The 55,243-nt window shown below is 59.0% G+C and carries 58 protein-coding genes and 1 tRNA gene (2 of these 59 running past the window's edge); 17 read left to right on the top strand and 42 right to left on the bottom strand.

Annotated features, from left to right (window positions below):
- The 8 genes from J0X19_RS10855 to J0X19_RS10820 form a co-directional block, all read right to left on the bottom strand.
- A protein-coding gene (locus tag J0X19_RS10855) for a RagB/SusD family nutrient uptake outer membrane protein (protein WP_206984376.1) crosses the window boundary here: on the bottom strand, positions 1-392 show its 5' end (the start). 1,333 nt of this gene lie to the left of the window's left edge; the window shows 392 of its 1,725 coding nt (coding positions 1-392); it begins with the start codon at positions 390-392; the stop codon falls past the left edge of the window.
- A 112-nt stretch (positions 393-504) separates the two neighbouring features.
- Positions 505-3,666: a SusC/RagA family TonB-linked outer membrane protein gene (locus J0X19_RS10850; RefSeq protein WP_206984375.1), complete on the bottom strand. Its 3,162-nt coding sequence runs from the start codon at positions 3,664-3,666 to the stop codon at positions 505-507.
- A gap of 344 nt (positions 3,667-4,010) precedes the next feature.
- Positions 4,011-6,824 carry a substrate-binding domain-containing protein gene (locus tag J0X19_RS10845; RefSeq protein ID WP_206984374.1) on the bottom strand — a complete coding sequence of 938 codons (2,814 nt, stop codon included), beginning with the start codon at positions 6,822-6,824 and terminating at the stop codon, positions 4,011-4,013.
- An 80-nt stretch (positions 6,825-6,904) separates the two neighbouring features.
- Positions 6,905-8,179, bottom strand: coding sequence for an MFS transporter (locus J0X19_RS10840; RefSeq protein WP_206984373.1), 1,275 nt, complete (start codon positions 8,177-8,179; stop codon positions 6,905-6,907).
- A gap of 18 nt (positions 8,180-8,197) precedes the next feature.
- Positions 8,198-8,569 (bottom strand): DMT family protein, encoded by a 372-nt coding sequence (locus J0X19_RS10835; protein WP_206984372.1) that lies wholly within the window; start codon positions 8,567-8,569, stop codon positions 8,198-8,200.
- Between the two features lie 80 nt (positions 8,570-8,649).
- Positions 8,650-9,969, bottom strand: a complete 1,320-nt coding sequence (locus J0X19_RS10830) for a HAMP domain-containing sensor histidine kinase (RefSeq protein ID WP_206984371.1) — start codon at positions 9,967-9,969, stop codon at positions 8,650-8,652.
- Positions 9,966-10,658, bottom strand: coding sequence for a response regulator transcription factor (locus tag J0X19_RS10825; RefSeq protein WP_206984370.1), 693 nt, complete (start codon positions 10,656-10,658; stop codon positions 9,966-9,968). Before J0X19_RS10825 ends, J0X19_RS10830 begins: the two co-directional genes overlap by 4 nt.
- A 200-nt stretch (positions 10,659-10,858) precedes the next feature.
- Positions 10,859-11,686: an OB-fold nucleic acid binding domain-containing protein gene (locus J0X19_RS10820; RefSeq protein ID WP_206984369.1), complete on the bottom strand. Its 828-nt coding sequence runs from the start codon at positions 11,684-11,686 to the stop codon at positions 10,859-10,861.
- Positions 11,687-11,844: 158 nt separating this feature from the next.
- Between J0X19_RS10820 and J0X19_RS10815 the strand changes: the two genes are divergently transcribed.
- Entirely contained in the window at positions 11,845-12,693 is an 849-nt protein-coding gene (locus J0X19_RS10815; protein ID WP_206984368.1) for a helix-turn-helix domain-containing protein, read from the top strand.
- Between the two features lie 11 nt (positions 12,694-12,704).
- Here the strand turns inward: J0X19_RS10815 and J0X19_RS10810 are convergent, their stop codons facing one another.
- The 16 genes from J0X19_RS10810 to J0X19_RS10735 all read right to left on the bottom strand — a co-directional run bounded on the left by J0X19_RS10810 (position 12,705) and on the right by J0X19_RS10735 (position 26,327).
- Positions 12,705-12,965, bottom strand: coding sequence for a SemiSWEET family sugar transporter (locus J0X19_RS10810; RefSeq protein WP_206984367.1), 261 nt, complete (start codon positions 12,963-12,965; stop codon positions 12,705-12,707).
- A gap of 459 nt (positions 12,966-13,424) precedes the next feature.
- Positions 13,425-14,198: an enoyl-CoA hydratase/isomerase family protein gene (locus tag J0X19_RS10805; protein ID WP_206984366.1), complete on the bottom strand. Its 774-nt coding sequence runs from the start codon at positions 14,196-14,198 to the stop codon at positions 13,425-13,427.
- Positions 14,199-14,366: 168 nt separating this feature from the next.
- Positions 14,367-16,415: a phenylacetic acid degradation bifunctional protein PaaZ gene (paaZ, locus tag J0X19_RS10800; RefSeq protein ID WP_206984365.1), complete on the bottom strand. Its 2,049-nt coding sequence runs from the start codon at positions 16,413-16,415 to the stop codon at positions 14,367-14,369.
- A 127-nt stretch (positions 16,416-16,542) separates the two neighbouring features.
- Positions 16,543-17,709: a 3-hydroxyacyl-CoA dehydrogenase NAD-binding domain-containing protein gene (locus tag J0X19_RS10795; protein WP_206984364.1), complete on the bottom strand. Its 1,167-nt coding sequence runs from the start codon at positions 17,707-17,709 to the stop codon at positions 16,543-16,545.
- Positions 17,710-17,798: 89 nt separating this feature from the next.
- Positions 17,799-18,584, bottom strand: a complete 786-nt coding sequence (locus J0X19_RS10790) for an enoyl-CoA hydratase-related protein (RefSeq protein WP_206984363.1) — start codon at positions 18,582-18,584, stop codon at positions 17,799-17,801.
- Between the two features lie 190 nt (positions 18,585-18,774).
- Complete coding sequence (gene paaD, locus J0X19_RS10785) at positions 18,775-19,281, bottom strand: 1,2-phenylacetyl-CoA epoxidase subunit PaaD (RefSeq protein WP_206984362.1); 507 nt, start codon at positions 19,279-19,281, stop codon at positions 18,775-18,777.
- Positions 19,275-20,063 (bottom strand): 1,2-phenylacetyl-CoA epoxidase subunit PaaC, encoded by a 789-nt coding sequence (gene paaC / locus J0X19_RS10780; protein WP_206984361.1) that lies wholly within the window; start codon positions 20,061-20,063, stop codon positions 19,275-19,277. The genes paaD and paaC overlap by 7 nt, the downstream gene beginning before the upstream one ends.
- A gap of 53 nt (positions 20,064-20,116) precedes the next feature.
- Complete coding sequence (gene paaB, locus J0X19_RS10775; protein ID WP_206984360.1) at positions 20,117-20,404, bottom strand: 1,2-phenylacetyl-CoA epoxidase subunit PaaB; 288 nt, start codon at positions 20,402-20,404, stop codon at positions 20,117-20,119.
- A 119-nt stretch (positions 20,405-20,523) separates the two neighbouring features.
- The gene (gene paaA, locus J0X19_RS10770) at positions 20,524-21,471 is read right to left on the bottom strand and encodes a 1,2-phenylacetyl-CoA epoxidase subunit PaaA (protein ID WP_206984359.1); all 948 of its coding nucleotides are present in this window, start codon (positions 21,469-21,471) and stop codon (positions 20,524-20,526) included.
- A gap of 389 nt (positions 21,472-21,860) precedes the next feature.
- Positions 21,861-22,301: an arsenate reductase ArsC gene (locus J0X19_RS10765; protein ID WP_242582437.1), complete on the bottom strand. Its 441-nt coding sequence runs from the start codon at positions 22,299-22,301 to the stop codon at positions 21,861-21,863.
- 25 nt (positions 22,302-22,326) lie between these two features.
- Positions 22,327-22,821, bottom strand: coding sequence for a GNAT family N-acetyltransferase (locus tag J0X19_RS10760; RefSeq protein WP_206984358.1), 495 nt, complete (start codon positions 22,819-22,821; stop codon positions 22,327-22,329).
- 49 nt (positions 22,822-22,870) lie between these two features.
- On the bottom strand, positions 22,871-23,329 hold the full coding sequence (locus J0X19_RS10755; protein ID WP_206984357.1) for a DUF6428 family protein: 459 nt from the start codon (positions 23,327-23,329) through the stop codon (positions 22,871-22,873).
- Between the two features lie 26 nt (positions 23,330-23,355).
- Complete coding sequence (locus J0X19_RS10750; RefSeq protein WP_206984356.1) at positions 23,356-23,706, bottom strand: ArsR/SmtB family transcription factor; 351 nt, start codon at positions 23,704-23,706, stop codon at positions 23,356-23,358.
- Positions 23,707-23,798: 92 nt separating this feature from the next.
- On the bottom strand, positions 23,799-24,443 hold the full coding sequence (locus J0X19_RS10745) for a DUF6134 family protein (RefSeq protein ID WP_242582435.1): 645 nt from the start codon (positions 24,441-24,443) through the stop codon (positions 23,799-23,801).
- A 59-nt stretch (positions 24,444-24,502) separates the two neighbouring features.
- Complete coding sequence (gene arsM, locus J0X19_RS10740) at positions 24,503-25,471, bottom strand: arsenosugar biosynthesis arsenite methyltransferase ArsM (RefSeq protein WP_206984355.1); 969 nt, start codon at positions 25,469-25,471, stop codon at positions 24,503-24,505.
- Positions 25,472-25,517: 46 nt separating this feature from the next.
- Positions 25,518-26,327 (bottom strand): DUF547 domain-containing protein, encoded by an 810-nt coding sequence (locus J0X19_RS10735; protein ID WP_206984354.1) that lies wholly within the window; start codon positions 26,325-26,327, stop codon positions 25,518-25,520.
- Positions 26,328-26,565: 238 nt separating this feature from the next.
- Between J0X19_RS10735 and J0X19_RS10730 the strand changes: the two genes are divergently transcribed.
- From J0X19_RS10730 to J0X19_RS10705, 6 genes are all read left to right on the top strand, one after another.
- Positions 26,566-27,258, top strand: a complete 693-nt coding sequence (locus tag J0X19_RS10730) for a TIGR04283 family arsenosugar biosynthesis glycosyltransferase (protein ID WP_206984353.1) — start codon at positions 26,566-26,568, stop codon at positions 27,256-27,258.
- A complete protein-coding gene (locus J0X19_RS10725) occupies positions 27,258-28,259 on the top strand; it encodes an NAD-dependent epimerase/dehydratase family protein (protein ID WP_206984352.1) in 1,002 nt (333 codons plus the stop codon). Before J0X19_RS10730 ends, J0X19_RS10725 begins: the two co-directional genes overlap by 1 nt.
- Positions 28,252-29,121: an SDR family oxidoreductase gene (locus tag J0X19_RS10720; RefSeq protein ID WP_307788336.1), complete on the top strand. Its 870-nt coding sequence runs from the start codon at positions 28,252-28,254 to the stop codon at positions 29,119-29,121. The genes J0X19_RS10725 and J0X19_RS10720 overlap by 8 nt, the downstream gene beginning before the upstream one ends.
- A 58-nt stretch (positions 29,122-29,179) precedes the next feature.
- Entirely contained in the window at positions 29,180-29,512 is a 333-nt protein-coding gene (locus tag J0X19_RS10715) for an arsenosugar biosynthesis-associated peroxidase-like protein (RefSeq protein ID WP_206984350.1), read from the top strand.
- Positions 29,513-29,556: 44 nt separating this feature from the next.
- The gene (gene arsS, locus J0X19_RS10710; RefSeq protein WP_206984392.1) at positions 29,557-30,603 is read left to right on the top strand and encodes an arsenosugar biosynthesis radical SAM (seleno)protein ArsS; all 1,047 of its coding nucleotides are present in this window, start codon (positions 29,557-29,559) and stop codon (positions 30,601-30,603) included.
- Between the two features lie 148 nt (positions 30,604-30,751).
- The gene (locus J0X19_RS10705) at positions 30,752-31,435 is read left to right on the top strand and encodes an MIP/aquaporin family protein (RefSeq protein WP_206984349.1); all 684 of its coding nucleotides are present in this window, start codon (positions 30,752-30,754) and stop codon (positions 31,433-31,435) included.
- A 266-nt stretch (positions 31,436-31,701) separates the two neighbouring features.
- On the opposite strand, the gene nfi is transcribed toward J0X19_RS10705, so the two are convergent.
- From nfi to pheS, 10 genes are all read right to left on the bottom strand, one after another.
- The gene (gene nfi / locus J0X19_RS10700; RefSeq protein WP_206984348.1) at positions 31,702-32,364 is read right to left on the bottom strand and encodes a deoxyribonuclease V; all 663 of its coding nucleotides are present in this window, start codon (positions 32,362-32,364) and stop codon (positions 31,702-31,704) included.
- Positions 32,365-32,374: 10 nt separating this feature from the next.
- On the bottom strand, positions 32,375-32,782 hold the full coding sequence (locus J0X19_RS10695; RefSeq protein ID WP_206984347.1) for a toxin-antitoxin system YwqK family antitoxin: 408 nt from the start codon (positions 32,780-32,782) through the stop codon (positions 32,375-32,377).
- A 17-nt stretch (positions 32,783-32,799) separates the two neighbouring features.
- The gene (locus J0X19_RS10690; protein WP_206984346.1) at positions 32,800-34,143 is read right to left on the bottom strand and encodes a PAAR-like protein; all 1,344 of its coding nucleotides are present in this window, start codon (positions 34,141-34,143) and stop codon (positions 32,800-32,802) included.
- Position 34,144: 1 nt separating this feature from the next.
- A complete protein-coding gene (locus J0X19_RS10685; RefSeq protein ID WP_206984345.1) occupies positions 34,145-34,993 on the bottom strand; it encodes a hypothetical protein in 849 nt (282 codons plus the stop codon).
- A 150-nt stretch (positions 34,994-35,143) separates the two neighbouring features.
- Entirely contained in the window at positions 35,144-35,404 is a 261-nt protein-coding gene (locus tag J0X19_RS10680; protein WP_206984344.1) for a hypothetical protein, read from the bottom strand.
- A 40-nt stretch (positions 35,405-35,444) separates the two neighbouring features.
- Entirely contained in the window at positions 35,445-35,639 is a 195-nt protein-coding gene (locus J0X19_RS10675) for a hypothetical protein (protein ID WP_206984343.1), read from the bottom strand.
- Between the two features lie 27 nt (positions 35,640-35,666).
- Entirely contained in the window at positions 35,667-35,936 is a 270-nt protein-coding gene (locus J0X19_RS10670; RefSeq protein ID WP_206984342.1) for a hypothetical protein, read from the bottom strand.
- 389 nt (positions 35,937-36,325) lie between these two features.
- Positions 36,326-36,402: transfer RNA gene (locus J0X19_RS10665), tRNA-Asn, on the bottom strand.
- Positions 36,403-36,498: 96 nt separating this feature from the next.
- On the bottom strand, positions 36,499-36,975 hold the full coding sequence (locus J0X19_RS10660) for a hypothetical protein (RefSeq protein ID WP_242582430.1): 477 nt from the start codon (positions 36,973-36,975) through the stop codon (positions 36,499-36,501).
- A gap of 55 nt (positions 36,976-37,030) precedes the next feature.
- The gene (pheS, locus tag J0X19_RS10655) at positions 37,031-38,068 is read right to left on the bottom strand and encodes a phenylalanine--tRNA ligase subunit alpha (RefSeq protein ID WP_206984341.1); all 1,038 of its coding nucleotides are present in this window, start codon (positions 38,066-38,068) and stop codon (positions 37,031-37,033) included.
- Between the two features lie 250 nt (positions 38,069-38,318).
- Here pheS and J0X19_RS10650 point away from each other — a divergent pair, with 250 nt between their 5' ends.
- From J0X19_RS10650 to J0X19_RS10640, 3 genes are all read left to right on the top strand, one after another.
- A complete protein-coding gene (locus J0X19_RS10650) occupies positions 38,319-38,780 on the top strand; it encodes a hypothetical protein (RefSeq protein ID WP_206984340.1) in 462 nt (153 codons plus the stop codon).
- A 68-nt stretch (positions 38,781-38,848) separates the two neighbouring features.
- Positions 38,849-39,232: a hypothetical protein gene (locus J0X19_RS10645; protein WP_206984339.1), complete on the top strand. Its 384-nt coding sequence runs from the start codon at positions 38,849-38,851 to the stop codon at positions 39,230-39,232.
- A 311-nt stretch (positions 39,233-39,543) separates the two neighbouring features.
- Complete coding sequence (locus J0X19_RS10640; RefSeq protein ID WP_206984338.1) at positions 39,544-40,170, top strand: hypothetical protein; 627 nt, start codon at positions 39,544-39,546, stop codon at positions 40,168-40,170.
- Positions 40,171-40,282: 112 nt separating this feature from the next.
- On the opposite strand, the gene J0X19_RS10635 is transcribed toward J0X19_RS10640, so the two are convergent.
- From J0X19_RS10635 to J0X19_RS10620, 4 genes are all read right to left on the bottom strand, one after another.
- Positions 40,283-41,572 carry a M16 family metallopeptidase gene (locus J0X19_RS10635; protein ID WP_206984337.1) on the bottom strand — a complete coding sequence of 430 codons (1,290 nt, stop codon included), beginning with the start codon at positions 41,570-41,572 and terminating at the stop codon, positions 40,283-40,285.
- Positions 41,573-41,702: 130 nt separating this feature from the next.
- Entirely contained in the window at positions 41,703-43,148 is a 1,446-nt protein-coding gene (locus J0X19_RS10630) for a hypothetical protein (RefSeq protein WP_206984336.1), read from the bottom strand.
- A gap of 211 nt (positions 43,149-43,359) precedes the next feature.
- Positions 43,360-44,778, bottom strand: coding sequence for a hypothetical protein (locus J0X19_RS10625; RefSeq protein ID WP_206984335.1), 1,419 nt, complete (start codon positions 44,776-44,778; stop codon positions 43,360-43,362).
- A gap of 804 nt (positions 44,779-45,582) precedes the next feature.
- On the bottom strand, positions 45,583-46,233 hold the full coding sequence (locus J0X19_RS10620; RefSeq protein WP_206984334.1) for a hypothetical protein: 651 nt from the start codon (positions 46,231-46,233) through the stop codon (positions 45,583-45,585).
- 157 nt (positions 46,234-46,390) lie between these two features.
- Here J0X19_RS10620 and J0X19_RS10615 point away from each other — a divergent pair, with 157 nt between their 5' ends.
- From J0X19_RS10615 to ytxJ, 4 genes are all read left to right on the top strand, one after another.
- A complete protein-coding gene (locus J0X19_RS10615) occupies positions 46,391-48,382 on the top strand; it encodes an alpha-ketoacid dehydrogenase subunit alpha/beta (RefSeq protein ID WP_206984333.1) in 1,992 nt (663 codons plus the stop codon).
- Between the two features lie 95 nt (positions 48,383-48,477).
- Positions 48,478-48,783 carry a hypothetical protein gene (locus J0X19_RS10610; RefSeq protein ID WP_206984332.1) on the top strand — a complete coding sequence of 102 codons (306 nt, stop codon included), beginning with the start codon at positions 48,478-48,480 and terminating at the stop codon, positions 48,781-48,783.
- Between the two features lie 118 nt (positions 48,784-48,901).
- The gene (locus J0X19_RS10605) at positions 48,902-49,204 is read left to right on the top strand and encodes a hypothetical protein (protein WP_206984331.1); all 303 of its coding nucleotides are present in this window, start codon (positions 48,902-48,904) and stop codon (positions 49,202-49,204) included.
- Positions 49,205-49,272: 68 nt separating this feature from the next.
- Positions 49,273-49,614 (top strand): bacillithiol system redox-active protein YtxJ, encoded by a 342-nt coding sequence (gene ytxJ / locus J0X19_RS10600; protein ID WP_206984330.1) that lies wholly within the window; start codon positions 49,273-49,275, stop codon positions 49,612-49,614.
- Between the two features lie 112 nt (positions 49,615-49,726).
- Here the strand turns inward: ytxJ and J0X19_RS10595 are convergent, their stop codons facing one another.
- Positions 49,727-50,134 carry an OsmC family protein gene (locus tag J0X19_RS10595; protein WP_206984329.1) on the bottom strand — a complete coding sequence of 136 codons (408 nt, stop codon included), beginning with the start codon at positions 50,132-50,134 and terminating at the stop codon, positions 49,727-49,729.
- Positions 50,135-50,254: 120 nt separating this feature from the next.
- Between J0X19_RS10595 and J0X19_RS10590 the strand changes: the two genes are divergently transcribed.
- On the top strand, positions 50,255-51,040 hold the full coding sequence (locus tag J0X19_RS10590; RefSeq protein ID WP_206984328.1) for a hypothetical protein: 786 nt from the start codon (positions 50,255-50,257) through the stop codon (positions 51,038-51,040).
- 197 nt (positions 51,041-51,237) lie between these two features.
- Positions 51,238-52,131: a lipoyl synthase gene (lipA, locus tag J0X19_RS10585; protein ID WP_206984390.1), complete on the top strand. Its 894-nt coding sequence runs from the start codon at positions 51,238-51,240 to the stop codon at positions 52,129-52,131.
- Positions 52,132-52,210: 79 nt separating this feature from the next.
- Here the strand turns inward: lipA and J0X19_RS10580 are convergent, their stop codons facing one another.
- Together J0X19_RS10580 and J0X19_RS10575 are read right to left on the bottom strand one after the other, a co-directional pair.
- A complete protein-coding gene (locus J0X19_RS10580; protein ID WP_206984327.1) occupies positions 52,211-52,861 on the bottom strand; it encodes a hypothetical protein in 651 nt (216 codons plus the stop codon).
- Positions 52,862-52,930: 69 nt separating this feature from the next.
- A complete protein-coding gene (locus J0X19_RS10575) occupies positions 52,931-53,530 on the bottom strand; it encodes a DUF4136 domain-containing protein (protein WP_206984326.1) in 600 nt (199 codons plus the stop codon).
- Between the two features lie 216 nt (positions 53,531-53,746).
- Here J0X19_RS10575 and J0X19_RS10570 point away from each other — a divergent pair, with 216 nt between their 5' ends.
- A complete protein-coding gene (locus tag J0X19_RS10570) occupies positions 53,747-54,043 on the top strand; it encodes a hypothetical protein (RefSeq protein ID WP_206984325.1) in 297 nt (98 codons plus the stop codon).
- Positions 54,044-54,178: 135 nt separating this feature from the next.
- Here J0X19_RS10570 and gcvP read toward each other — a convergent pair whose 3' ends face one another.
- Positions 54,179-55,243: the end of an aminomethyl-transferring glycine dehydrogenase gene (gene gcvP / locus J0X19_RS10565; RefSeq protein WP_206984324.1), read on the bottom strand. It continues 1,851 nt past the right edge of the window; the window shows 1,065 of its 2,916 coding nt (coding positions 1,852-2,916); its start codon lies beyond the right edge, outside the window; its stop codon occupies positions 54,179-54,181.

Below are 55,243 nucleotides of genomic sequence, written 5' to 3'. Positions count from 1 at the left end.
GCATCGAGGCGGCGCAACGCATCGTTGCAGCGCGACACCCCGATGTAAATCAGGAACCACAGCTCGTCGGTGTTGCCCACGTCCACGCGGTTGAAGCTGAAGGTTTCGTAAAAGTGGAAGGCGTCCACGTCGGCGGTGCCGTTGCCGCCCTTGTAGGCGTCGCCGGCGCGCACGTTGCCGTAGGGCCACATGCTGGTGTAGGGGGCGCGGTACACGTCGTTGCCCAGCTGCGAGTAAGCCGCAATAACCTGCTTTTCAATGTTGCCTGGGGTGTTCAGCTGCTCGTCGCTCAGGGCGCCAATCGGCTGCACATCCAGGAATTTCTCATCGTTGCACCCAGAGGCAAAAGTCAGCAGCGACAAGGCAAGTATGGTAGGTTTAAAGAATTTCATGGAGTTTCGTGCTTAGTTGTTTGTGCTTAGTGCTTGGTTTTCTAGTGCTGATTTTCGTGTTTGAAGCATCGTTCGTTGAACGGGCTAAGCACTAATAACCAGGCACTAAGCACTAAAAAGAAACGTTGAGGCCGGTGGAGAAAATGCGGGGCACCGGGTACTGGTAGTTGGTTACTTCGGGGTCGGCGCCGGTGTACTCCTTGCTTTTCACCGTGAACAGGTTCTGACCCTGCACGTAGATCCGGACGCCCTGCACTTTCACCTTGCTGAACAGGCTGTTCGGCAGCGAGTAGCCGAGCTGGAAGTTGCGCAGCTTCATGTAAGAAGCGTTTTCAATGAAGTAGGTGGAAGCCCGGCCTTCGTTGTTGGTGTTGATAAGCGTGGCGGCCGGAATGGTGGAGCTGGTGTTGGTTGGTGTCCAGGCGTCAAGCAGCCGCTCCCCCCAGTTTTCGCCGGAAGCCAACGACGAGAAGTCGGTCCGGAATTTGGCGTTGTTGTAGGCGTAGAGGCCCTGTACGCCCTGGAAGAAAATCTGCACGTCGAAGCCCTTGAAGCCGGCACCCAGGTTGAGGCCGTAGTTGAAATCGGGCACGCCTTCCGTAATCCAGGTCTGGTCGAAGTTGTCCACGCGGCCGTCGCCGTTCAGGTCCTTGTAGCGCAGGCGGCCGGGCGCAGCGCCAATCTGCGTGGCGTGGCCGGTTACCTCACCTTCGTTCTGGAAAATACCGTCGGCCACGTAGCCGTACACCGCGTTGATGGAGTGGCCCAGGCGCGTGACGTCCTGGCCGTTGCCGCCGTAGGCGTTTATCACCTCGTCGGGCAGGTAGGTCAGCTTGTTGCGGTACGTCGAGAGGTTGCCTGAAATGCTGTAGGTCAGGCCGTTAGACAGCTCGTTCTGGTAGCCGAGCACGAACTCCCAGCCTTTGTTCTGGATGGAGGCGCCGTTCACATACTGGTCGCCGCCTTCGCCCACCACGGCCAGGTAGGGCAGGTTCACCAGAATGTCCTTGCTGTTCTTCACGAAGTAGTCGACCGAGCCTGAGAGCTTGTTTTGCGCCAGCCCGAAGTCCACGCCCACGTTGGTTTGGGTGGTGGTTTCCCACTTCAAAGCCGGGTTGGCGCGCTGGAAGCGGCGGTAGCCCGAAGGCAGGTTGATGTCGTTGCCGTAGATGTCGTAGGCAGTACCCCGGTCGTACTCGAAGTTCGGGTCGATGGTGCCCAGCAGCGACTGGTACAGGCCGCGCGAGGCGAAGTTGGCAATGTCCTGGTTGCCGGTCTGGCCCCAGCCGGCGCGCAGCTTCAAGTCGGTGAAAATCGGCGTGTTGTCTTTCACAAACGCCTCCTCACTCAAGCGCCAGCCGCCCGATACGGCCGGAAACACCCCGAACTTGTTGTCCTGCCCAAACCGCGACGACCCATCGCGCCGCAGCGTACCCGAGAGCAAATACCGGTCGGCGAACGAGTAGTTGACTTTGGCGAACGTGGACGCCAGCCGGTAGGCCGTGGCGCCGCCGCCGTTGTCTTTGTTGGCCGCCCCCGCATCGAGGTAGGCGTAGGTCAGGTCTTCGCTGGCGAAGTTGGTGCGCGAGGCGTACGAGCTTTCGTCGTAGTAGCTGATGCGCTCGGCCCCGGCCAGCACGCCAAGCTGGTGCTTGCCACCCAGCAGAATGTCGTAGTTTATCGTGTTCTGCCACACCCAGTTACCCCAGAACCGGTCGTTCACCGTTACGCGGTTGTTCTGCTCGGACAGGAAGCCGGCCTGGTAGGTTTTGTAGATCTGGCGGAACTTGTAGATGCTGTAGTCGATGCCGAAGCTGCTGCGCACGTGCAGGCCCTTCAGGATTTCGGCGTCGGCGAAAAAGTTGCCGAACGCCCGGCCCGTATTCGAGCGGTTCTGCTTGTTGTCGGTGAGCAGGCGCAGCGGGTTGTCCCGGTCGCTCATGCCCGCCACCGGGCCGCCCCAGCCCACACCATCCACGGTGCGCACCGGCACAATAGAGGGCAGCTGCGTAGTCCGGTCGCGCACCAGGTTCAAATCGAACTCGGCCCGCTGCGACTTCACCACCGTTAGGTTTTCCCCGATTTTCAGGCGGCCGTTCAAGAAGTTGTAGTCGGTGTTGAGGCGAGCTGTGTACCGATCAAAGCCCGAGTATTTCAGGGTGCCGGAGTTGTCGTAGTAGTTCACCGAGAACAAGGCGCTGCCCCGCTCGCCGCCGCTGCTCACGCTCAGGTTGTAGCTCTGAATGAGGGCGTTCTGCTGGGTTTCCTTGAACCAGTCGGTATCGGCGGCACGCTGGGTGCGGTTGGCGTCAATGAACTCCGGCACGGTCACGCCGTTCAGTACCGGGCGGCCGTTGGCGCCGATGCTGGTTTGGAAGTTGTAGTAGGGCAAGCTGGGCGTGGTGCCGTCGTTGATGGCGGCCTGGCCGTACACCCGGCCGTAGTCTAGGGTGTTGAGTAGCTTGATGTGCGGGCCCGGCGTTTGGAGCGTGAAGAAGGTCGAGAAGTCCACCTTGGTAGCGCCCAACTTGCCGCGCTTGGTGGTGATGATAATCACGCCGTTGGAAGCACGCGAACCGTAGATGCTGGCCGCCGAGGCATCCTTGAGCACCTGGATGCTCTCGATGTCGTTCTGGTTGATCTGGTTGATGCCTTCCCGGGTCGGAATACCGTCGATGACGTAGAGCGGGTCGTTGTTGCCGAGCGTGCCAATGCCGCGGATGCGCACTGTGGCCGAACTGCCTGGTGCCCCGTCGGAGTTGATTTGCACGCCGGCCACCCGGCCTTGCAGGTTGCGGGTCACGTCGTTGGAGGCCATGTCCCGGATTTCCTCGGTTTTCACCACCGCCACCGCGCCGGTCAGGTCGGCTTTGCGCTGGGTTTGGTAGCCGGTCACCACCACTTCATCCAGCGCCGCCGCGTCGGTAACCAACGCAATGGTGAAGGTGGTTTGGCCAGTTACAGGTACCTCTTGGGGTTTGTAGCCGATGTAGGAAACGAGCAGCGTTGCGCCTTCGGGGACGGTGAGTTTGAAGTCACCATCGGGGCCAGTGCTGGTGCCAATGGTCGTGCCTTTCACCACCACCGTCACGCCCGGCAGCGCGCCGCCTTTGTCGTCGGTTACGCGGCCACTGATGGTCACGTCGGCCAGCGTGCCGGCCTCGGCAGCGGCGGTAAGTGCGGCAGCTTGGGCGGGGGTGGCAACGGCCAGCGGCAGGGCGGAAAGCAACGTCAGCCCGACGGCTTGCCGCAGCAAGGGTACAGTATGTTTCATGGGAATTGAGTGGATAAGAAAGACTGTGGAAAGTGGGGTTCGGCAGGCAGCCGCGGCTACCGTACAGCACCGTCGCGCCGCCCGCTGCCTGGCCCGTGTAAGGGCGAGAGCAACGAGCGGCGCGGCGACGAACTAAGGAGCGGGAGTTGTTTTCATGGCTAAATCGATACCCAAAGGTCACGGGAAATCCAGCCTACGTCTTGCTTTAATCACTCAAAGTCTTTCAATATTTACACATGATTTAATTGAAGTGTAACACGTTGATATAGAATAGTATAAACGAAAAAAGCGTCGCCTATTTCAGGCGACGCTTTCGATAATGATACCCGATTTCAACTTTTGATTCACACGCTAGGCGTGGTGTGCAGGGCCCGAAACTCGGAGGGCGACACTTGGTAGCGTGCCTTGAAGCTGGTGGAGAAGTAAGACGGCGACGAGAAGCCCAACTGGTAGGCCACTTCGGCAATGGTTTGCTCGTCGTCGAGGAGGAGCTGGCGGGCCTTGGTGAGCCGGATGCCCTGGATGAAATCGGTGACGCCGGTGCCGAGCACGGCCTTCACTTTTCGGTACAACTGCACCCTGGAAATGCCCAGGCTGCGGGCTACATCTTCCACGCTTAAATCGGAGCGGCCGAGGTTGGCTTCCACAATGGCGGTGAGGTCGGCCAGGAATTTCTGGTCAACCCGTTGGGGCGCCACCGTCACCGTATCCACGCTCAGCTCGCGCCGGAAATGCTCGCGCATTTTGTCGCGGTTGGCCAGCAGGGTACGTAGGCTTTCGAGCAGGAAGGTAGGGTTGAACGGCTTGGTGAGGTAGAGGTCGGCGCCGGCTTGCACGCCTTCCACTTGCTGCTCGGGCGCGTTGCGGGCCGTGAGCAGCACCACCGGAATGTGCGAAGTGCGCCAGTCGCCTTTGAGCTGGGCCACCACGTCGAGCCCACTGATTTCAGGCAGCATCACGTCGCACACAATCAGGTCGGGAATAGACTCGGCGGCGAGGCGCAACCCTGTGGCTCCATCGAAAGCCGAGCTGACCTGGAAATGCGGTTGCAGCTTTTGGGTGAGGAAGGCATTGACGTCGGGGTTGTCTTCAATCACCAGCACCAGCGCCTCGCTGCTGGCCAGCGTCGGCAACTCACCCACGGTGGCGGGCGCGGCAGCAATACCTTCTTCCAGGGCAAAAGCCGGCGTAACCTGCGGCGCGGCATCCAGCTGCTTCAGCGCCGGCGGCAGTTCCAGCGGCAAGGTCACGACGAACGTGCTGCCCTGGCCCGGCTGGCTGGTGAACGTGAGCTGCCCGAGGTGCAGGCGCGTGAGGCCCAGCGCCAAGGCCAGCCCCATGCCCGAGCCCCGCGCCGCCGACTGCTGCCCCTGGTAAAACCACTCGAAAATGTGCGCCCGGTCCTGCTCCGAGATGCCCCGGCCGGTGTCTTCCACGCTCACCCGCACGCTGTTTTCGGCGGGCACCAGCTGCAAGCTCACCGTAATCTGGCCCCGGTCGGGCGTGAATTTCAGGGCATTGCTCAGCAGGTTGAAGAACACCTTGTCCAAAATATTCACGTCGAACCAGAGGCGGATAACCGGCTCGGCAGGCAAAAAGCGGAGGCTGATGCCGCGCTGCCGGGCCGGCTTCTCGAACACGTCCATGATTTCGCGCACGAAAGCCACCAGGTTGCCTTCGGTGGCGCGCACCGGCATCTTGCCCACGTCAATCTTGCGGAAGTCCATGAGCTGATTCACCAGTTGCAACAGCCGCTGGGCGTTGCGCCGGATCAGGCTTAAGTCGTGGCGGTGGGTGGCGGGCAGGTCGGTGGTGCTGGCGGTTAGCATTTCCTCTACGGGGCCCAGAATCAGGGTGAGCGGGGTGCGTAGCTCGTGCGAGAAGTTGGTGAAGAAGCGCAGCTTGGCCTCGGTTTCCACCTTGGCGCGCTCGGCAAACTCCTGCAACTGGTTGCGCTGGGACCTGATTTCCTGGTTCTGCTTGCCCAGCGTCTGGTTGATGCGGCGGTTGACACGGAACGCGCGGAACGCCACCAGCCCCAGCACCGCCGCCCCGAGTAATGCCGCGGCTAGCACGTACAACACCGTTTGCTGGCTGGCGTAGGTGTCGCGCTGCTGGCGCAAAAGCTGCTGCTGCCGCTGAATGTCCTGCTGCTGGCTGGTAAGCTTCTCGGTTTGAAGCTTCATAATCAGCACGTTGGTCGAGTCGATGACCAGCGTGCCGAGTGTGTTTTCTTTGTCGTAGGGTTGCTTGCGCAGGATGCGCATAGCCGTCCGGATGGCCTCCTCACCGCCCGGCGAGTACAGCAGCGTGGCATTAATCACGCCGTCCTGCACCAGCTGAATCCCGCCATGAATGCCTGGCAGCCCGTCTACGCCCACAATCTTCACGCGTTGGCTTAAGCCCAGCTGCTTGCACACCTGATAGGCGCCCAGCGCCAGCCGGTCGTTATGCGCAAAAATCAAATCTGCGTCGGGGTGTTGGCGTAGCACGGCGGGCAGCCGGGCCAGCACCGAAGGCCGCTCCCAGTTGCTGTTAACTTCGCCTACCAGCTGCACGCCGGGGTGAGTGGCCAGCGCCTTCGTGAAGCCGCGGTGCCTATCCACGGCGGGGGAGGTGCCGGGCGCACCCAGCACTTCCAGCACCTTTCCACGCTGGCCCAGCAGGTTGGCCACGTAGTTGCCAGCCATGAGGCCCACTTCCTCGTTGTTGCCGCCCACGTAAGCCGTGTACAGCTTGGAGGTAGTGCGCCGGTCGAGGATAACCACCGGAATGCCGCGGTTGTAGACCTCCTCAATAATGGGCGTAACCGGCTCGGTTTCGTTGGCCGAAACAATCAGTAAATCAATGCCTTCCTTCAGAAATTCCTTGATTTGTTGCTCCTGCAAGGCGCTGTTGTACTTGGCGTCCTTCATGCGGAAGCTGACTTCGGGGTAGAAGCTCAGTTCCTTGTTCATGCCCGCCAGCATAGCCTGCCGCCAAGCGTCGCCGTTGGTGCACTGCGAAAATCCGATGCGGTACGTAGGGGTGGCTTTTTGCTGCGAACAGCCGGCCAGCACGCCAAATAAGCTGAACAGCAGCAGCGAATACGCACAGAATATCCGGTGCAATCGTTTTCTCGAAGAGAAGAAGACCAAATGACCGGGCGTTGCTTTCATGGCGGCTACTCTTATGCTGTCAAGAGTATCTCAAAGCTAAACAAGTTTTCAGAGCGGAGCCCACCTGCGTTGCACTGTGGCTAAGGCAGGACCGGAACCGGTACCACAGGCGGAGCTTCGGCGGGAGCGTCGCCGGTTTCGGGTACCAGCAGCCAGAACACCACCAAGGCCATGCCCGCAATGGCCGCCAGTCCCAGGAAGGCTGCATTGTAGCCCAGGTATTGCACCACGTAGCCTGCGGCCAACGTGCTAAGCGCCGCGCCCAATCCGGTGGCCGTGCCCAGGGCGCCCTGTACCAGATTGAAGCGGCCGGTGCCCTTGGTCAGGTCGGCCACCACTAGCAGAATCACCACCCCGAAGATGCCTCCCGCAATGCCATCCAGCACCTGCACCGATACCAGGTAGTAGGGATTATCCCAGAGGGTGTAGAGCACGCCGCGCACCGGCAGCAGCAGGAAGGCCAGCAGCAGCACCGGCTTGCGGCCCCGCTTACTGGCCGCCCGCCCCGCCCAGCTGGTAGACCCAATCATGACCAGCTGCGCCACTATAATGCAGGCCGACATATACAACGAGGCCCCGGTAGAATGTCCCTCCGAGAGCCGCTGACCCACCAGCGGCAGCATGGCCGCGTTGGCAAAGTGAAACAGCACGGCCGCCAACGAAAACACCAACACCCGCTTATCCGCCAGCAAGGCCGTCAAGCCACTGACTGCGGGAGTGGCCGCCGTGTCCGGCGTGGGCTCCTCGGAAGCGGCAGGGCCGTCGGCACCGCGGGCCACAGCGTGGTCAATTTCCGCTTCTCGGACGAAGAACACGCTCACGATGCTGAGCACCGCCATAACGGCCACTAAATAGAAAATATACTCGCGCCCGACGTAGTGGCCCAGCAGACCGGCTAGGGCCGCGGCTACTACATTGCCGCCGTGGTTCCAGGCTTCGTTGCGGCCCACGCGCCTATCGAGGCGGCGCCGGCCCACTAGGCCCAGCGTAATGGCGGCCACGCCCGGCCCAACCACGGCCGCCGCCACGCCCACCATAATCTGGCCGGTTATTACGGAGGTCAGGGTGGTTTTCAGCACCATCAGCAGGCAGCCCGCCGCTACGAAGGCGGCTGCAATAGCTGCCAGCCACCGCTTGGCCCGCAGCCGGTCCACGAGGGCCCCGGCGGGCGTTTGGGCCACCACGCCCGCAATGCCCGACACCGACATGGCCAACCCGATATCGGAGGGGTGCCAGTGGTGGGTAGCGAGCAGGTAAATGGCCAGGTATGGGCCCACGCCGTCGCGCACGTCGGCCAGGAAGAAGTTCACACTGTCGAGGGCGCGCAGGCTGCGCACGCTAGGGTTAGAAGGCATGAGGCTAGGGCAGCAGGGCTACCACTTCTTGAAGATGACGTACACCGCCGCCACCAGCAGCGCAAAGCCTACCAGATGATTCCAGCCGAGCTTATCGGTTTTGAAAACGTACACGGCGCACAGCGTGAAGACAGTCAGCGAAATAACTTCCTGGATTACCTTGAGCTGGAACAGGTTGAAGGGGCCGCCGTTTTCCTCGAACCCGATGCGGTTGGCGGGCACCTGAAACACGTACTCGAAAAACGCCAGGCCCCAGCTAATCAGAATGACGCCCACCAGCCCCAGCCCGTGCAGCCAGGTGATTTTCTTGAACTGCAAATGCCCGTACCAGGCAAACGTCATGAACAGGTTGGAAACGGTGAGCAGCCCGATGGTATACAGGGTTTTCATGCGGAAGTGAAGTGTGGTTGGGAGGCGGAAAAAGAGGCAGTGCTTGCTGTACGGGCAGCGTATCGTTCTGTTTGGCGGCGCTACGCAATGGGCGGCAAACGCAGCCGGGCGGTGAAATATTGGTGGTGCTCTTGCAACAGCAGCGGCGCGCCGTGCAGCTCGGCAATGCGGTTGCTGAGCCATAGGCCCAAGCCGGCACCTTCGCTGAGCACGTTGGCCTGGTAGTACGCCGCCGTCAGGCGCGACAAGTCGCCGAGGGGCTGGCTGATGTGGTTGCCAACTTCTGCGAACAGCCAGCCGGTGTCGGGTTCCCGGTCCAGGGTGATGCGCACTTCGGTGTTGGGCACGGCGTGGCGCAGGGCGTTTTCCAGCAGGTTGCCAAGCACGGTGATGAGCTTGTCGGTGTCGGCTTGCACGGTGTAATCGGGTAGGTCTTCGGCAATGGTGAGGTGCAGCGGCCGGCCGGCGGCCCGGAAGCGGGGCAGTAGCCGGTCGGCGGTGCTTAGTACCAGCTCGTCGAGCGGTACCGGGTGTAACGTGAGGGGTAGGCTATTGGCTTGCAGGCGGCTAACCAGCAGGAAGTCATCAACCAAACGGCTCAGGCGCCGCAGCTCGTCCAGCTGCACGGCCAGCATAGGTTGCAGGTGCGCAGGCAAATCGGGGGCGCGGCCGGTGACTTCCAGGCCGGCTTGCATAACGGCCAGCGGGGTGCGGAGTTCGTGGGCGGCGGCGGCCAGAAAGTTGTCTTGGAGCTGCGCGCCCTCCCGCAGCCGGTCCAGCATTTGGTTGAGGGTTCGGGCCAGTTCCTGCACTTCGTCGCCGGTGTCGGGCTCGGGCAGCCGCTCCCCGTCGGGCCGGCTCTGGATGCGGCGGGCCTGGGCACTGATGCGCCGCAACGGCCGGAGCGCCCAGCCGCCCACCACCCACGCCAGCCCTGCCGCCAACGCCAAGCTCTCCACTAATGCTAGCGCCAAGCTGCGCCGCACCCGGCTCAAATCGGCTTGCAGCGGCGCGGCCGGGTGCGCCAGCCACAGCCGCACCTGCCGCGGCGGACTGCTGCCCGGTACGGGTTCGGTTAGCTCCACGGTGCGCCAGCGGTTTGTGGTGGTTGTGGCGAAGAAGCCCGGCGAGTGAAATAGCTCCTGAGGTGGCTGGCCAGGCGTTTCCACCACCACCCGCATCTTCTCGCCCAGCCCCGGCAGCGGCACCACAAACTGCGGTTCCACTTCCACGCGGGCCAGCAACGCGGCGGCGCGGGTCCGCAGGCGCAGCTCGTCGCCCTGGTCGAGGACCTGGCCTACTTGCCGGTATTGCGCCAGAGCCGCCAAGGCCGCTACCACCCCAAATACCACCGTAAACACCAGGGCCAGCTTGCCCCGCAACCCACGGAGCGCCTTCATCGGGCGGCGGCGGGGTCGTGGAGGCGGTAGCCGTGGCCGACGGCTGTTTCCAGCAGCGGCGGCAGCTCGGGAAAGGCGCGGTCCAGCTTGCGCCGCAGCTGCGACATGTGCACCTCAATGACGTTGGAGCCCATGTCGAAATCCACTTCCCACACCTTCTCGGCAATGCGCGTTTTGGTGACGATGCGGTTGGGGTTGCGCAGCAGCAGCTCCAGCAAGGCAAACTCGCGGTTGGTGAGGCGCAGCACCTGGCCGGCGCGGGTGGCGCGGCGTTGCAGCGGGTCCAGTTCCAAATCGGCGAGGCGGAGCACCAGGGCTTCGGCGGGGGCGTCGGTTTTGCGCTGCACAATGCGCAGGCGGGCCAGCAGCTCCTCAAACTCAAACGGCTTGCGCAGATAATCCACCGCTCCCGCATCCAAGCCCTTGATTACGTGCTCGGTGGAGCTGAGTGCACTCAGAATGATAACCGGCACGCGCAGCCCAAATTCACGCAGGTTGCGCAACACCTCGAAGCCGTTTTGGCGGGGCAGCATGAGGTCCAGCAGAATCACGTCGTAGGCGAGAGTGGCGGCCATTTCCAAACCGGTAGCGCCGTTGTCGGCCACGTCGGCTATGTGGCCGGCATGTTCCAGCCCCTGCCGGATGAATTCAGCCAGCCGTCTTTCGTCTTCCACTACCAAAACGCGCATGGTATAGCTTATATGAGAACCTGTAGTACGTATTGACCGTCGTGCTTCGATAAGCTTAGCATGACAGTATGGTTTTGCTTACTGTTGTTCAACTCAACCCGTGAGCCACTTCCTACGCAGCTTCCAGTTGAACGGATAACTCAACACTAGTTTCAGCTCGCCACTTCCGCGGTAGCAAAAAGTAGCGAGCTGAAAATGTGTTATTGCACCAGGAATTGCACGCCATCTAGCGTGAGGGTTTCGGCGCGCACTACGCGCACGGGACGGGCGGTTACTTCGCCGGGGCGCAGGGTGTGGAGCGTGCCGGTAGCGGCAACAGTGGTCCCTACTTTCAGCTTTTCGCTGAGCTGCTCGGCGGCCGGTGGGGGCAGGCGCAGCACGGTGCCATCGTTGAGGATTAGCGCCTGGGTGCGGCCTTTGGGGTCTTGGCGCAGGCTACTCACGGTGCCTTTTACGGTGGCACTTTGCTCGGTGGGCGGCGTGGTAGGCGGGGTCGGGCGTTGGTTGCTGATGGTCTGGCCGCCGGCCGTTAGGTTCACCAAGTGGAAAGCCATCTGACCCTCTGGATTGGTGTCGCGGAAGCCGCTGATGCTGACGGCGCTGCCTGCTTTGGCGGCGGCCATTAGTGGCTGGCCCAGGTGGCGCGGAAACCGCACGGTTTCGGTGCCGGTGCTGGTTTTCAGCGTGAAGGCATCATACACTTGGTCGTCGTTGGCGGCGGAGTAGTCGGTGAGGGTGCCGGTGAGCGTGGTGAGGGCTTGCACGCCGCCCTTCGGGCCGGGCTTACCTGGCTGGCCGGGGCCGGGGCCCATGCTGAGGCCGCGGCCCGGCTGGGGGCCACCGGCGGGCGGCGGAGGCGGAGCCAGTTGGGTGCCGGCAGTGGGTGGAGTGGTAGCGGCGGCAGTGCGCGCCGCTTTGCGGGTAGCTTTGTCGGACTTGGCGCTGCTGGTACTGGTTTGGGCGTAGGTGGCCGAGCCGGTGAGCAGGAAAGCGGCAAGCAACACGTGGGACTTTAGGGAATTGTGCATTGGTGAGAAGTGGTTGCGCAACGGGGTTGTTCCAGTTGCTTGCCTCAAACTTCCGGCAGCAAGCTAAAGAGCACCTGAACCTTATATTAATTTTTCTTCAGGTGCTCCTCCTGCAAGCTCTACTGTTATCCTTCCGCTCAGCTTGTCGTACTTAGTGCATGAAGCTGGAATTCGAACCTATTCAGCCCACGCCCGGCAGCTCGTTTACGCTCCTGCACTACACCCAGGCGCAGGACCGCGACATTCTGTGGCACTACCACCCCGAGTACGAGCTGGTGTACATTCCGGAAGGCAGCGGGCGGCGGCACATCGGGCAGCATTTCTCGCGCTACTCGGGTGGCGAGTTGGTATTTATGGGTCCGAATCTGCCACACCTGAGTTTCAGCTACGAGCAGCAAGGCGCGTTCGAGCAAATTGTGCTGCAACTGCGCGAAGATTTTCTGGGTGAAAATTTCCTGCACCGGCCCGAGCTAGCGGCCGTGCAGCAGCTGTTTCACCGGTCCCGGCAAGGCCTGTCGTTTGGGCCGGCCACGCGGGCTGCCGTGGGGGCTACGCTGCGCCAGATGCTAACCCAGCCCGCCCCGGTGCGGCTGCTCACGTTGCTTCAGCTGCTCTACCACCTCGCCGAAGCACCCGACGCCACCGAACTACACGCGGCTTTGGGCGTTTCGGGCACCCAGGAGCTGGAGCAGCAACGGTTGCGGCAGGTCTATCAGCACATTGAGCAGCACTACGCCGAGCCGGTTACGGTGCAGCAGCTAGCCGACCTCACGGCGCTGACGGTGCCGGCGTTTTGCCGTTTTTTCAAGAAAATGACCGGCCAAACGCTCACCAGCTTTTTGCAGGAATACCGCATCAGTCAGGCCCGGCTGCTGCTGTTGCAAGGCTTGCCCGTGACGGAAGTGAGCTTGGCCAGTGGCTTCAACAACCTCTCGCACTTCAACCGCACTTTCCGCAAGCTTACCGGCCAAAGCCCCACGGCCTATCGGCAGCAGCAAACGGCCTGACGGTAGAGCGGTTAGCTTTCCTTCGCGGTGAGTTTCAGGTACAGAATAATGCCAGCCAGCACCGCCGTTACCCCGTTGGCAACCAGAATAGGTAAGTTGTTGATATAGAGGGCGTACACCACCCACAGGGTTGTGCCAGCAAAAAGCAAGGAGTAGGTGGGCAGCGAAAGACTGCTGGTAGAACGGGTAATAATGGTTTTGTAGGCCTGCGGTACGTAGGCGGCCGTGGTAACGCAAGCGGCCAGCAGGCCAAGTAGGGCAATAAACGTCATAGGCAGGTAGCGGATAAAGAGTGAAAGCAGCGGCGGGTATGTGCCTCAGGAATCAGTAAACTGCTTGTAGAAAAGGGGATACAAAAAAACCTGGCTCAATACGACCAGGTTTTTCTAAAGCTGCGAATACTAGGCAGTGGTCGTTGGAAGAACACGCGCAGGTACCGGAAAAAGCGGCGGCTGTCTTCGGCAGTCAGCTGCCAGACATAAGGAAAATGCATAGGAAGAGGGAAAGGTGAAATCGGGACGGCAACCCAAGTGGTGCCACCCGAAAAACAGTGCGTGGCGGGCTTCCGCGATTCAGAAACCCCGCCGGCTGGCGGTAAGCGTAGTGCGCCGTCAGCAAGCAACCACAAAGGTAGAGTACCCTGTTGCGGCGTGCTCCCACTGTATTACCCAAAACCGATGCTGCATTGCCCGAATCAGAAGCCCGGTTCCTGAAGCCTAACCACCCAGCGCTTACCGGGCTTTGAACTGCTGAATGGCCGACCGGGTGAACTCCGACAACACCAGCCGGCCACTGATGGCGGCCCGCTCCACTAGCAGCGTATCCCAATGGTCAGTACCGGCCCAAATCACGCGCTTCAAGTCGGCCAGCGCCTCGGGGTTGTAGCCGGCGAGCTTGGTGGCAAACGCCTGCACGGCTGCATCCAGGGCGTCGATGCTGTCGAGCACCTGCGCGTACAAACCCTTCTCCTGCGCCCAAGCGGCCGACCGAAACTCGGCGGCATCCAGCGCCAGCTGGGCAAAGGCGGCCGTCCCGATTTTACGCTCCACTGCCGGCCCTACCACAAACGGACCGATGCCCACCACCAACTCACTGAGCTTCACAGCGGCTTGCGCCGTGGCAAAGCAATAGTCAGTAGCGGCGGCAACACCTACCCCGCCGCCAATGGCCTTGCCCTGCACCCGCCCGATGATGATTTTCGGCGAGGTGCGGCAGGCGTTTATCACCTTGGCAAAGCCCGAGAAAAACGCCAGCCCCTGCGCCTCGTCCTCAATGGCAATCAACTCATCGAAGCTGGCCCCGGCGCAAAACGTTTTTTCGCCCTCACTTTTCAGCACAATGACCTTGGTTTGCGCGTCCTGCCCGGCATCGGTTATGGCCTGCGCCAGCGCCGTAAGCAGCGCCCCTGGCAATGAGTTGTGCGACGGGTGAGAGAAGGTGATAGTCGTGACGCCGTGTGCATCGGTAGTGGCGGCTACATTGCCGGTAAGGGAGAGTTGGGTCATGTGGAAAGGGTGGTGTAAGGCTAGAAACTAGCTGTTAGCTCCCCTCCTTTTTTTCAAGGAGGGGTTGGGGGTGGTAAAATTGTTGAACGACAACTAGCTCTAATTTTCTAGTTCTAGTCAACCACCCCCAACCCCTCCTTTCAACAAGGAGGGGAGCTAACAGCTAGTCTACTCCTGGTTTTTCTTTTTCACCATCGTTAGGATGGTGGCTACGGCTACGGTTTCGCCGGTTTCGTCGGACACGTCTACTAGCCAGCGCACAATGCCTTTGGCAACGTCGGTTTCGTCGCGCTTTTCCTGGGCTATCTTCTCTTTCACCGTGAGCTTCACCCCGATGGTCATGCCGGGGTACACGGGCTTGGTGAAGCGGCATTCATCGAGGCCGTAGTTGAGCAGTACCGGGCCTTTACGCGGGTCCACGAACATGCCGGCGGCCTTGCTCAGGATGTAGTAGCCGTGCGCCACCCGGCCCGTAAAGAGCGTGCCTTCCAGGGAAGTAGCGTCCACGTGGGCATAGAAATTGTCGCCCGACACTTGAGCGAAACTGCTGATGTCGGCTTCCGTGACGGTGTGGCGGTGCGTGGTGTACGTCTGCCCGATTTCCAACTCCTCGAAGTAGTGCTGAAACGGGTGCTTGTCCTTTTCTATCTGCTTGGCGTTCTGCTGGTACACCTCGGTAATGGCCGTAATCATGGTGGGGGAGCCCTGAATAGCCACCCGCTGCATGAAGTGCTCAACGCCCCGGATACCGCCCATTTCCTGCCCGCCACCGGCCCGGCCGGGGCCGCCGTGGATGAGTAGCGGCAGTGGCGAGCCGTGCCCGGTGCTTTCCTTGGCCACCTCCTCATTGATGACCAGAATCCGGCCGTGGTGGGTGGCCGCGCCCAGCACAAACTCCTGCGCCGTGCGCAGGTCGGCGGTAGCCACCGAGCACACCAGGGAGCCTTTGCCCAGGTTCGCCAGCTGAATGGCCTCGTCTACATCGTGGTAGGGCATGAGCGTAGCCACCGGCCCGAAGGCTTCGATTTCGTGGGTGTCGGTGAACCTGAACGGCTCGGAGTTCAGCAGCACAATCGGCGACATAAACGCGCCCACTTTGCAGTCACCACCAATCACTGCTACGTCGTCGAGGTTGCCGTACACGATGGGCGTGTTTTTGGCGAGTAGCTCCACCCGCTCGCGCACCCGCTGCATTTGCTCCCGGCCGGCCAGCGCGCCCATGCGCACGCCCTCCGCCAGCGGGTGCCCGATGGTGGTCTGGGCTAGTGCTTTACCCAAGGCAATCTGCACGTCTTCCACCAAGTTATTGGGCACAATAACGCGGCGGATGGCGGTGCATTTCTGCCCGGCTTTGGCTGTCATTTCCTTGCGGATTTCCTTGATAAACAAGTCGAACTCCACGGTGCCCGGCACGGCATCCGGCCCCAGCACGGCAGCGTTCAACGAGTCGGCTTCCATGGTAAACGGCACCGCCTCCGCCAAAATGCGCGGGTGGCCTTTCAGCTTGCGGCCCGTTTCGGCCGAGCCGGTGAACGTCACCACATCCTGATAGGTAACGTGGTCCAGAATGCCCTGGCCGGTGCCTACTACCAGCTGCAACGCGCCTTCGGGCAGAATGTTGGAGGCAATGATTTCGCGCACCACCGCCTCGGTGAGGTAGGCTGAGGGCACGGCCGGCTTCACAATGGCGGGCATGCCAGCCAGCAGATTCACGGCAATTTTCTCCAGCATCCCCCAAATCGGGAAGTTGTAGGCGTTGATGTGGATGGCAACCCCCTCGCGCGGTACCATGATGTGGTGGCCGATGAAGTTGCCGCCCTTCGACAGCGCAATCGGGTCGCCGTCCACGTAGAACGGCTTATCGGGGAATTTGCGGCGCAGGGAGGCGTTGGCAAACAGGTTGCCGATGCCGCCCTCAATGTCAATCCAGGAGTCGGCGCGGGTGGCGCCGCTGCGGTAGCTGAGGGTATAGAAATCTTCCTTTTTGCTGTCGAGGTGCAGGGCCAGGGCTTTTAGCATGCGGCCCCGCTCATGGAAAGTCATTTTGCGGAGCGCCTTGTTGCCTTTGCTACGAGCGTAGTGCATCATCTCCGCGTAGTCCAGCCCTTCGCCGCTGGTTACGGCCACTACTTCGCCGGTGGAAGCGTCGTAGAGTTCCTGCTGCTGACCCTGCCCCGCCGTCCAGCGGCCAAAGGCGTAATTTTCGAGAGTAGTCATGTTCTGATAGGTGCCTCACCCCCTAGCCCCCTCTCCAAAAGAGAGGGGGGACTAACTTTTAGCTTTCTAGAATTAGAATCTACGTCTAGTTCCCCCTCTCTTTTGGAGAGGGGGCTAGGGGGTGAGGTCAGTTTGCGGGTGGAAAAAAGGTCTGGCCGGTTTTCGCCATGCGGCGCAGCAGCGGGCTGGCGCGGTACCGGTCTTCGTGGTATTCGTCGTAGAGGGCGTCGAGGGTGTTGAGCACTTGCGCCAAACCCAGCTCGTCGGCCCAGGTGAGCAGGCCTTTGGGGTAGTTGACGCCCTTGGTCATGGCCAGCTCCAGGTCGGGGCGAGAGGCCACGTTCAGGAACAGGGCGTCCACGGCTTCGTTGATGAGCATGGCCAGAACGCGCTGCACGATGCGCTGGCCCAGCTCGGCGTCGCGGGTTGGCTCGGGCGGGGCGGCATCGGGCGCGTAGCTGTAGAAGCCACGGCCCGACTTGCGGCCGTAGTAGCCGGCTTCGAACAGCCGCTTTTGGGTGAAGGAAGGCTTGTAGCGCGGGTCGAAAAAGAAGGCCGTGAAAACCGACTCCGTGACGCGGTAATTGACGTCGTGGCCGATGAAATCCATCAGTTGAAACGGCCCCATCCGGAACCCGCCCAGCTCGGTCATGGCCCAGTCGATGGTGGCCGCGTCGGCCACGCCTTCTTCCAGCAGCCGGATGGCCTCCCCGTAGAACGGCCGCGCCACCCGGTTCACGATGAAGCCCGGCGTGTCTTTGGCCAGCACCGGCAGCTTGCCCCAGCTTTCCACCAGCGCCCGCACTTCCTCGGCCAGCCCGGCGCGCGTTTGCACCGCCGGAATAACTTCTACCAGCTGCATAACGGGGGCCGGATTGAAGAAGTGAATCCCAATAAACCGCTCGGGGTGCTGGCACGCCGAGGCAATGGAAGCAATGGACAGCGACGACGTATTGCTGGCCAGAATGCAGGTTTCGGGCACCACCATTTCCAGTTCCCGAAACAGGTGCTGCTTCACGGCCAAATCCTCCACAATGGCTTCCAGCACCAGCTCACAGTCCATAAACTCCTGCATATCCTGGGTGAGGTGCACGCGCGCAATGGTGCCGGCCGCCGCCTCCGTCGTTAGTTTGCCTTTCTCCACCAGCTTGTTGAGGCTAGTTTCAATGGCTTGGCGGGCGCGTTCCAAGGCCTGCGCATTCTGGTCGAGTAGGCGCACGGTGTGGCCGGCCGTAGCCACCACCTGCGCGATGCCCGAACCCATAGCGCCGCTGCCAATAATGCCGATTATCATTCTTTATAGTGCTTAGTGCTTCGTTGTTAGTGCTTAGTGCTTCGTTGTTAGTGCTTGGTTTGAACGACCTAAGCACTAACAACGAAGCACTAGGCACCAATGAATGTAGGCTGACGCTTTTCCAGGAATGCGCTGACGCCTTCCCGATAGTCGGTGGTGTGGCCGGCGCGGAGCTGGTAGTCGGCTTCGTTGCGGAGCTGCTGGGCCAGGTCGTTGCCGAAGGTGCCGTTGAGCAGCTGCTTGGTGTAGGCGAGGCCCTTGGTGGGCATGGCCGCCAGCTTGCGCACCAGCGCGGCCACTTCCTGCTCAAACGATTCGTCGGGAAACGCTTTGTAAATCATGCCCATCTGCGCGGCTTCCGCGGCCGACACTTTGTCGCCGGTGAGCATGAGGGCCGAGGCGCGCTGCATGCCAATCAGGCGCGGCAGAAAGTAGGTGCCGCCGCTGTCCGGAATCAACCCAATCTTGCTGAACGCCTGAATAAACGAGGCCGACTCCTTGGCTACCACCACATCACAAGCCAGGGCCAGATTGGCGCCGGCGCCGGCCGCTACGCCGTTTACGGCGGCCACTACCGGCTTGTCCAAGTCCCGGATCAGCTGCACAATGGGGTTGTAGTGCTTCTCCACAATTTCGGCTACCTCGGGGCTGTTCGGGCCGGTAATTTCGGCCAGGTCTTGGCCGGCGCAGAAGGCTTTGCCGGTACCCGTCAGGAGCACGGCGCGCACCTCGGGGTTCTGCTGACAGTCGCGCAGGTGCTGCTGCATGGCCAGCGCCACTTCCTTATTGACGCTGTTGAAAACCTGGGGCCGATTGAAGCACAGCGTGGCTACGCCAGCATCGAGGGAGAAGAGCAGAGAGTCGTTTTCGGGCATGGGGTGGGGAAAAGTAGAGAGTCAGGATTAGAAGTCTGGTTCCCCTCCTTAGATAAGGAAGGGCTAGGGGTGGTTGAAAAGTTAGAACCAGAAACTAAAGCTAGTTGTCGTTCAACGGCCGGTCAACCACCCCTAGCCCCTCGCCGCTTGATGCGCGGAATCATCTGAGGAGGGGAACTAGCTTTAGTATTTAGTGGCACTTGAAGTAGTCGAAGGGTTCCTGGCAGTCGTCGCACTGGTAGGAGGCTTTGCAGGCCGTGGACCCGAACTGGCTGACCAGGTGGGTGTGCTCGGACTTGCAAAGCGGGCAGCGCACGGCGGTATCCTGGCCGAAGAGGTTGAGTAGGTGGCCGGTGGCCGTACCGTCAACGGGCGGGGCAATGCCGTATTCCTCCAGCTTGGCGCGGCCCGCCGGAGTCATCCAGTCGGTGGTCCAGGCCGGGCTGAGCTGGTTGTGAATGGTGAGTTGGGTGATGCCCTCGGCCAGCAGCCGCAGCCGGATGTCGGTAGCAATGGTGTTCATGGCCGGGCACCCCGAGTACGTGGGCGTAATGGTGACGTGTACCATTTCATCTTCAAGCCGCACGGCGCGCACAATGCCCAGGTCCAGGATGCTAAGCACTGGCACTTCCGGGTCGGAAACTTCTTCCAGCAACTGCCAGATAAGTTCCTCAGTCGGCGCTTGCGTGGCTACCATGTCAGACCCGGATAGGTGCGTTGCATGTATTGCAGCTCGGTGAGCAGGTAGCCCAGATGCTCGGTGTGCCGGCCATCTTTGCCGCCTTTCTGCATGAATACGCCCTGCGGCACCGGCAGCGTAGCCTCCTCAAAAACCCGCGCTACGTGGGCTTCCATTTGGGGCAGCATGGCAGCGTAATCGGGCACTAGGCCAGCGGCTTGCAGCTCTTTTTCGGTGGCGTTGGGTGTCGTCAGCTCGCCGGCGTAGCGCCACAGGCTGGCTATAGCCTGCTCCACGCGGCGGCGGCTTTCTTCGGTACCGTCACCCAGCCGGATAATCCACTCCGAGCTCCACTTCAGATGGTAAGCCGCTTCCTTCACCGACTTCTCGGCAATGGCGGCCAACTGCGTGTCGGGGCCAGCTTGCAGCTGCTGGAGCAAGTGGTAGTGGAAGGTGTCGTATATAAACTGCCGCACAATGGTAGCGGCAAAGTCGCCGTTGGGCTGCTCTACCAGCAGCGGATTGCGGTATTCCACGGCGCTGCGCAGGTAAGCCAAATCGTCCTCGGTGCGGCCCTGGCCTTCCAGCTCGGCGGCGTACTGATAATAGCTGCGTGCCTCGCCCAGAAAGTCAAGCGCAATATTGGCCAGCGCCAAGTCCTGCTCCAGAATGGGGCCGTGCCCGCACCACTCCGAGAGGCGGTGGGCCAGAATCAGGCTGGTATCGGCTAGCTGCAATACGTAGCGGAACAGCTGCGTCTGCGTTTCGGGGGTGTGAGTGGTGGGAGGGGCAACCTGCATAGCGCGAAAGGGAAAAGCGAATAGCTATCAGCCAGCAGCTAATAGCCAATTACTTACATGTGCTTGATGGAGTCCGGCACCTGGTAAAAGGTCGGGTGGCGGTAGATTTTGTCGTTGGCTGGCTCGTAGAAAGCCGCGGCATCGTCGGGGTTGGAGGCGTGCACGTGGCTGGACTCTACTACCCAGATGCTCACGCCTTCAAGGCGGCGCGTGTACACGTCGCGCGCGTTCTGGATGGCCATTTCGGCGTCGGCGGCGTGCAAACTGCCCACGTGCTTATGGTCGAGGCCCTGCTTGCTGCGGATAAAAACTTCCCACAAAGGCCACTCGGATTGATTCATGTTTCTTAGCTATGTAGAGACGCGTATTCGCGTCTCACTCGTTGCTGATGTTGTTTGGTTGGTGCGGTCCTGGTTGTTCTAGCGCAGGCCGTTCAACGACGAGACGCGAATACGCGTCTCTACACCTCTGAGGCCCGTTGCTTTCTTTTAGCAGCGTGGGCTAGCGCGGCCTCGCGCACCCAGGCGCCTTCCTCGTGGGCTTTCACGCGGGCACCAAGGCGCTCCTGGTTGCAGAGGCCGTTGCCTTTCACCACGTTCCAGAACTCCTCCCAGTCCACGTCGCCGAAATCGTAGCCGTTCTTGTCGGCGTTCCACTTCACGGCGGGGTCGGGTACGGTAAGGCCCAGGAACTCGGCTTGCGGCACCATCATGTCCACGAACTTCTGGCGCAGCTCGTCGTTGGTGAAGCGCTTGATGCGCCAGTTCATCGACTGCGCCGTGTTGGGCGAATCCGCATCTTTCGGGCCGAACATCATCAGCGTAGGCCACCACCAGCGGTTGAGGGCTTCCTGCGCCATTTCCTTCTGCACGGGTGCTCCTTCGCAGAGCGTCTGCATAATCTCGAAACCCTGGCGCTGATGGAAGCTTTCTTCCTTGCACACCCGCACCATGGCGCGGGCATAAGGGCCGTAGGAAGTACGGCACAGCGGCACCTGGTTGAGAATGGCGGCCCCATCCACCAGCCAGCCCACGCAGCCCATATCGGCCCAGCTCAGGGTGGGGTAGTTGAAGATGCTGGAATATTTGGCTTTGCCGGAGTGCAAGTCGGCCAGCATTTGGTCGCGCGAGGCACCCAGCGTTTCGGCGGCGCTGTACAGGTACAGGCCGTGGCCGGCTTCGTCCTGCACCTTAGCCAGCAAAATGGACTTGCGCTTCAATGACGGAGCCCGGGTAATCCAGTTGCCTTCGGGCAGCATGCCTACCAACTCAGAGTGGGCGTGCTGCGAAATCTGCCGGATCAGCGTTTTGCGGTAGGCATCGGGCATCCAATCCTTGGGCTCAATGCGAATGTCCGCATCAATGCGGGCCTGAAACTGCTCTTCCTGGGTGAGTTCTAACGTTTCCATACCGCTTCAACAAAGTTTAACTAACAAGCGTTAGTTAAAAGTAAGAAAAATTTACTGACCTGCTCTTTTACGCTGTTGCCCCGCGCACAGCCATAGCCTGCCAAGGACCCGGCACGGCAATAAATCAGGACACAAAAAAGCCCACCGAGCATTGGCAGGCTTTTTTTATTTAAACGAAAAAGGTGGCTTCAGTAATCGGCCAAACGGCATCCACCGCAACTGCTAAGCGACAATACAGCGGTTACGTGAACGGGGCAGCCCGGCGGCTGTAGAGAAGCGTATTCGCGTCTGGTCGGCCGCGCTGTCTGCACGATTTCGGTTCCCGATGTAGAGACGCGAATACGCGTCTCTACATCGGGGGGCTACGGTGCACAAAACCGCTATATTCGCTACGCACCTACGGCAAACTCCTGCCGCACGAAGTTGCGGGCGTAGGCTTTCACCTGGTCACGAACCTGCCGGAACTGCGTTAGAATTTCCGATTCTGTGCCGGTGGCTTTTGCTGGGTCCGGGAAGTTGTGGTGCAGTTTGCGGGCGGTTGAGGGAAACACCGGGCAGACCTCGTTGGCATGGTCGCAGACGGTAATGACGTAATCGAAAGGCACCGCGGCATACTCCGCTACGTGGTTGCTGGTGTGGTGCGAAATATCCACGCCGTCTTCGCGCATCACCTGTACCGCCCGCGGATTGAGGCCGTGCGTTTCTATACCGGCGCTATACACGGTGGCAGCATCAGCAGCAAGCAGCTGCGTAAGGTAGCCGTGCAGCAGTTGGCTGCGGCAGGAGTTGCCGGTGCACAGCACCAGTACGTTCTTTTTATGGGGCATCATGCGCTTGAATAAGATGTCTGCTAGGCTAGCTCGAACCCACCAAGGTGCTGCGGCGCTCCAACAGCAAGGTGTCGCGCCACCGGCTGCCCATTTTGCCAATTCGCTCCCGCCGGCCCACCTGCCGGAAGCCCGCTGCTGCGTGGAGCCGAAGGCTGGCTTCGTTTTCGGGGAAGATGCCCGCCTGCAAGGTCCACATGTTATGCTGCTCCGACTCGCGCACCAATGCTTCCAGCAACTGCCGGCCCACACCCTGGCCCCGAGCGGCATCCGCCACGTACACGCTCACCTCGGCCACGCCCCCATACACGCAGCGGCTCGACACCGGCGACAGCGCCGCCCAGCCAACCACCTGGCCATCGGCCGCAACGGCTACCAAGCGGCTATGCGGCAGGTGCGCCTGGTCCCAGTCAACCCAGCTGGGGGCGGCGGTGGCAAACGTGGCGTTACCGGTGGCTATGCCTGCCTCATAGATGGCAGCAGCGGCAGGCCAGTGTGCTGGTGCAAAAGGCTGTATAGTCATGAGGTGCAAAGCAAATAAAACAACCTGTTAGCATCTGAAAGGTAATGTGTTAGCAGCACCCGCCCCCGGGTGTGCAGCTGGCTATCTGCAACTGCGGCAGCTCAATCTGGTGCGCCGGAATCCCGCAGGCGTCCTGGGCCAGGCAGGCCGTTTGCTTCGGGGTTAAAACGAAATCGGTGCCGTTGAAGGTCAGGCCAAACTTGCCGATGGTGGCTTGCTGATATTCCACCTCGATGTCGAGGTCGTTGGAACCCAGAATCTTTTCCGAGAGCTTCAGGATGTGCAGGAATTTCCGGGGCGCCAGCCGGTGGTCGTAGTCGCCGGCTTCCCAGAGCTGGAAGTTGGCTACGGTTTCTTGGCGCTCTACGCCGCCACAATCAATAAAATGCTTGCTCACGAGGCCTACTTCCGTCACGTGGAAATGGGCGGGCAGATAGGAGCCATCGGGCAGCTGGAAGTTAACCGTATCCAGCCCTTGCAAGGACTGCTTCATTTCAGAGATTCTCATAAAAAGGAAGGTGGAAGTGAGAAAAATCAGCAGGCGCACCCGGCATCCGGGCCGCAAGGCTCGTTGGCGGTGGCCTCCACAAAAAAGGTTGTGAACTGCTGGTTTACTTGTTGCAGTAGCTTGATATTGAGGCAGTAGCAGACGGTAAGTCCATCAATTTCGCCCCGAATCAGGTCCAGCGCCTTCAGCTCCTGCAAGTGTTGCGAAACGGTGGTGCGTGACAAAGGCAACTCGGCAGCAATGTCGCCGGAGATGCACGTTTTCTTTGCGGCCAGCAGCTGAACAATGGCTACCCGCGCCGGATGGGCCAGCGCCTTGGCAATGCGGGCCAGCTGCTGCTGCTCTTCAGTGAAAACGGTGGTCTTAGCGTAAGTCATGCGGTGCTATGATGTATGTCGTAAATATACGACATACTATGACGTGAGTATACGTCATAGTGTAAAAATTTCCGTTCAGCAGAGCTTGTCGCCTAGCGGTTACTTACCGGAGGTGGCGGTATCTGGCGGATAATGAAGTTTTTGAGCGGGTTTTTCTTGATAATGGATACCAGCTGCCCGTTTTTGTAGTGGTATTCGTCTTCGCGGCCGTTGCGCTCCGCCTGATAGTGGCCTGGGGCTATGTTCTGCACCTGAAAATAGTCGCCGAAATACTCTCCGTAGGCTTGTGGCTGGCCCTGCGGTTCGCCGAAAAACATATCCGTGACGGTGTAGCGAATAGGCCGCACCTCGGTGCCGCGGTAGTGATGCTTGTACTGGTCGGCCACGATGTCGTAGTGGTCTTTTTTCCACTCGGTTCGGGAAGTGAAATTCCCTTGGTTGGTATGGGCTTCCACCGTGGAAAGCAGCAATTGGCCGTTCTGCACCTGGTTGATAACCTTATAATACACTTTCAGATGATACACCAGAAAGTTCACCTGCACGTCGCTGACGAGGCTGTAGCGTACGTTGCTGGTACTAAGGGCTTGGCGGGTGGCGGTCATGGTGCCCACGCGCAGGCCGGCCACCTCAATGCTGTAGCGGTGCACTTCGGTTGGCAACGGACTTTGGGCCAGCGCTGGCGTTGCTACCAAACCAAGGCTTAGCAACAGATTATTGGCTAGATGATTACGGCGCATAAGGGAAAGAAAACGCCCGGCTGGTTTGGGGCCAGCCGGGCGTTTTTGCGTTGCTGTACTTAGCAGCATCCGCCGCCGTCGTAGTGGTAGGTGGAAGCCGACACGAAGATGTCGTCGCGGCCCAGGGCCAGCAGGGCACCGGCGGTTTTGTCGCACACGGCCAGGGGCTGGTTTTGCATGAGCACGTGGCCTTTCTGGTCGTCGAAGTACTCCTCGCCGCCGTAGTAAATGGCGGTGCGGCCCGTGAAAATGCAGGGGCCATCGGCGGGCATGGGGTCTTTGATGGCGCAAACTTCCACGCTCTCGATGTAAATCAGCTCATTGGTGGCGTAGTGCCGGGGCGAGAGCACCCGGTAGGCCCGCTTGGCGCGTACTTCCACCGTGCCAAACCCCACCGACGTTATCAAATCAAGGTACTGCTGCAACGGCAACGAGCCCGTGAGGCACAAGGCCCGCAGCCGCTCATCGGCGCGCAATTCCTCGTTCATCGGCTGCTCACACGTCGGGTCCGACATCACCAGGCGGCCGTGGGGCTTGAGCGCACGGTAGGTTTCCTGTAAGGCCCGTTTCAGGTCGTCGAGCTTGAAGATGTTGAACAAGCAGTTTTGAGCGGCCACGTCCACGCTGGCATCATCCACGGGCAAATGCAGGGCGTCGCCGGCCCGCAAATCCACGAAATCCGGGCTGAACCACTCGTTCTGAGCTTCGGCTTCCAGCATGTTGGCGCGGGAGGCTGCCAGCATTTCCGGTACCACATCCACCCCGATAACCGCCCCCGGCCGGCGGCTGAAATACGAGAATTGCAGCAGCTCCATGCCGCCGCCTACTCCTACGTATAGCACAGTAGGACTGTTGGTTAGGTCGCGCGGATTAACCGTGCTGCCGCAGCCGTAGTTCATGGAGAGCATCCGTTGCGGAATGCTCAGGCCGGGAAGCTGCCACACGGGGTTGGTGGTGCAACACAGCCCCACCTGGGGCTCGTGCGCCGCCTGGCGGTACACGTCGGCAGTGGTTTCTAAATAACCCATGCGAAGAAAGAAATGGCTAGTGAAATACCGCCGAAGCTGGCGCAGCTTATTGTTTGTTCAGGCTCCAGTTGTAGTCCAGGTAGCTGACCTCGGCCGTAGCGTCCATCTTGGTGGCCGAGTATTTGTTCACCCATTTCGCCACCGACTGCCCGTTTTTCTCCCAGTCGCCTTTGTACCAGTCGAAATACTTGGACAGCTGCGCCTTGGCTTTGCCAACCTTGTTTTTTGCCGGATTGTTCAAGAAATCCTTGCCCTGGTCGTCGAGCTGCCGGTCAAGCTTGGCGGCAGTGAAGGCCTCGTTGCGCAAACGGGGGCAGGAAATGGAGGCACATACCAGCGCAAAGTGGATGCGCGGGTCGTCGTACTTTTTGCGCAGGATGCCGTGCTCGATGTTGTCGAGGCTCATTTTTTCGCCCCCGATGCTGAAAAACTTGGCGGCCCAGGGCGTGGTCACGAAGGGAATCTTGATTTTCGAGCCAATGTCCTTGATGCTTTCCACCGGGTAGTGGTCGAGGATGAGGCGAATGGTGTAGGCGTTGTAGGCGTTGATCCAGAAGGCCATCTGCTCGGCCTTGCTGGAGTTGGCCGCGGGCGGGTTGTTGCTGAGCTGGCTGAGGTACTGGTTGAACTCTTTTTCATCGGCCTTGAAGCCTTTGTAGTCCACCAGGCCCAGGTTGTTGACGTGCTTTTTCAGCAGACGCTCATACGCGCTGTGGTCAACGGGGGCGCTAACCGCCGGAACCGTATAGGCAGGAGTGGGAACCAGGTTGAGGCGGCCACTGCCCAGCGCCAGCGCCGTAAGGGCACTACCGGCCAATACCACGGCTGCCACCAGGATTTTTGTTGCGTGTTTCATTGGTTGAACATACGGAAACGTCCCACACAAAAGATGTAGCCGCCGCAAACTTTTGCGGCACTCTACTGCGTAGGTCCACCGGCTGGCCAAGGAAAGGAGTTGGCTGGCGGTGGCGGCCCAGGCAGGCTACCAGCCGGCGCGGCAGTCAGGCGGGGGCCAGCGTGTTTGGTAACCGGCCGCACTTTCTGGTAAAACCTACCGACTTTGCACCTCTCTTACCTCTCTGCCTGTTTCGGATATGCTGCTTAGCGTTATCATTCCCACGTACAACGAAGCCCCCCACATTGGGCGGCTGGTTGCCGAGCTACGGCAGCATGCCCCGCCGGGCACCATAGAGGTGCTGGTGGTGGATGCCCACAGCCCCGATGGCACCGCCGAGGTGGCTCGGCACGCCGGCGCCACCGTATTGCAGGCCCCCACTCCCGGCCGGGCCGCCCAAATGAACCACGGCGCCCACCACGCCACCGGCAACGTGCTCTACTTCGTGCATGCCGATGTGCGCATCCACCCCGACTACGTGGCTACTATCCGGCAGGCCGTTGCCGACGGATATGAGGCTGGCTGTTACCGGTTTCGGTTCGATTCTGCGCACCCGCTGCTCCGACTTAACAGCTACGGAACCCGGTTTAAGGGTATTATGAGCCGCGGCGGCGACCAAACCCTCTTCATCACCCGCACGCTGTTTCAGGCGCTGGGCGGCTTCGACGAGTACTATTGCATTATGGAGGATTTCGATATAATCCGCCGTATTCGTAAGCGGGCCCGCTTTCTTATTGTACCGCAGGATGTAGTGGTATCGGCACGCAAATACGCCACCAACAGCTGGGTGCGGGTGCAGCTAGCCAACCTAACGGCATTTCTGCTGTTCTTTCTGCGGGTATCACCCCGGCGCATTGCGCACCGCTACAAAACCATGCTCAATTACCGCTGATGCTGCCGACCGTACTTGTTACCGGCGCCAATGGTTTTCTGGGCCGTCACCTCGTAACCGAGCTACTCGGCCGCGGGTATCCGGTGCGGGCGCTGCTGCGCCCTGGGCAACCAGCGGCCAACGGTCCGCTCCCCCCCCTGCGCGAGCTGCCGATTGAGTGCGTAACCGGCGACATCTGCCAGCCGGCCACCGTGGCCACGGCCGCCGATGGCTGCGGCTATATTCTGCATGCCGCCGCGCTAGCTCAAGTGAATCCGGCCCGTAATCCGGCCGTGTGGGCTACCAACTACGGCGGTACCGAAACTGTGCTGGCGCTGGCTCGCCGGGCCGATGTGGCGCGCCTGGTGTACGTGGGTACGGCCAACGTGTGCGGCTTCGGTACGAAGGCTGCCCCCGGCGACGAAACCCGGCCCTACAACGGCCGCCACTACGGCCTCGACTACATGGACAGCAAATATGCCGCGGCCGGGTTGGTGCAGCGTGCCGCTACGGCTGGCCTGCCCGCCGTGCTGGTGCACCCCACGTTCATGCTCGGCCCCGGCGACGCCAAACCGACTTCCAACGCCTTGCTGCTGGCGCTCTACCAAGGCACGCTGCCGGGCTACCCGGCGGGTGGCAAAAACTACGTGCACGTGCGCGACGTGGCCACTGCCGCCGTCAATGCCCTCGCGCAGGGGCGGGTAGGGGAGTCCTACATTTTGGGGAACGAAAACCTGAGCTTCCGCGAGGCCTTTACGCTGATGGGGCAGGTGCTGGGCGTGGCCCCGCCCCGGTGGCCGCTGCCGCCCGCCCTGGCCCAGCTCTACGGCCGGCTCTGCGACTGGAAAACCCGCCTCACTGGCCGGCCGGCCGCACTCAATGCCGCCATGGCCGCCGTAGCCAACGATGGGCATTACTTCAGCGCCCGCAAAGCCCGTACGGAACTTGGCTTGCCTCAGACTCCCGTCGGCCAGGCAATTACAGAGGCTTTCGACTGGTTTAAAACGCACGGCTATGTCTGAGCAGCTGTCCGACGTTCAGAAGGCGGCGCCCACGATGGAGCTGCCGAAAACCGGCCCGCTGGCGGGAAAAGTGGCCTTGGTTACCGGCTCCGAATCGGGTATCGGCCGGGAGACGGCGCGGGTGCTGGCGGGGCAGGGGGCGGCCGTAGTGCTCAATGGCCGTTGCCCCGACCGGTTGGCGCGCACCGAGGCGCTACTGGCTGCGGAAGGCTACACGGTGGTAAGCTGCCTGGCCGACGTAACCAGCTACGCCGCCTGCCAACAACTGATTGGCACCGCCATCAGCTGCTTCGGCCGGCTTGACGTGCTGGTAGCCAATGCCAGTATTTCTCAGCGCGCTTATTTCGCCGATATGCAGCCCGAGGTATTCCGCGCCGTGCTCGACAGCAACGTGTACGGCGCCGTGTACCCGCTGAAAGCCGCCTTGCCGCACTTGGTAGCAGCACGGGGCTGCGTCACGTTCATTTCCTCGATTTCAGCTCTGAACGGGATGCCCAGTGGCTCGGCGTACTGCGCCGGTAAAGCCGCCGTAGCCAACCTGGCCCATACCCTACGGTTGGAACTAGCAACCACGGGCGTGCATTTAGGAGTGGTGCACATCGGCTTCACTGAAAACGACCCCGATAAGCGGGTGCTTGATGCCCAGGGCAACCCCGTGCCCATTGCCTATAGGTCGCCGCGCTGGCAGAAAAGCCAAGCCCAGGTGGCGGCCATCATCTACCAGCACATTCGGCGGCGGCGCAAGCGCACTGTCATTTCCGGGCTGGGCCGCCTGATTGTGCTGGTGCATACGCTGCTCCCGCGCCTCGGCGACTGGGTGGTGCTGACGAGTTTGCGCCGGTTACGCCGGTTTTATGAGTAGCTTACCTCACATCTGCTTTCTGCACTTTCCTCGTACATCTTCTTACGTCCAACAACTCATGTCAACCTACTACAATCCCGCCGACCTGGCCAAATTTGGTACTATCACGGAATGGCAAGCCGAAGCCGGCCGCAAATTCTTTGATTATTACGGTGAAGTATTCAAGGAAGGCGCCCTCACGGAGCGCGAAAAATCCCTGATTGCGCTGGCTGTGGCCCACGCCGTGCAGTGCCCCTACTGCATTGATGCCTACACCTCCGACTCATTGCAGAAAGGCGCCGACGAAGCCCAGATGATGGAAGCCGTACACGTAGCCGCCGCCATCAAAGGTGGTGCGGTGCTGGTGCACGGCGTACAGATGATGAACAAAGCCAAAGAACTTTCTATGTAGGCTGTGGCCGCCAGCTATGCACTGCGGCGTACGTACTGTTTATGATTAAATCCCTGAAAGCCACCGGCAACGAGCTAGCCGACCCTGCCTTCCAGCTCACCGTACTGCGGTCAGAGCAGGCGGAAGGTGCACATCTGCCCGCGTTTCATGAGAAAATGCGCACCGTCGGGCTATTCCCGTTGCGGCCGGTTGCAGCCGGCGTGCTGCAAATTAATGTGGGGAAAATGTGCAACCAGGTGTGCCGCCACTGCCACGTAGATGCCGGTCCGGACCGCAAGGAAATCATGACCCGCGAAACCATGCAGCTCTGCCTCGACGCGCTGGCGCAAACCGATATTCCCACGGTGGACCTGACCGGCGGCGCTCCGGAGATGAACCCGGATTTCCGCTGGTTTGTGGAACAGTTGCACGCGCTGGGCCGCCACATCATCGTGCGCTGCAACCTGACCATTATCGTTGCCAATAAAAAGTATTACGACCTGCCCGAGTTCTTCCGGGCGCACGGGGTGGAAGTAGTTAGTTCCCTGCCGTTCTACAACGCCAAAACCACCGACCGGCAGCGCGGCGACGGAGTGTTCGATGATTCCATCAAAGCTCTGAAAATGCTCAATGCCGTCGGCTACGGGCAGGAAGGCAGCGGCCTGAAGCTGAACTTAGTTTACAACCCCAACGGCGCGTTTCTACCCGGCTCCCAGAAAGGCTTGCAAGACCAGTTCAAGCGCGCCCTGAGCAAGGATTTCGGCATCGTGTTCAATGAGCTGTACGCTATTACCAACATCCCCGTCAGCCGTTACCTCGATTTTCTGCTGGAATCGGGCAACTACGCGGGCTACATGGACAAGCTGGTAACGGCCTTCAACCCCTCCGCCGCTGCCGGCGTGATGTGCCGCAGCACCATCTCCGTCAGTTGGGACGGCTACCTCTTCGACTGCGACTTCAACCAAATGCTCGATCTGAAGGTGGCCAGCGCCGTGCAGCACATCCGCGACTTTGATGCCACTGCCCTGGCCGAGCGCGCCGTGGTGATAAACCAGCATTGCTACGGCTGCACTGCCGGCAGCGGCTCCAGTTGCGGTGGGGCTACGGCCTGAGCGGCACTATAACTTACCAGCAGTTCCTCATCTTTACATCCCGCAGCAGCTGAGTTGTCTGCGGGATGTTTGTGGCTTTCAGTTTATCTGAATCCAGCGAGTGCGCCGTGCTATTCACCATGCTTGTTTCCGCTGCTGTATGAGAACAATGTTGCGTCACTGTTTATTAGCCGAGGCGCTGGGTACGGCAGTGCTATTGATATTCGGAACGGGGGCCGTGGTGGTTAATGAGCAGACCCACGCGCTGGGGCACGGCGGTATTGCTGCTGCTTTCGGGCTGGTGGTGCTGATTCTGATCCAGGGGTTGGGCCACGTCAGCGGGGCGCACGTCAACCCGGCCGTTACGCTGGGGTTCTGGGTGGCGGGGCGCTTTCCGGGGCGGCGCGTGCTACCATACATAGCAGCGCAGCTAGTGGGCGCATTCGTGGGCAGTGGTTTAGTGAAGCTACTCGCTACGCCAGGCTCGGCCTTGGGTGCCACTCTACCGGCACATAGTGTGGCACAGGCCTTCGGCATCGAGGTATTTCTTACGTTTTGGCTGATGCTGGTTATCCTACGGGTCACGTCCAGCTTCTATGAGCAGGGCCTGTTGGTGGGCATTACTATCAGCTCCACGGTTGCGCTAGAAGCCTTGGTGGGTGGCCCATTGAGCGGCGCCTCCATGAACCCCGCCCGCTCCTTAGCACCGGCCTTTGTGAGCGGACATTTAGAGGCAGCTTGGGTGTACGTGGTGGCTCCCGTAGCCGGAGTATTGCTGGCTGTAGTAGTCGACCGGCTGCTGGAGCTACGCGCGCTGCTCACCAACGAGCAAAAGAACATTGTATCTGATTGACGTTCTGCCTCAGAATAGAAAGTAAAAGCACACTGAAAGCCACACTATGAAAAAGTCCCTTGTAAATACTTGATTTACAAGGGACTTTTTCATAGTGTGGCTCTCCCTCCTGGGTGCGTATATCAGTTCGCAGAAATGCCAGAGATAAGATATTTAGTTTTAAATCCCGGTTTGTGTCTTGGTATAACACAGTTTACATACGCATATACAACAACTTATCTTTCGGCTTGGTCACGTTGGCAGTTAGTCTGCAATAACATTCACTTTTAGTGAATAGCAGCTTCCAATGCTTCACGGGCATATTTATCGGCCTGTCGGGTGGTTTCGGGCAGGCGCACCGCATCGCACATCGACAGAACCAGTTGGGCTGCCGTGCCAAGGGAAACGCGGTGCCCAACCGATACGAAGAGCGGGTTGATACCAGTTTGCGTCCGTAGCGCAAGGCCCAACCTGTCACCAGTCATCTCATCTAGCAAAGCAGCCGTTGCGCCCCGCTCCAGGGCCAGATCATCGTAACGGCCGATAAGCCGGGTCTTGCCGCAGCCGACAGTGGGCACGTTCAGTTCGAGGCCGAGGTGGCAGGCCAGCCCGAACCGGCGCGGGTGAGCCACGCCGTGGCCGTCGCATACAATCACATCCGGCCGAAGGCGCAGCTTCTGGTAGGCTTCCAACAGGGGAGGCATTTCGCGGAACGAGAACAAGCCAGGGATGTAAGGAAACGAGGCCGTCATCACATGGGTAGCTGCGTCGAGCACCGCTTTCGTGTCCGCGTCGAGCAGCACAATGGCCCCAGCAATCCGGTCACTGTGCTTATCGTATTCCACGTCGGCTCCGGCGATGATGCGCACAGGCCGGGGCAGGTCGTCGTGTTGAATAACGCGCTGACTAAGTTCCCGCTGCACACCCATTGCTTCCGCTTCGCTCATCATAGCGGCGTGGTCAGGCACCCATCTTTTGCCGAAGATGCATCAGCCAAGGGTATTCGGCGCTTTTCTCGTCGATGGTATATTCTTCGACTACCTGACCTACCTCATCATAAGAGGTAGAGCGGACGCACACCCCTTTTTCAAACAGCGCCTTTTCTTCGACGGCGCCGTTTTCATGGTAGCGCATCAACGGGCCGTCAAGCAGATTGCCAACATAGTAGCTCACCGACTGTATAGTACCGTCGGGATAGAACTCGGTTTCTCTACCTTGCTTTACGCCATTCACAACTTCGTACTCCACATCCGTTCTGCCTTGGAACGTTTCATACACGGTGCCCGTGTAGGGCTTGCCATCTTGGTAGAGTACAGTCACATTCTGGTCGATCTTACCCTCCAAGGCATTTATATTGATCCTGTTCATGTTCATAACGCGAAAGTCTAGTTGTGATCTATAGTGTTAACCCCATCCGTGATGTTGCGGCAGTTATCGCAGCGGTTCATCGGCTGTCCGGCAGTCGCATTCATCGTAGACCGATTGTGAAGGTGAAAGTCTGCTAGGTCTGCTTCCGTTGCTGGTCGGCCAGTATAAGCCTCCCGCGCCTTTAGGGTTTTATCCAGTGCAACAACTTCCGAGTGTGCGCCGGGAGTTCCGGCCGTCTCTTTGGCAGTAGCCGTGCCATTGCGCAAGGCCTCGTTTTGGGCGTCGATCCGGTTTTTAACAACCGGATGGGCTTCTTCATAAAACTTTGTGTACGCCGCCCGACCCGCTGGCTTGCTTATGTTGAAATTTTCGCCGTAATGAGTCTGTTTTGTTAACGGGTCATATACGCCACTGTAGCAAGGCCCTCGTCTGTTTACTGATAAGTTAGCTACTCGATTCAGGGCTTCTTCCTGAACCGATTTCACTAAGTTAGCAATACCCTCGGACAGCGAACCAGATCGGATGGCAGCCGACCTCGCGCTACCTATTCCCTTCGCTGTCAGGCCCCCGGCTATCATTCCCGCGCCGGCCCCGACCAGTACCAAGCCGTTCTCGCGGCTGGGGTTGTAGTAATAGGCTTTTCCCAGAAAACCCAGGCTGGCGACGCCGGCTCCTGCTGCTCCAACGGCCAGCGCCCCCGCTACAACGCCGGCTCCGCTGGCTACGGCGATACCGCCCAGCGCCCCGAAAACCGCCCCTTGGAAGAAGCCGGATACCGCTCCTTCGGCGCCGCCGGTGATGCCACCCGCCACGGCGCCACCTACGCCGCCCACAGCGGCTCCGGTTGCCGCTGCCGCCCCCAGCACGGCCAGTGCCGCACCGCCGGAGCCTACGATAATGGCGGCGGTTCCAACCACGGCCGCGGCAATCAGCAGGCCTTTGCCTACGTTACCCCAGAACTCGGCCTCCTCTTTCGCTTCCTGCTCGGCCGCAGCGTCTTCCTGGCTGAGCGGCGCGGGCCCGGCTGCCAGCGCGGCCTGTTGGGTGAAGAAGATTTTTATCACGCCGCCGACCGTACATCGGCAGGTGGAGACGTCAAGCAGCGGCTTTTGGCCTTGGACGCTGACGGTTTCCATCACGTTGGTCCACAGCGCCGTGAGCGGTGCGCAGGGCGTGCGCGTCACCATGCACATGCCGAAGGAGGGAATGTTGACCAAGGGCACCGCATCAACCTGTGTGGCCCAATCCTGCCCGTAGAGCTTCACGGTTTTGGACGTGGCCATCAGCGGTCCGGGCGTGGCGCCTTTGTCGCACCGGAGCCAAGCACTGCTGGTGATGTACTTATCGCCTTCGCTTGCCATCTTAGACCAGTTTTAGCTTGTGCCGGGTGTACTGGTGATAGAAGTTGTCCACCGTAAAGGTCAGTTCCTGCTGGCCCGCCGTAAGCCAGCCCGCATTGTCCAAGTCGTACTGTTCGCGGCAGTCAAGGTGGTGGACTACTTGGAAGTTGATCATATCCATGGCCTGCTTGACCAGCGCCTGAAACCCAGATGCATCAAAACGGCTATCATTAATCTCACCTGTTACGTGCAACTGGCTCGGGCCCGGCTCGCCGCTGTCGGGCGTTAGACTGGTATGCATCTTCAGCGGTAGATCGATGCTGCCAAAAAAGCCGCTCATCAGCCGCTCGCTGGAGCCCCAGCGAATAGCACCGGCCGGCCCCGTCGGATTGAATACGCCAGGGAAGAGGATGCCATAAGCGCCCTTATGCAGGAAGCTACTGAGCAAAGAGTCGGAACTGAGTCGCTGTTCAAAGCCCTCGATAAAAGCACGTCCTTCTGCCGTGCGCCCGTATTTGGCCACGATGTGGGGTCGCAGGCCCCGCCACTGCTCCTGAACTTCCTCTAGGTTGCGGATAGCCAGTAAGTCGCCGTAAGCGCTTACCTCGAACAGCAGCTGGTTGTTGACCGGGTTGAGGTCCTTCAACAACACGGCTAGCGGCGACTGATCGGTCTGCTGAAAGTCGAGCAGTTCGACAAACACGGCGGCGGTGCCGTGCTTGGTGCGGCCATAGTGGGTCTGGCGGAGCGTTGTGGTAATGGAGTTGCTGACGGTCCGGTCACGCACGCGGGTGCTGGTGTCCGTTTGCACCTGGTACGTACGTGACGTGTAAGGTCTGACCGACGATGGACTAAAAGGTAGGGCCTGCATATATAAATATAAAGTAGATTCATCTGAAATAGCGCGGGCAAGATAAGGCTAAAGCCGACTTACGCACTGCAGGCAACCTGCAGTGCGTAAGTCGGTTCACGGAAGCCCATTCCGATGTCACATTTGTGCAAGCGAGGCTTGCACAAATGCCTACCACAAATGCACAGGCCGAGCGATAATCCAGCCTCGCATAATTTCCAGCACCCGCCACATATACCGGATGTCTTCGCCGGCCACCGTCAGGCTGCCGGCGTTTTCGTTGTCGGAGTGCAGCACCAGGTAGCCTTTCGTCAGGAGGTCATTGTCCTTGATGCGCTTGATGGCAAACTGGCTGCCGAATACCACGGCGTACACCCCGCTCACCGCATACTTGCAGTCTTCCAGTGGAATCAGCACGGCGGCTACCTGCATACCCGAGCGCAGCTGAGGCTGCATCGAGTCCCCGTCCACGTCAATGCCCCACGTTTTGCGGCCGCGGCATATCCGCTTTCAGTTTCAGCTGCTCCAGCCACTTGCGGATGCCAGCAAAGTGGACTTTGATAGTCGCGTCCGACTTCTGCAAATCCAGCAGGTGCTGCAGGTATTCTTTGGCCACCTTCTGCGTCACCTGCTCCGGCCGCAGGTCAGGCCGCCAGGTTTCCATCATCGTCGCCAACTGGTCATACTTCCGTAGCTAGTCTTTGGCTAGGTTGCGGTTTTCCTGCTTCCACTCGTCCAGCACCTGCCGGAAGGTCCGTAACTCAGTCAGCTTCGCTGGCACTGGCGCGGGCGCGGCCTTGCGGCCAGCGGCGTGGGCCGGCAGCAGTTCGGCCAGCATGGCGGCCCGCGTCACCTTCTGGTCGGGTGCCAGGTCGTAGAGCCGGTTGAACGTGTCAGTAACCTGCTTCACCATCTTCATCAACCGGGCATTGATGTTGACGGCCGTATCGGGGTGGGTCGGCATGGTACCTTTCTCCCGGCTCGGTCAGCCTGCGCCCTTCTACCACACCTTGCCCGTTCCACAGCGTTTCAACGTCCCCGTCCTTGTTTACGTGGCTGGGCAGCACGATTTCGCCCGTGTCTACCTGCAACTCTTCACCGTGCCAGCGCGCCGTAAGCCGCACCGGGCACAGCCCTTTTTTGTTGGTGGCTGCCAGCCGCGGGTACAGTCGCACGCTAATTTTCTTCTTGTAGAGCGTAGTGAGCAGCATGGGGTTTTTCGGCTATGTCCCGGTTACGTTCCCGGTTCATACCCGGAATTAACCGAAAACAGCCGGAGTACCAAACCCCGAAAATGCCTGCACAGGCTGGAAACAAAGAAAGCCCGCCGGTAAGGGCGGGCTTTCTAGTGCTTGGCGCTCCCTCCTGGGCTCGAACCAGGGACCCTCTGATTAACAGTCAGATGCTCTAACCGGCTGAGCTAAGGAAGCGGTTATGGCGACGTTTATCTGTCGTTGCGGGTGCAATATTAGTGTACGAAGCCAGTCTGTGCAAACATTTACTCTAAAATAATCAAGAAAAAACTTCTAGTTAGTGATATTCAGGATGTTTCCGGAAAGCGTAGTAGTGTACTGCCGCAACGAACGACTGGCCGGACCACTCTGCGGACGCCCCTGCAAGTCGAACTGAGAACCGCAGCAAGCATCTTTCAAAAATAGTCGCGAGGGGTCAATGCTAACACGAGAGCAGGTGGTATCGTTGACGCGGTACGAGCAGTTCCGGTCGAAGGCCACGTACGTACTGGAACTCTGCCGCACCACTATCAGGCCTCTTAAGCCGCCCGTAACGTAAGCGGCGCCATTGTCGGCCCGCAGATTCACGTACTGCTGGTTGGTGAGGTTGATGCTTTCCGAAAAGCTGACGTAAGGTATCTGTGGCTCCACGTTGTTGGAGTCGGAACCGCAGGCGGTCAGCAGGAAACCCAGGCACACTACCGCCAGCACACAGCCCTTGCGGAAAGAGCGGCGCAGGCGTGAGGTAGCTGCTATTGTTTTTTTGTGCATCTGAGTAGGATAGGCTTGTGGAAGCAGCGAAAAAGCGTCCTGGGTTGTAGCTCGGCTACTGCACGGCCTCGAACTGCCGCAAAAACCGCAGGTCGTTTTCCGTGAACAGGCGCAAGTCTTTGATCTGGTACTTGAGCATGGTAATCCGCTCAATGCCCATCCCCCAGGCGTAGCCCGAGTAACGCTCCGGGTCGATGCCAGATTGTTCGAGCACAGCCGGATCGACCATGCCGCAGCCCCCAATTTCAACCCAGCCCGTGTATTTGCAGATGTTGCAGCCCTTGCCCTTGCAAATCAGGCAGGTGATGTCAATTTCGGCGCTGGGCTCGGTGAAGGGGAAGAAAGAGGGCCGAAACCGCACTTGCACATCAGAACCGAACAGCTCCTGCACGAAGTAATACACGGTTTGCTTGAGGTCGGCGAAGCTTACGTTTTCGTCCACGAACAAGGCTTCCACTTGGTGGAACATCATGTGGGCGCGGGCCGAAATGGCTTCGTTGCGGTACACCCGGCCGGGCATGATGCTGCGGATGGGTGGTTTTTGGGTTTGCATTACGCGCACCTGCACCGGGCTGGTGTGCGTGCGCAGCAGCCACTCCGGCTCGCCGGGCGTACGGTGCACGAAAAACGTGTCCTGCATGTCGCGCGCCGGGTGGTTCTCGGGGAAGTTGAGCGCCGTGAAGTTGTGCCAGTCGTCCTCGATTTCGGGCCCCTCAGCCACATTGAAGCCGATGCGCGACAGGATGCGCACAATCTCCTCGCGCACCAGATTCAACGGGTGCCGGGTGCCTAGCTGGTTGGGAACGGCGGGCAGCGTGTAGTCGAAGGTAGGATCGGCGGGGGCGTTGCGGGTGGCTGATTCCAACTCCTGCTGGCGCTCCTCGAACCGGGCCAACGCCTGCTGTTTTAGCTGGTTTAGCTCCTGTCCCACGGCGCGGCGCTGCTCCTGCGGCACAGTTTTCAGTTGGTCGAAAAGGTCGGCCAGCTGGCCTTTGCGGCCGGTGTAGGCAATACGAAACTGGTCGAGCAGTTCGGGCGTGCTCAGGTCGTAGGCTTCGATTTCGGCGCGTAGCCGCGAGATATTCTCCTGCATAGTAAGGCAAAGATAAGCGGCTGACTGCTGGTTTTGGTGTTGGGCAGATACTATCCACTTGGTAGGTAAATGGGGGCTAAATTAAAATTACGCAGTTGGTTCCCAGAAAATGAAAAGTTGGTACGGTTGCTGCAAAAGCCTCTATCACCAGCGGCTTACAACCGGAACGCGGGGCGCCACCCGTTCATGCGAGCTACTGTAGTTCAAGTATTTAACTGCAATTCCTTCCTCCGTTTTGTTTCTTCTTGCTATGAAAACTTTCCTGCTCTCTGCATTCCTGGTGGCTGCCTCATTCAGCACTTCTTTCGCGCAAAGCCAGGCTTCGGCCGCCACCGATTCGTGGGCCGACGCACCCGCTGCTACCGAGGAAACGCCTCAATACAACATGGGCTGGAGCACGGCTCCCGGCCAGCCCCTGAGCCTGCACGGCAAACCCACCACCGACTACTGGGGCCGGCCGCTCAAGAAAAAATCGACAAACCTGACCACTGCCGCTGCTGCCCGCGAAGCAGCCTACGCCGCCGAGGAAAGCACCGACCCGATGATGCGTTCTTCCGGCGTAATGGCGGCACCCGGCATGAGCTCGTCGCCGTACCGCAAGCCCAGCACCGACTACTGGGGCCGGCCGCTCAAGAAAAAAGCTGCGTCTACGGTAGCTGCTAAAGCCAGCAAAAACACTTCCGTAGCCGCCAACAACTCAACGAGCTGGTAGAACCGACCGAAGTGCGTGGTTTTGCGTAAGTGAAATTCCATGACTGCTTTCACTTAACCAATACGCCCATGCGCTTCTTTCCCCTCCCAGGTTTGCTCCTCATTCTGATCAGCTTATTTTCCGTTGCGGAAGCGCAGGCGCAAAAAGTAGCCCGCCCAACGGGCACCAAAAAAGCAGCCAACGGCTACCACCGTACCAGCAATACCAAGGCCAAAGCCCGTTCTGGCGCCTACGCGCGCTACGACCGTTCGGGGCGGCGCAACGAAGATGATATGAAGCTGGCTCCTGGCCTGCGCCTAAACATGCCCAGCCCGCCTACCACCGATTACATGGGCCGGCCGCTGAAAAAAAAGGCTCCTAAAGTAGCGGCTACTAGTGCCACGTCCATGTCGTCGGAAAAAACGGCGCCTACCAAATCAGCCCCAGCAGCCACCAAAAGCAAGAAGCGGTAACGTATCCTGCTCGCAAAAAGCAGTAAAACACCGCGCGGCTTTGCCTATATACCCATGAAGAGCGGCCTCTGTCCGGTAGGATGGGGCCGCTCTTTGCATTCAATGAATTTCCTGGTTCAACCAAGTGCCATACTACGGCCGTAGATTGGGCGTTGAAGAACGAGCTGTAGATGCCGGAAAATTTCCCGTAGCTGTCTTTTAAGAAGGGGAACTTCTCTTTTGCCAAGGTGTTTGAAGAGAATGTGTAGCCGGGCTTTCTTAGCTGTGTGAAGGTCTGTAACTTGCACGATTATATCTAACGACTTACTCCTATGAAGCGTCTTGTTCTACCCTTGTTGCTGGCAGCTGTGGCAATGCTGGCGGCACCAGCCCAGGCCCAAACCAAAAAGAAATCGTCGGATGGGTGGGGCTCTTCCGATGGCTGGGGCGCTCCAGAGCCAGCTCCTAAAAAAGCCGCAACCACCAAAAAAGCCACTGCTGCACCCGCTGCGGCCGTTGAAGAAACGCCTGCTGCTCCGGCTGTTGAAAACGAAATGACTTCCGGCAAAGGAGGTTTTGGTGGAGCGGCTGCCACTAGCGCTGCGTCAACTGAAATGCAGCCCGGTGGCTCAGTGGTAGCACCTGGTTTCACGGCGGCTCCTTCGCACCGCGTTACTACCGACTACCGGGGCCGTCCCATTGCCCCCTACATACGCCGCAACGTACGCCGCCCCGACCCGGTGGTGACGCCTGCGCCAGCCCCGGAGCCAGAGCCAGCTCCGATTGTAGAAACTCCAGCTCCGGCTGCTCCCGTAGCCGCATCGGCATCAGCTACGGCTACCAAGGCCTCGGGCGGTGCTACTGCTGCTCCTAAGAAAGCCGCTGCTGCGCCAGCTAAGAAAGCTGCTCCGGCCAAGAAGAAAGACGATGGCTGGGGATCCGGCGGCAGCGGTTGGTAGGCCCTGGCAAACCCTTTCAGTAAGTCTTTAGACTGCAAGTTCAACAAGAAAGCCAGCTCGATTTATCGGGCTGGCTTTCTTGTTGTGAGTATAATGAGCGGGCAGTGGACGCTTACTCGGCCGTGGCTGCTTCTACAGGATCCGCAGTGGCGGGAGCCGTAAGGCGGGGCTGCGCCCGATAGTAGAGCGTTGTGCAGTTGTCGGGGCGCAGGATTTCACGGGCCGACACCTGCACATCGGTGGGGGTTACCGCTTGGAGCTTGGCACCTTCCTCGTTTACCAGGTTGGTATTGCCCATGAGCTTGCTGTAAGCCAAGTTCATAGCCCGATTTAACAGCTCTATTTCTCCGAACACGATACTAGCTTCGGCCTGATTTTTCACCTTCTCTAGTTCCTCTGTTGAAACCAGTTCACTGTGTAGAGCGGCTATGAGCTTTTCCACGGCAGCATCAGCGGCTTCCAACGTTACACCGGCATTCAGCTTGCCACTGATAACGAGCAAACCTGGCTCCAGAGAGCCGGTGGCAGTGGCCGAAATAGAGTTGAACAACTGCTGATCCTTCACTAGCTGCTGATACAAGCGGCTGGATTTGCCCCGGCCCAGCAGGTCGCCCAATAGGTCGGCACTGTAGTAGGCGTCGGCGGTACGGCCCGGCATGTGGTATACCTTGTACAAGGCATTGAGCGGTACGTCGGCGGTTATTTCCAAGAAGCGCGGCTCAGTTTGCCGGGGCTCTACGGGCAGTTGCCGCTCGTAGCGCGGCCCGCCCGGAATCGGGCCAAACCACTTTTCTGCCAAGCGGCGCGCCTCGGCTACGGTTACAGCCCCGGCCACCACCAGAATGGCGTTCTGCGGAGCGTAATGTTTCTTGAAGAAAGCCCGCACATCGTCCATCACCGCGTTTTCGATGTGGCTGATTTCCTTGCCAATAGTGGCCCAGCGGTACGGGTGGTGCTGATAAGCTACTGGGCGCAGCTTCAGCCACACGTCGCCGTAGGGCTGGTTCAGGTAATTTTGCTTGAATTCCTCGACCACCACTTTGCGCTGCACCTCCAGGCCATTCTCGGAGAAGGCCAGGTTCAGCATCCGGTCGGATTCCAGCCAGAAACCGGTTTCCAGGTTGGCAGCCGAAACGGTGAGGTAGTAGTTGGTGACATCAGGGGAGGTGAAGGCGTTGTTTTCGCCGCCAACGCGCTGCAACGGCTCGTCGTAGCTAGGAATATTGACGGAACCCGAAAACATCAAATGCTCAAACAGGTGGGCAAAGCCGGTGTGCGAAGCGTCCTCGTCGCGCGAGCCTACGTCGTAGAGCACGTCCAGCACGGCCATGGGAGTGGTATGGTCTTCGTGAACTATGCAGCGCAAGCCGTTGGTCAGCGTGAATTCTTCGAAATGAATCATAAAGTGAAAGTAAGGGGAGCGTAATTAGCAAACCGATAACCGGGATGCTGGGTTCGAGTAGGCTATAGTTTGCGCCTGGCGGCTTGTTGCACGGCCTTCATCTTATGAATCTACGGACCGTGAATCAGTGCTACCAGCCTTGGTGGTAATACAGCTTTTTACCTTGAGTTATGCCCCAATACTCTAGGAGTTGCGCATTGGTTTCCGAATAATTCGGGTTGTCTATCTTCCACCACGCCATTACCGAGCACTCGGCACTTACACGCACAATAGGCTCGGTGGCAGCAGCCAACCGTTCTAGCCCCTGCCGCTCACAGGTGTTGTTTTCTGGGGCTGGCAGCTTCAGACTGTCGGCATTAATATAAATGGCTGCAAACACCCCCACCCCCAATATATACCAGCGGCGCACCTGGGCCGGCAAATGGTAGAGCAGGAAATAGGTGGAAAGACCGTAGAAAGCAATACCTCCCAGGATTATTGGTAGAATAGAGTCGCGGCGAACAATAAGGGGGCGGTATTGGCGGTATCCACCAAGCGGTAACAGCAGCAGATAAATAAGGGCGAACAAGCCTAGCCATTTCAAAATCAATAGAATACGCTGGCTTTCTGGGGTGCTGGGGAGCTTGCGGCTTATGAAAAACGCATTGATACCAATAGCAATAACCAGCAGCGGCAGGCCCAGCTTCCGGAATTGCCAGAATAAGCCCGACGGAATGCGGGTATATCGTTCCCACAGTGGCATAACATGGCCAACGCTTTCCTTCTCATTGAGGCCAATGTAGAGCGAATACAGGCACAGCACTGTGAATAAACCTAACAGGATAGCCGGGAGCCGTGGAATCTGCCGAACCCACTGAGCTGGGCGGAACCCACCGCTCGTTTGCCATTGCTTTATCACCCAGTGCAGGCCAATACCGAAGAACAGTACGGCTACCACACCGGTAATAATAGCGCCGTTGAAAGCCAGTACCACCATTAACCCCACCAATGCTATGCAACGCGGCCAGCTCAGCTGCAACGGCTGCCCCTTGGATGCCGCCAGAAAAAATGGCAACAGCAGCAGCAGCAGCAGCGTCATGGGGAAGGCATAGAAGAACGTGTAGGTGATGGAGTGGTCCAGAATGCCCATCTGGTCGTTGTAGCCGGCTATCTGAAACAGTGGAGCCAGCAAGGCCATAGCCAGCCAATTGTTCAGGTGGTTGAGCCGGTAACTACCCGTTATATACACACCAAGCACATAAAGCAGCAGGGCCTGCACGCCGACGGCAAACAGGGCGCACGCGGCGTAGACGCTGCTGATGGGGTCGATGAAGCGTTGCAGGGCAAAAGGCACGGACTTGAAGTAGCTGACCATGGCCGCATGCGCAAAAAAGCGGTTGGGGGCCACGTACACCTCGTTGCGCGTGAGCACCGCCCACCCAAATGGGTCGTGCAGAATCTGCTGGCACTCGGGGCCGGGCAGCACGATGGAAGGCAGGTCGCCTTCGAGGGGGAGTTGGTAAGCCTGGAAGAACGTATAGCTCAGGTCCAGGAGCACGAACAAGACCAGCAGCAGAAATAGATATTTTTTCTTCATTAGGTAAGCTAAGCTACCTACAAAGTTGGCCTTTGAAGCGAGTTATGCAACCAAGAAAACCAAGAATAGTTCCCCTGGAACTGCGCTAACGATGGAGCGTACTTTGCGGATATAGTCAACTTAGCAATACCTCAGCTACAGACCAGAGACATTGATACTCCTAAAAAAGTAGGGGGTTGGCTGCAATCAGCACTGCTTTAAAAAACAGTGCTTACTTGTTGAAATACAATTTTTTGTCTGGTGTGATGCGCCAGTAGCGCAGCATTTGCGCCGCAGTTTCCGAGTTTTCGGGCGCCTGGGTTTTGTTCCAATCCAATACGCTGCACTCGTTACAAAGCGGTACCACTGCTTCACGGGCTTGGGCAAGTTGGGCCAGGCTCTTCCGCTCACAGGTGTTGTTGTCGCGGAGCCACGGCTTGTTGGCATTCAGGAAGATGGCTGAAAACAAGACCACCCCCAGCATGTACCAGCGCCGGTTGCGGCCATGCAGGTAGGTAAGCAAAAAGCACGTGGAAAGACCATAAAAGAACATCAAGCACATAATCACCGGCATGTCGGAGTCGCGGCGAACAATGAGGGGACGGTAGGTGCGGTAGCCTCCGAGCGGTAGCAACAGCAGATACACCAAGGTAAAAAGCCCTACCCATTTCAAAATCCGAACCATGCGCTCAGTGGTGGCCGTGGCAGGCAGCAACCGCCGGATAAATTGCACGTTGGCCAGGCACGCAAGCAGCAGCAGCGGCAGCCCCAGCTTGCGAAACTGCCACAGAATACCCATCGGAATACGGAGGTAGCGTTGCCACAGGGGCGGCGAAGGAATGCGGCTTTCCTGCTCGTTGAGGCCAATGTAGAGCGAGTACAGGCAAAGCAGCGTGAACAAGCCCAGTAAGGCAACCGGTAGCTGCGGCGTCCGACGAAAGTGGGTTAGCCAGTGAGCTGGGCGGAAAAACGCACCTTCTTGCCGGTGTTTCAGCACCCAGTGTATGATGATACCAAAGAACAGCACGGCCACCACGCCGGTAATAATAGCCCCGTTGAAAGCCAGCACCACCATCAAGCCTATCAGCGCTATGCGGCGCGGCCAACTTAGCTGCAACGGCTGGCCCTGATACGCCGCCCGATAAAAAGGCAGCAGCAACAACAGCAGCAGCGCCAACGGAAACGCGTAAAAAAACGTGTAGGTGATGGAGTGGTCCAGAATGCCCATCTGGTCGTTGTAGCCCGTTAGCTGGAAGAGCGGCGCCAATAGGGCCATAGCCAGCCACGGAGTATACGACTTCAGGCTGTAGGTTCCGCTGATATACACACCAAGCACGTAAAGCAGCAGGGCCTGCACGCCGACGGCAAACAGGGCGCACGCGGCGTAGACGCTGCTGATGGGGTCGATGAAGCGTTGCAGGGCAAAGGGCACAGACTTGAAGTAGCTGACCATGGCCGCATGCGCAAAAAAGCGGTTGGGGGCCACGTACACCTCGTTGCGCGTGAGCACCGCCCACCCAAACGGGTCGTGCAAAACGCGTTGGCAGTTCGAATCAGGCAGTACGATGGAAGGCAGGTCGCCTTCGAGGGGGAGTTGGTAGGCTTGGATGAAGGTGTAGCCCAGGTCCAGTGCTACAAACAGAACCAACATCAAAAGCAGTAACTGCTTTTTTACTGGGTGACTCATTCGGGTAATTGGTGGGAAATTGGGGGCAGGGGTACTAGGCAGAGCAGGTACTATATGGTTGCCAAGGATACTAATGGCACCAAACGGGCGCGGGAGAGGCGTGACAGCTACACTACGCGCTGGTGGTGTGGCCTGCCAGCATACGGCGTGCTAGGTGCTGACAGGAGTAACCGAGCGGCTAACAGCATACGCAGAGGTGAACCGACAGAAGGGCTGGGTACCTGCGCCGCAAAACGCAGTGCCAGAGGTAAAAACAACATAGGATAAGCTGTCAAAAAGAAAGTACAGCGGAAGTATTTACCGCAATGCTACCCCGAAACTCATCAATAAACGTGGCTTCAGCAAGAGCCCGGTTGCCAATGCCCTTAACTTCTCTGCGAATAGCTGATTTGGAACCCTTAATAACTCCAGGACAAGAAGGCTGAACCGCAAGCCAACAATGCGTTGCCAAGCCTGTCTATTATTTATATATGGGGTTGATATGCAATAGGTTGTAATGCATGCTTTTGCCGATGTCACCCGGAGTTTCAAGCATGAGGCCGCCCGCCTGCCATTCATGGTTTAGGGCAGAAAAGCAGACAAGCTGAGCTGTTGAAAATTTTGTCAATCAAAAAAACGTGCGAGAAAACAAGCAACAGCACCAGTAACGACTGCCCCACTTGCTGCCCTGGCCGAAAGGCAGTCAGCCGGCCCGCGGGTATACTATCAGCAAGTACGTAAGCCGCAAAGCCGCCCACCAGCCCCGCACCCTACGGCCTTCCGTAGCGCCTACCGATACCAGTACGGTGCAATGGCCACACCCAGCAGCACCTGTTTCACCTCGCCATCCTGGTACCGGTTGCCGCTCGGCGCGTAGTTATATGTGCTATACGTGGCCGATATGCCGTAACGGGCCCAGACGCTCAGTGCAGCCGCCCGCCGGTGGCGGTGCAGGTAGTCACTTTCTAGTCCTAAGAGCACAAACCCGTCACGGGTCTGAAAAGCAATAAGGTTGTAGGCGGGCTGAACCGGCGCCGGGCCTAGCCGCCCCGCCAGCCCGCCGCCCAGCAATACGTGCATCCGGTTGGCCGGCAAGCCCGTGCGCACATATAGGGGCAGCGTGAGATACGAATAGTTGTTACTGGATTCTGGTAGCCGCCGCTGCTCATACCCCGGCTCCGCTACCAGCCACACCCGGAGCGGCCGTATGTAGTACCCGCCCAGCACCGACACCGCCGGCCCGAGGTGCGAGTTACTGCCGTTCGACAGGTTATCGTTGGAGCGGTAAAACGATACGGCCGCGCCTAGCCGCCCGCCAAACAGCCAGCGCGAAGCTACACTGGCCAGGCTGTCGGTGGCGGAAGCAGTAACTTGGGCCTGGGCCGCCGGAACTCCTAGCAGGAGCGCGCCAACGGAGAGCCGACAGGATAGACGATGCATAGCAGTAGATATAAGTAGGTGGAAATAGACCAGTACCTTTGAAGATACTAATTTCCAGTAGCCGCTGCCATTCGCCGGATCAAGAGGTATGAATTATTCCGCCTACGGCCCAATCCGTTACTTTTGGCCCCGACAACCATCCCCCTCGCCCCGCCCCATGCATTTCGACCGGAAAGACTACTCCAACGACACGCTGCTGTACCTCTACCAGCACCTGCTGAAGCCGCGCCTGATTGAGGAAAAAATGCTGATTTTGCTGCGGCAGGGCAAAGTAAGCAAATGGTTTTCGGGCATTGGGCAGGAGGCTATTTCAGTGGGCAGCACCCTGGCCTTGGAGCCCGACGAGTACATTCTGCCGCTGCACCGCAACCTGGGCGTATTCACGGGCCGCAACGTGCCCCTCGACCGGCTGTTTGCGCAGTGGCAGGGCAAAACCACCGGCTACACCAAAGGCCGCGACCGGAGCTTCCACTTCGGCACCAATGAGCACCACATTGTGGGCATGATTTCGCACCTCGGCCCCCAGCTGGCCGTGGCCGATGGTATTGCGCTGGCCGATTTGCTGGATAATCGCCAGAAAGTAACCGTAACGTACTCCGGCGACGGCGGCGCCAGTGAAGGCGACTTTCACGAGGCCCTGAACGTGGCCGCGGTGTGGCAGCTGCCGGTTATCTTCATCATCGAAAACAACGGCTACGGCCTGAGCACTCCCAGCCGGGAGCAGTTCCGCTGCAACTACTTCATTGATAAAGGCCCCGCCTACGGCATGGAGGCCCTGCAAATCGACGGCAACAACGTGCTGGAAGTGTACGACACCGTAACCCGGCTGGCCGAAGACCTGCGCCGCAACCCGCGTCCGGTGCTGCTGGAGGCTCTCACGTTTCGGATGCGCGGGCACGAAGAGGCCAGCGGCACCAAGTATGTACCGCAGGAGCTGTTTGAGGAGTGGGCCCAGAAAGACCCGGTGGAAACCTACGAGAAGTGGCTGCTCGCCGAAGGTATTCTGGACGAAGAAGCCCGCATGCGCTTCCGCGAAACCATCAAGCGCGAAATCGAGGAAGGCCTGCGCGTAGCCGACGCGGTGCCCATGCCCACAGCCGACGTGCAGGAAGAAGTAGCCGACATGTACGCCCCGTTTGTACCTAGTGCTGAGCACGACCTAAGCACGAAGCACGAGGCACTAAGCACTTCCGATAAACGCTACGTGGATGCCATTTCCGACGGGCTGCGGCAGAGCATGGAGCGTTACCCCGAGCTAGTGCTGATGGGCCAGGATATTGCCGATTATGGCGGGGTGTTCAAGATTACCGAGGGCTTTATGGCGCAGTTTGGCAAAGCGCGGGTACGCAACACGCCGCTCTGCGAATCAGCCATTGTGGGCGCGGGCTTGGGGCTGAGTATTAAGGGCAAGAAGGCCATGGTAGAAATGCAGTTTGCCGATTTCGTAACCTGCGGCTTCAACCAGATTGTAAACAACCTCGCCAAAAGCCATTACCGCTGGGGCCAGAATTCCGACGTGGTGGTGCGCATGCCCACCGGCGCGGGCACGGCGGCTGGCCCGTTTCACTCGCAAAGCAACGAGGCTTGGTTCACGCACACGCCCGGCCTGAAAGTGGTGTACCCCAGCAACCCCCACGATGCCAAAGGCCTGCTTTGCGCCGCCTTCGAAGACCCAAACCCGGTATTGTACTTCGAGCATAAATTGCTGTACCGTAGCGTGTCGGCGCCGGTGCCCGATGCGTACTACACCACGCCTATTGGCAAAGCGGCCCTCGTGCGGCAGGGCGAAACCATCAGCATCATCACCTACGGGGCGGGCGTGCACTGGGCCCTGGCCCTAGCCGACGAACTAAACCTCGATGCCGATATTCTGGACTTGCGCACCCTGCTGCCTTGGGACCAGGACGCCGTGCGCGAAACCGTGAACAAGAACGGCCGGGTGCTGCTGCTGCACGAAGACACCCTCACGGGCGGCCTCGGTGGCGAAATCGGAGCCTGGATTGCCGAGCATTGCTTCGAGCACCTCGATGCCCCCATCCAGCGCGTAGGCTCCCTTGACACTGCTATTCCCTTCTCCCCCAACCTAGAAAAGCAGTTCTTGCCCCAGCAGCGCCTACGCGAAGCCGTGGACCGGTTACTGAATTATTAGTTTATAACGCTGAGGTAGCCGCCGCGCTTTGTTAAGTTGGCCCGCAGTACATAGGTGGTTTAGGAAGCATATCAGGGAACAATGCACCGCGCATCATGAAGACGAGAAGCTTATTTATTCTGTTGGTTAGCAGCCTGTTATTGCTCACAGAGGCGGGCTGCCACCGCTATGCACTGCCTAGCCCCAAAGGACCCCCGCAGCCCAAAGTAAAAAAAGCCGCCAAAGGCTCGGATGATGCCAACGCCGACGGCAGTGCCGCCAGCGCGGAACCTGTGGAGGTGAAGCCGCAAAAGAACAGCTATGGCAAAGACGGTTTGCTTAAGAAACCAAAGTACGAGCGGCGCCGTCGTACGCATAAAGTAGGGCAGCGTAAGTTTCTGGGTATTGTACTGCCATTCTAAGAAGCTGGAAGCAAATAGGTTCTGTTATAAGTGGCAGCTTCTAGTTGGATAGATTTTTGCCTGCGGAGCAAATAGTAGTGTATCGTTCTTTTGTCTCTTCCTTCTCTATTCCCATCCAATGCGCGCTTTCCCTTTATTTCTGGTACTAGCGCTGAGTGGCAGCGCGGCCTTCGCTCAAACGGCTGAGGTTAATCAGCGGGCGGCCAACCGCCGTGCCCTGCGCGACGCCCGCAAGTACCCAGCGCCCTACAAAGACTCGCACCTCGACGTAGAGAAATCCGACCTTAAGCAGGGCGGTGGGGGCCGGCAAGAGCAACCTAACGATGGCCGGGAAAATTACCGGTTCGACAATACCGGTGCGGCGCGCGTAAGTGAACCTAGCACCGTCAATCTGCGTCTTCGTAAAAAGAAAAAAGAATAGCACTCGGAAGGCTGGCGGCGTACTGCGCAAGCCTTACTCAGCTACTCAGTTACTCAATTACTTTCCCCATGACCCCCTGGCAACCCCTAACCCAACCCGAGCAGCTACAGGAAATTGTACGCGAATCGCACGAGCAGCCGGTGCTTATTTTCAAGCACAGCACGAGCTGCTCCATTAGCGCCGCTGCCAAAGGCAAAATCGAGCGGCAGTGGGCCGATGCCGGCCTCGCTGATACCAAGCTCTACTACCTCGATTTGCTCCGTTTTCGGCCGATATCATCGGAAATTGCCCAGCAGTTTGGCGTGCAGCACGAGTCGCCGCAGTTGCTGCTCATTCGTGATGGTGAGTGCCAGTACAATGCTTCGCACATGGGCATCCGGCTGAGCGACGTGAAAAACGCAGTAGGCTAATTTCCGGCGAAAAGCGCGTCCTACCCATACAAATAGCCCGCTCTAAACCAGCTGGTCGGCCTTGGCCGGCACATTTGGTTTAGAGCGGGCTATTGCCCTTCAACTCATTTACTTAACCTACGTATTCGAACTGAACCTCCTGCCGGATTTCAGGGTTGAGACTCAGAGCCACCGGGCAGGTACGAGCAGCATTTTCCAGGGTTGCCCGTTCTTTGGAGCTAAGCGTAGCGGGCAGCTGAAATTGCACGTCAATCTGCCGGATACGCCGGGGCTCAGCGGCCATGTGTTTCGTAACGTCATACGTTGCATTGGTCAAATCAACATTGAGGCGTTCGGCCACAATACCCATAATGGTCATCATGCAGCTTCCCAGAGCGGCACTTACCAAATCGGTCGGCGAAAAAGCTTCGCCCCGGCCGTGGTTATCGACGGGTGCGTCGGTGAGGATGGTGTTGCCGGAGGCAGTGTGCGTGGCTTCGGTACGTAAATTACCGGCGTAGCGGGCGGTGGCAGTGTTCATATTCAAGGAAGTAAGCTAGGTAACAAGATGATGCCCGTAAATTTACGTACTTTCGATAGGGTAGGCTCAGGTCTACCGTTCAGTTCTGTTTGCCCGCCCACATTAGCCCCTCCGTTCCCCTTGCGACATCTACTTTCTCTGACCGGACTATTGGCTGTACTGACCAGCTCTGCGGCTCAGGCTCAAGGTTCGTCTTCTTCGCCCAACGATGATCCTTCGTACCGCAAGGAGTTCGTGTATGGCCTCAATTTCAACACGCGGGGCGGCCTTATTGGCGGTCTTTCGTTGCGGTCTACGCGCGTCCTAACGGAAAGCTGGTCGCGCTACTGGTCCATTGAACTAGTGGAAGTGAAGCACCGCAAAGAGCAGCGAGTAGCCAGCTACGACGGAGGTACCTACGTGCAAGACAAGGCCAATTTCTTTTACGTGGTGCGCCCATCCATTGGGGTGCAGCGAGTGGTATTCCGCAAAGCGGCTGAGTCAGGGGTGCAAGTAAACGCCCTGGCTTCGGTTGGCCCATCCATCGGGCTGGAAATGCCTTACTACATCTACTACGATTATACGCAGCGGGATTCGCGGGGCAATCCTATCGGCGGCGAAGACATTCGCACCGAGAAGTACGACCCAGCCCTGCATGCAGACCAGCGGTATTTGTTGGGGCGTGGGCCGCTATTTACGGGCATCAGTGAAATAAAGCCAGTAATTGGAGGGCATCTGCGAGCCGCCCTCAGCTTCGAGTATGGCCGCTACCGCGACGCCGTAGCTGGCATTGAAACGGGCGTGCTGCTGGAAATGTACGGCCAGCGCCCAGTTATTCTGCGCGCCCCCAGCGTAGCCGATAAGGATATCAACAACCGCTTTTACCCTTCAGTGTACCTTACCATTTATTTGGGGTCGAGAAGCTGATCGGCAGTCCATTTGAAGTTGCCTGTGAGAGGTAAGATTTGTTTCAGGAGCGCGAAAGCACCCGTTGGAACAATTCTTACCTCTCGTTTCTTATAAGGAGCCTACCGGAGCGCGCCTACGTTACAGGCCACATTTCAGTTTCGTTTATAAGCGCTTACTTCTGCGTTCTACTGTACCTTTGTGTTATGGATGATCTGTTGTTGACTTTGCCCATAATCCAGCCGGCCCCACCTGCGCCTGCTAAGGCCCGCAAACCCGATTGGTTGCGCGTGAAGCTCCCCGTCGGCCCCGAGTATGCGGCCGTGCGCCGCCTCGTGGATGAGCATAAGCTTCATACCATCTGTGAAAGCGGCAACTGCCCCAACATGGGGGAGTGCTGGGGCGCCGGCACGGCTACCTTCATGATTTTGGGCAACGTGTGCACCCGCTCGTGTTCGTTCTGCGCCGTGGCCACCGGCCGCCCCACCGAGTACGATACCGATGAGCCGCGCCGCGTAGCCGAAGCCATTCAGCTGATGGGCGTGAAGCACGCCGTTATTACCAGCGTCAACCGCGACGAGCTGAAGGACCGGGGCGCCAGCATCTGGCACGAAACCGTGGTTCGTATCAAGCAACTTTCCCCCGAAACTACCATCGAAACCCTGATTCCCGACGTGAAAGCCAACTGGGAAGCGTTGGACCTAATGATTGCCGGCGGGCAGGAAGTGGTGTCGCACAACGTAGAGACTGTAGGTAGCCTCTACCGCCTCGTGCGCCCGCAAGCCAAATACGACCGGAGCCTGGAGCAAATCCGCCGTACCAAGGATGCTGGCAAGCGCACCAAGTCGGGCATTATGCTGGGCCTGGGCGAAACCAAAGACGAGATGTACAAGGCCATGGACGACCTAGTAGCCCACGGCCTCGACATTCTGACCTTGGGCCAGTACCTGCAACCCACCAAGCGCCACCTCGAAGTAGCTGAGTTCATCCACCCCGACCTGTTCGCGCATTACCGCGAAGAAGGCTTGGCCCGGGGCTTGAAATACGTGGAAAGCGGCCCACTCGTACGGAGCAGCTACCACGCCGAACGCCACGTAAACGTGCCCATCTAGAATTTTGGAGTAGACATAGTGTATTCAGTGAAAAAGCCAGCTCTTATACAAGGGCTGGCTTTTTTGCTAAATGGGTTTGCTACATCCCTAAGTGTTTCAAGTAAGCGTCGTTGTTGACATACATTATGTATGTTTTCTGGCCGGCGGGCGCGCGTTCCAGGTTTTTCTGGGCGGCAGCTAGCAGCCGGCGGCTTTGGCGGCCCATACGGTGGCTCCAGAATACCACCACCGTGTAATCGGCCAGTGACTCCATGGCTTGCACACGGCTGCCGCCCACGGTGCGCAGAAACGGGGCTAGCTTCGTGAAAGAGAGCATACTATCAGTAGGGGCCTGCGACACGGGCGGAAACACTTCCAACTGGTTATCGGGGTTCCAGTCGAGGTTGGGGAAGCCGCCGGCGTAGCAATTCACATGGTACGAAATAAGCTGGCCGGCCCGGTTGTAGTACAGCAGTTGTAAAGGCTGGGCGTGGTTTTTTGCCACTTCCTGCAAAGCCAGCGGCTGCCGCTTCAAAAACTCGTAGTAGCTGACATCCAGCGCAAAGCTTTTGCCCGGTGCTACTCCCACACCATACTCCTGGGCGTATTCCTGCACCTGTGGGTAATCAACCACATCAAGCTGGCGCATGCCGTACACGCTTTCAGCAACGGTGGTGCAACTCGTGAGGCCTTGGCTGGCAAGCCAGAGCAGTACAACAACAGGCCAGTACGGACGAGGAATGGAAGTCATAGTATAAGGTACAAAAAAAGCCTCTTCGAATAGAAGAGGCTTTCCGATAATAAATGGTTGTCAGCGCGCTTAGCGACGGGCATTGGCATCGTTGGGCGGATAGTTGCCCAAAATGCCGTTGACGATGCGGTGCACTTCTTCTTCGGAAATGCTCTGGTTATCAACTTGTGCTTGGCCAGTGCCACGCCAAGCTAGCTCCTTGCGCTTGGCATCCACAAAGTCGATGATGACGGTGCCGGCTTTGTACTGCGTAACGGGCGTGTAGGCACCGCGGCCGTAGTAACCGTACCCATAGTAGGGGTAGCCCAAGCCGTTGTAGTACGGCGAAACCTGCTGCTTCTCTTCTACCTTGGCGCTGTACGCAATGTACAGATCGGGGGCTTTGTCAACGCGGGTCAGGCCTTTGGCCGACAGCTCCCGCTCCACGGCAGCTTGCAGGCGCTGGTCCAGAAACGACTCGTAACCTTTGGCCGGGCCGCCTTCAGCGTCAACGGCCTGCTGCGGATACCACGCCCAGGTTTTGTAGGCCCGGAAATTAACCGAGTGGTCGAAGTCGGAAGTAACCCCAACGCGGGAAGAAGTGGCACAACCCGTAACACCCAGAATCAGCGAAAAACCGATAGCCACCAATGCGGCTGGTCGGGCAAAGAGGCGAGTGATGAATTTCATAAAACAAAGAAGGTGAAGAACACTGGAAGTAAGCTTTCAAAAACTGTGCCCAGAAGCTGGAATTAAGCTTTTTGTTGCTTGCTACTTTAACGTTTGCAATTCAGTCAATGTTCCCTACGACCCGATATAGAAGTACTAGGCTATTAAAATTATTCCGTGAAAATCGACTTCTTATTTTGAGAATCTATTTACCTTCCCCAACCTTAAATCTCGACAATGAATAGACCCATACTCTTCCTCACCAGTTTGCTAGGATTAGCTGCTTGCACCGCAGCCAAAGAAAACACCAGCAGCGTCAGCTCCAGCACGAAAGTGGTAACCCACAACACTGTCGTCGACTGCGTGCTATACGACGGCATGACCAAGGAATCGGCACAGTTGCTGAGCGTCGGGCCAGGAGCCCAGGTACAGGTTACCGACACCGTAGACGTGTATTTCGTGAAAGCCCGCGTCATCAAAGACGGTAAAACCACCAACGGCTACATGTACCGCACCTGCTTCCCGCAACGGTAGGTCGTTAGTGCTTAGTGCTTAGTTGTTAGTGCTTAGCACAAGATTGAAGCTGAGCCCAGCGAGTAAAAAGGGGGTTGGAACCATCGTTCCAACCCCCTTTTTTCAAACTAAGCGCTAAGCACTAAGCACTAAGCACTAATACGATGGGCCTTTGTCGGTTTCCACCAGCTTCTCTTCGGCGTCGGCGTATTCCTCGATGGAAGTGCATGAGCAGATGAGGTTCCGGTCACCGTAGGCTGAGTCGATGCGGGACACGCTGGGCCAGAACTTGGCGGCGCGCACGTACTCGGTGGGGTACACGGCCTGCTCGCGGGTGTAGGGGCGGTTCCACTCCTCGGTCAGCACAGTGGCGGCGGTGTGCGGCGCGTGCTTGAGCAGGTTGTCTTTGGCGTCGGCGCGGCCGGCTTCCACCTCGGCAATTTCCTTGCGGATGCTCACCATGGCCTCAATGAAACGGTCCAGCTCCTCCTTGCTTTCCGATTCGGTGGGCTCCACCATCAGCGTGCCTGCCACCGGGAAGGATACAGTAGGTGCGTGGAAACCGTAGTCCATCAGGCGCTTGGCAATGTCTTCCACCTCAATGCCGGCCTTCTTGAACTGCCGGCAGTCCAGAATCATTTCGTGGGCGCAGCGGCCGTTGGCACCGGTGTACAGCACGGGGTAGTGCTCTTCCAGCTTGGCCTTGATGTAGTTGGCGTTCAGGATGGCCATGCGGGTAGCTTCGGTCAACCCCTCGCCGCCCATCATGCTGATGTAGGCGTAGCTGATTGGTAGGATGCTGGCCGAACCCCACGGTGCCGACGATACCGCGCCGCCGGTGCGGCCATCGGCATCCACTACCACGTGGCCCGACAGGTAGGGCGCCAAGTCGGCAACTACACCGATGGGGCCTACGCCGGGGCCGCCGCCGCCGTGCGGAATGCAGAACGTTTTATGCAGGTTCAGGTGACATACATCGGCGCCGATGGTGGCGGGGGAGGTGAGGCCCACCTGGGCGTTCATGTTGGCACCGTCCATGTACACCCGGCCGCCGTGCTGGTGAATGGTCTGGCAGATGTCAATGATGGTTTCCTCGTACACGCCGTGCGTGCTGGGGTAAGTCACCATCAGGCAGCTTAGCTTGTCGGCGTACTGCGCGGCTTTGGCTTTCAAGTCGGCCACGTCGATGTTGCCTTCCTCGGTGCTCTTCACCACTACTAC

This window comes from Hymenobacter telluris, assembly GCF_017313265.1.
Lineage (GTDB): Bacteria > Bacteroidota > Bacteroidia > Cytophagales > Hymenobacteraceae > Hymenobacter > Hymenobacter telluris.
Note: the sequence above shows the minus strand (reverse complement) of the source record. Positions and strands in the feature narration are given on the sequence as shown.

Bases quoted from the DNA above. Each gene is read 5' to 3' on its own strand.
- J0X19_RS10795 (WP_206984364.1), bottom strand. From the start codon at position 17,709: ATGATAATCGGCATTATTGGCAGCGGCGCTATGGGTTCGGGCATCGCG.
- J0X19_RS10610 (WP_206984332.1), top strand. From the start codon at position 48,478: ATGAAGACGAGAAGCTTATTTATTCTGTTGGTTAGCAGCCTGTTATTG.
- J0X19_RS10690 (WP_206984346.1), bottom strand. From the start codon at position 34,143: ATGGCAAGCGAAGGCGATAAGTACATCACCAGCAGTGCTTGGCTCCGG.
- J0X19_RS10790 (WP_206984363.1), bottom strand. From the start codon at position 18,584: ATGCCCGAAAACGACTCTCTGCTCTTCTCCCTCGATGCTGGCGTAGCC.
- J0X19_RS10630 (WP_206984336.1), bottom strand. From the start codon at position 43,148: ATGAAGAAAAAATATCTATTTCTGCTGCTGGTCTTGTTCGTGCTCCTG.
- J0X19_RS10815 (WP_206984368.1), top strand. From the start codon at position 11,845: ATGAAGCTGGAATTCGAACCTATTCAGCCCACGCCCGGCAGCTCGTTT.
- J0X19_RS10745 (WP_242582435.1), bottom strand. From the start codon at position 24,443: ATGCGCCGTAATCATCTAGCCAATAATCTGTTGCTAAGCCTTGGTTTG.
- J0X19_RS10725 (WP_206984352.1), top strand. From the start codon at position 27,258: ATGCTGCCGACCGTACTTGTTACCGGCGCCAATGGTTTTCTGGGCCGT.
- J0X19_RS10835 (WP_206984372.1), bottom strand. From the start codon at position 8,569: ATGAAAACCCTGTATACCATCGGGCTGCTCACCGTTTCCAACCTGTTC.
- J0X19_RS10685 (WP_206984345.1), bottom strand. From the start codon at position 34,993: ATGCAGGCCCTACCTTTTAGTCCATCGTCGGTCAGACCTTACACGTCA.
- J0X19_RS10845 (WP_206984374.1), bottom strand. From the start codon at position 6,824: ATGAAAGCAACGCCCGGTCATTTGGTCTTCTTCTCTTCGAGAAAACGA.
- J0X19_RS10670 (WP_206984342.1), bottom strand. From the start codon at position 35,936: ATGCCGACCCACCCCGATACGGCCGTCAACATCAATGCCCGGTTGATG.
- pheS (WP_206984341.1), bottom strand. From the start codon at position 38,068: ATGCAGGAGAATATCTCGCGGCTACGCGCCGAAATCGAAGCCTACGAC.
- J0X19_RS10675 (WP_206984343.1), bottom strand. From the start codon at position 35,639: ATGATGGAAACCTGGCGGCCTGACCTGCGGCCGGAGCAGGTGACGCAG.
- J0X19_RS10760 (WP_206984358.1), bottom strand. From the start codon at position 22,821: ATGACTATACAGCCTTTTGCACCAGCACACTGGCCTGCCGCTGCTGCC.
- J0X19_RS10575 (WP_206984326.1), bottom strand. From the start codon at position 53,530: ATGAAATTCATCACTCGCCTCTTTGCCCGACCAGCCGCATTGGTGGCT.
- paaZ (WP_206984365.1), bottom strand. From the start codon at position 16,415: ATGACTACTCTCGAAAATTACGCCTTTGGCCGCTGGACGGCGGGGCAG.
- J0X19_RS10840 (WP_206984373.1), bottom strand. From the start codon at position 8,179: ATGCCTTCTAACCCTAGCGTGCGCAGCCTGCGCGCCCTCGACAGTGTG.
- J0X19_RS10570 (WP_206984325.1), top strand. From the start codon at position 53,747: ATGAATAGACCCATACTCTTCCTCACCAGTTTGCTAGGATTAGCTGCT.
- paaA (WP_206984359.1), bottom strand. From the start codon at position 21,471: ATGGAAACGTTAGAACTCACCCAGGAAGAGCAGTTTCAGGCCCGCATT.
- J0X19_RS10625 (WP_206984335.1), bottom strand. From the start codon at position 44,778: ATGTTGGTTCTGTTTGTAGCACTGGACCTGGGCTACACCTTCATCCAA.
- J0X19_RS10820 (WP_206984369.1), bottom strand. From the start codon at position 11,686: ATGCACAATTCCCTAAAGTCCCACGTGTTGCTTGCCGCTTTCCTGCTC.
- J0X19_RS10850 (WP_206984375.1), bottom strand. From the start codon at position 3,666: ATGAAACATACTGTACCCTTGCTGCGGCAAGCCGTCGGGCTGACGTTG.
- paaC (WP_206984361.1), bottom strand. From the start codon at position 20,063: ATGCAGGTTGCCCCTCCCACCACTCACACCCCCGAAACGCAGACGCAG.
- J0X19_RS10680 (WP_206984344.1), bottom strand. From the start codon at position 35,404: ATGCAGGTAGCCGCCGTGCTGATTCCACTGGAAGACTGCAAGTATGCG.
- J0X19_RS10735 (WP_206984354.1), bottom strand. From the start codon at position 26,327: ATGAAACACGCAACAAAAATCCTGGTGGCAGCCGTGGTATTGGCCGGT.
- J0X19_RS10805 (WP_206984366.1), bottom strand. From the start codon at position 14,198: ATGACCCAACTCTCCCTTACCGGCAATGTAGCCGCCACTACCGATGCA.
- J0X19_RS10810 (WP_206984367.1), bottom strand. From the start codon at position 12,965: ATGACGTTTATTGCCCTACTTGGCCTGCTGGCCGCTTGCGTTACCACG.
- J0X19_RS10720 (WP_307788336.1), top strand. From the start codon at position 28,252: ATGTCTGAGCAGCTGTCCGACGTTCAGAAGGCGGCGCCCACGATGGAG.
- paaD (WP_206984362.1), bottom strand. From the start codon at position 19,281: ATGGTAGCCACGCAAGCGCCGACTGAGGAACTTATCTGGCAGTTGCTG.
- J0X19_RS10715 (WP_206984350.1), top strand. From the start codon at position 29,180: ATGTCAACCTACTACAATCCCGCCGACCTGGCCAAATTTGGTACTATC.
- J0X19_RS10620 (WP_206984334.1), bottom strand. From the start codon at position 46,233: ATGCATCGTCTATCCTGTCGGCTCTCCGTTGGCGCGCTCCTGCTAGGA.
- arsM (WP_206984355.1), bottom strand. From the start codon at position 25,471: ATGGGTTATTTAGAAACCACTGCCGACGTGTACCGCCAGGCGGCGCAC.
- nfi (WP_206984348.1), bottom strand. From the start codon at position 32,364: ATGATGAGCGAAGCGGAAGCAATGGGTGTGCAGCGGGAACTTAGTCAG.
- ytxJ (WP_206984330.1), top strand. From the start codon at position 49,273: ATGACCCCCTGGCAACCCCTAACCCAACCCGAGCAGCTACAGGAAATT.
- J0X19_RS10605 (WP_206984331.1), top strand. From the start codon at position 48,902: ATGCGCGCTTTCCCTTTATTTCTGGTACTAGCGCTGAGTGGCAGCGCG.
- J0X19_RS10660 (WP_242582430.1), bottom strand. From the start codon at position 36,975: ATGCACAAAAAAACAATAGCAGCTACCTCACGCCTGCGCCGCTCTTTC.
- J0X19_RS10750 (WP_206984356.1), bottom strand. From the start codon at position 23,706: ATGACTTACGCTAAGACCACCGTTTTCACTGAAGAGCAGCAGCAGCTG.
- J0X19_RS10705 (WP_206984349.1), top strand. From the start codon at position 30,752: ATGTTGCGTCACTGTTTATTAGCCGAGGCGCTGGGTACGGCAGTGCTA.
- J0X19_RS10650 (WP_206984340.1), top strand. From the start codon at position 38,319: ATGAAAACTTTCCTGCTCTCTGCATTCCTGGTGGCTGCCTCATTCAGC.
- J0X19_RS10830 (WP_206984371.1), bottom strand. From the start codon at position 9,969: ATGAAGGCGCTCCGTGGGTTGCGGGGCAAGCTGGCCCTGGTGTTTACG.
- paaB (WP_206984360.1), bottom strand. From the start codon at position 20,404: ATGAATCAATCCGAGTGGCCTTTGTGGGAAGTTTTTATCCGCAGCAAG.
- J0X19_RS10635 (WP_206984337.1), bottom strand. From the start codon at position 41,572: ATGATTCATTTCGAAGAATTCACGCTGACCAACGGCTTGCGCTGCATA.
- J0X19_RS10765 (WP_242582437.1), bottom strand. From the start codon at position 22,301: ATGATGCCCCATAAAAAGAACGTACTGGTGCTGTGCACCGGCAACTCC.
- J0X19_RS10695 (WP_206984347.1), bottom strand. From the start codon at position 32,782: ATGAACAGGATCAATATAAATGCCTTGGAGGGTAAGATCGACCAGAAT.
- J0X19_RS10580 (WP_206984327.1), bottom strand. From the start codon at position 52,861: ATGACTTCCATTCCTCGTCCGTACTGGCCTGTTGTTGTACTGCTCTGG.
- J0X19_RS10615 (WP_206984333.1), top strand. From the start codon at position 46,391: ATGCATTTCGACCGGAAAGACTACTCCAACGACACGCTGCTGTACCTC.
- J0X19_RS10730 (WP_206984353.1), top strand. From the start codon at position 26,566: ATGCTGCTTAGCGTTATCATTCCCACGTACAACGAAGCCCCCCACATT.
- J0X19_RS10825 (WP_206984370.1), bottom strand. From the start codon at position 10,658: ATGCGCGTTTTGGTAGTGGAAGACGAAAGACGGCTGGCTGAATTCATC.
- J0X19_RS10645 (WP_206984339.1), top strand. From the start codon at position 38,849: ATGCGCTTCTTTCCCCTCCCAGGTTTGCTCCTCATTCTGATCAGCTTA.
- J0X19_RS10595 (WP_206984329.1), bottom strand. From the start codon at position 50,134: ATGAACACTGCCACCGCCCGCTACGCCGGTAATTTACGTACCGAAGCC.
- J0X19_RS10640 (WP_206984338.1), top strand. From the start codon at position 39,544: ATGAAGCGTCTTGTTCTACCCTTGTTGCTGGCAGCTGTGGCAATGCTG.
- J0X19_RS10755 (WP_206984357.1), bottom strand. From the start codon at position 23,329: ATGAGAATCTCTGAAATGAAGCAGTCCTTGCAAGGGCTGGATACGGTT.